The 54190-nt window shown below is 71.9% G+C and carries 56 protein-coding genes and 5 tRNA genes (2 of these 61 cut by a window edge); 23 read left to right on the top strand and 38 right to left on the bottom strand.

Going from position 1 to position 54190, the window contains the following annotated elements; translation table 11 throughout:
* Positions 1–105, bottom strand: partial view of a TIGR02611 family protein gene (locus BJ965_RS31735; RefSeq protein WP_030843008.1) — the beginning only. It extends 354 nt beyond the left edge of the window; only the first 105 of its 459 coding nucleotides appear in the window; it begins with the start codon at positions 103–105; the stop codon falls past the left edge of the window.
* 191 nt (positions 106–296) lie between these two features.
* Here BJ965_RS31735 and BJ965_RS31730 point away from each other — a divergent pair, with 191 nt between their 5' ends.
* Both BJ965_RS31730 and BJ965_RS31725 read left to right on the top strand, forming a co-directional pair.
* On the top strand, positions 297–710 hold the full coding sequence (locus BJ965_RS31730; RefSeq protein WP_004002642.1) for an SsgA family sporulation/cell division regulator: 414 nt from the start codon (positions 297–299) through the stop codon (positions 708–710).
* A gap of 289 nt (positions 711–999) precedes the next feature.
* On the top strand, positions 1000–1560 hold the full coding sequence (locus BJ965_RS31725; protein ID WP_030843006.1) for a CGNR zinc finger domain-containing protein: 561 nt from the start codon (positions 1000–1002) through the stop codon (positions 1558–1560).
* An 83-nt stretch (positions 1561–1643) separates the two neighbouring features.
* On the opposite strand, the gene BJ965_RS31720 is transcribed toward BJ965_RS31725, so the two are convergent.
* Positions 1644–1820 carry a hypothetical protein gene (locus tag BJ965_RS31720; RefSeq protein WP_184913468.1) on the bottom strand — a complete coding sequence of 59 codons (177 nt, stop codon included), beginning with the start codon at positions 1818–1820 and terminating at the stop codon, positions 1644–1646.
* Between the two features lie 157 nt (positions 1821–1977).
* Positions 1978–2418, bottom strand: coding sequence for a hypothetical protein (locus BJ965_RS31715; protein WP_030843003.1), 441 nt, complete (start codon positions 2416–2418; stop codon positions 1978–1980).
* Positions 2419–2593: 175 nt separating this feature from the next.
* On the opposite strand from BJ965_RS31715, the gene BJ965_RS31710 reads away from it, so the two are divergent.
* Positions 2594–3118 carry a DsbA family protein gene (locus BJ965_RS31710; RefSeq protein ID WP_142165002.1) on the top strand — a complete coding sequence of 175 codons (525 nt, stop codon included), beginning with the start codon at positions 2594–2596 and terminating at the stop codon, positions 3116–3118.
* Positions 3119–3143: 25 nt separating this feature from the next.
* Here BJ965_RS31710 and BJ965_RS31705 read toward each other — a convergent pair whose 3' ends face one another.
* From BJ965_RS31705 to BJ965_RS31695, 3 genes are read right to left on the bottom strand one after another with little or no spacing between them, the layout of a single operon-like run.
* A complete protein-coding gene (locus BJ965_RS31705; protein WP_184913465.1) occupies positions 3144–3968 on the bottom strand; it encodes a GNAT family N-acetyltransferase in 825 nt (274 codons plus the stop codon).
* A gap of 54 nt (positions 3969–4022) precedes the next feature.
* The gene (locus tag BJ965_RS31700; protein WP_184913463.1) at positions 4023–4844 is read right to left on the bottom strand and encodes an aminotransferase class IV; all 822 of its coding nucleotides are present in this window, start codon (positions 4842–4844) and stop codon (positions 4023–4025) included.
* On the bottom strand, positions 4841–5884 hold the full coding sequence (locus BJ965_RS31695) for a chorismate-binding protein (RefSeq protein ID WP_184913461.1): 1044 nt from the start codon (positions 5882–5884) through the stop codon (positions 4841–4843). The genes BJ965_RS31700 and BJ965_RS31695 overlap by 4 nt, the downstream gene beginning before the upstream one ends.
* Positions 5885–6062: 178 nt before the next feature.
* Here BJ965_RS31695 and BJ965_RS31690 point away from each other — a divergent pair.
* The 5 genes from BJ965_RS31690 (at position 6063) to BJ965_RS31670 (ending at position 6530) form a co-directional block, all read left to right on the top strand.
* Positions 6063–6135: transfer RNA gene (locus tag BJ965_RS31690), tRNA-Gly, on the top strand.
* Between the two features lie 37 nt (positions 6136–6172).
* A tRNA-Cys gene (locus BJ965_RS31685) sits at positions 6173–6246 on the top strand.
* Between the two features lies 1 nt (position 6247).
* Positions 6248–6319 (top strand) — tRNA-Val (locus BJ965_RS31680).
* A 24-nt stretch (positions 6320–6343) separates the two neighbouring features.
* A tRNA-Val gene (locus tag BJ965_RS31675) sits at positions 6344–6415 on the top strand.
* A gap of 43 nt (positions 6416–6458) precedes the next feature.
* Positions 6459–6530: transfer RNA gene (locus tag BJ965_RS31670), tRNA-Val, on the top strand.
* Between the two features lie 83 nt (positions 6531–6613).
* Here the strand turns inward: BJ965_RS31670 and BJ965_RS31665 are convergent.
* From BJ965_RS31665 to BJ965_RS31650, 4 genes are all read right to left on the bottom strand, one after another.
* Complete coding sequence (locus tag BJ965_RS31665; RefSeq protein WP_107458274.1) at positions 6614–6904, bottom strand: TFIIB-type zinc ribbon-containing protein; 291 nt, start codon at positions 6902–6904, stop codon at positions 6614–6616.
* Positions 6905–6983: 79 nt separating this feature from the next.
* Positions 6984–7925 (bottom strand): phosphotransferase family protein, encoded by a 942-nt coding sequence (locus tag BJ965_RS31660; RefSeq protein ID WP_376777955.1) that lies wholly within the window; start codon positions 7923–7925, stop codon positions 6984–6986.
* 204 nt (positions 7926–8129) lie between these two features.
* The gene (locus tag BJ965_RS31655; RefSeq protein ID WP_030842984.1) at positions 8130–8336 is read right to left on the bottom strand and encodes a hypothetical protein; all 207 of its coding nucleotides are present in this window, start codon (positions 8334–8336) and stop codon (positions 8130–8132) included.
* Between the two features lie 235 nt (positions 8337–8571).
* Complete coding sequence (locus BJ965_RS31650) at positions 8572–8811, bottom strand: hypothetical protein (protein WP_184913457.1); 240 nt, start codon at positions 8809–8811, stop codon at positions 8572–8574.
* A gap of 195 nt (positions 8812–9006) precedes the next feature.
* On the opposite strand from BJ965_RS31650, the gene BJ965_RS31645 reads away from it, so the two are divergent.
* The gene (locus tag BJ965_RS31645; RefSeq protein ID WP_184913455.1) at positions 9007–10473 is read left to right on the top strand and encodes a serine/threonine-protein kinase; all 1467 of its coding nucleotides are present in this window, start codon (positions 9007–9009) and stop codon (positions 10471–10473) included.
* Between the two features lie 107 nt (positions 10474–10580).
* Here the strand turns inward: BJ965_RS31645 and BJ965_RS31640 are convergent, their stop codons facing one another.
* The 10 genes from BJ965_RS31640 to BJ965_RS31595 all read right to left on the bottom strand — a co-directional run bounded on the left by BJ965_RS31640 (position 10581) and on the right by BJ965_RS31595 (position 23525).
* The gene (locus tag BJ965_RS31640) at positions 10581–10973 is read right to left on the bottom strand and encodes an NUDIX domain-containing protein (RefSeq protein WP_184913453.1); all 393 of its coding nucleotides are present in this window, start codon (positions 10971–10973) and stop codon (positions 10581–10583) included.
* A 14-nt stretch (positions 10974–10987) separates the two neighbouring features.
* On the bottom strand, positions 10988–11806 hold the full coding sequence (locus tag BJ965_RS31635; protein ID WP_184913451.1) for a TrmH family RNA methyltransferase: 819 nt from the start codon (positions 11804–11806) through the stop codon (positions 10988–10990).
* A 64-nt stretch (positions 11807–11870) separates the two neighbouring features.
* Complete coding sequence (gene cobA, locus BJ965_RS31630; RefSeq protein ID WP_184913449.1) at positions 11871–13112, bottom strand: uroporphyrinogen-III C-methyltransferase; 1242 nt, start codon at positions 13110–13112, stop codon at positions 11871–11873.
* A gap of 182 nt (positions 13113–13294) precedes the next feature.
* Complete coding sequence (gene cobT, locus BJ965_RS31625; RefSeq protein ID WP_184913447.1) at positions 13295–17374, bottom strand: nicotinate-nucleotide--dimethylbenzimidazole phosphoribosyltransferase; 4080 nt, start codon at positions 17372–17374, stop codon at positions 13295–13297.
* Positions 17375–17741: 367 nt separating this feature from the next.
* Complete coding sequence (cbiE, locus tag BJ965_RS31620; RefSeq protein ID WP_184913444.1) at positions 17742–18962, bottom strand: precorrin-6y C5,15-methyltransferase (decarboxylating) subunit CbiE; 1221 nt, start codon at positions 18960–18962, stop codon at positions 17742–17744.
* Positions 18963–19107: 145 nt separating this feature from the next.
* Entirely contained in the window at positions 19108–19740 is a 633-nt protein-coding gene (locus tag BJ965_RS31615; RefSeq protein WP_184913442.1) for a GNAT family N-acetyltransferase, read from the bottom strand.
* A gap of 140 nt (positions 19741–19880) precedes the next feature.
* Complete coding sequence (locus BJ965_RS31610) at positions 19881–20699, bottom strand: MetQ/NlpA family ABC transporter substrate-binding protein (RefSeq protein WP_184913441.1); 819 nt, start codon at positions 20697–20699, stop codon at positions 19881–19883.
* A 61-nt stretch (positions 20700–20760) separates the two neighbouring features.
* Complete coding sequence (locus tag BJ965_RS31605) at positions 20761–21468, bottom strand: methionine ABC transporter permease (protein ID WP_030842956.1); 708 nt, start codon at positions 21466–21468, stop codon at positions 20761–20763.
* Complete coding sequence (locus BJ965_RS31600) at positions 21465–22499, bottom strand: methionine ABC transporter ATP-binding protein (protein WP_184913439.1); 1035 nt, start codon at positions 22497–22499, stop codon at positions 21465–21467. Before BJ965_RS31600 ends, BJ965_RS31605 begins: the two co-directional genes overlap by 4 nt.
* A 375-nt stretch (positions 22500–22874) precedes the next feature.
* Positions 22875–23525 (bottom strand): HAD-IA family hydrolase, encoded by a 651-nt coding sequence (locus BJ965_RS31595; RefSeq protein WP_184913437.1) that lies wholly within the window; start codon positions 23523–23525, stop codon positions 22875–22877.
* A 69-nt stretch (positions 23526–23594) separates the two neighbouring features.
* Here BJ965_RS31595 and BJ965_RS31590 point away from each other — a divergent pair, with 69 nt between their 5' ends.
* Positions 23595–23954 (top strand): hypothetical protein, encoded by a 360-nt coding sequence (locus BJ965_RS31590; protein WP_184913434.1) that lies wholly within the window; start codon positions 23595–23597, stop codon positions 23952–23954.
* Positions 23935–24363 (top strand): hypothetical protein, encoded by a 429-nt coding sequence (locus BJ965_RS31585; protein WP_184913432.1) that lies wholly within the window; start codon positions 23935–23937, stop codon positions 24361–24363. Before BJ965_RS31590 ends, BJ965_RS31585 begins: the two co-directional genes overlap by 20 nt.
* Before the next feature lie 97 nt (positions 24364–24460).
* On the opposite strand, the gene BJ965_RS31580 is transcribed toward BJ965_RS31585, so the two are convergent.
* The 3 genes from BJ965_RS31580 to BJ965_RS31570 form a co-directional block, all read right to left on the bottom strand.
* Positions 24461–24958: a GNAT family N-acetyltransferase gene (locus BJ965_RS31580; RefSeq protein ID WP_184917733.1), complete on the bottom strand. Its 498-nt coding sequence runs from the start codon at positions 24956–24958 to the stop codon at positions 24461–24463.
* 57 nt (positions 24959–25015) lie between these two features.
* Positions 25016–25510 carry an RNA polymerase sigma factor gene (locus BJ965_RS31575; protein WP_184913429.1) on the bottom strand — a complete coding sequence of 165 codons (495 nt, stop codon included), beginning with the start codon at positions 25508–25510 and terminating at the stop codon, positions 25016–25018.
* A gap of 91 nt (positions 25511–25601) precedes the next feature.
* The gene (locus BJ965_RS31570) at positions 25602–26762 is read right to left on the bottom strand and encodes a glycerophosphodiester phosphodiesterase (RefSeq protein WP_184913427.1); all 1161 of its coding nucleotides are present in this window, start codon (positions 26760–26762) and stop codon (positions 25602–25604) included.
* A gap of 387 nt (positions 26763–27149) precedes the next feature.
* Here BJ965_RS31570 and BJ965_RS31565 point away from each other — a divergent pair, with 387 nt between their 5' ends.
* Positions 27150–27824 (top strand): lysophospholipid acyltransferase family protein, encoded by a 675-nt coding sequence (locus BJ965_RS31565; protein WP_142164983.1) that lies wholly within the window; start codon positions 27150–27152, stop codon positions 27822–27824.
* A gap of 263 nt (positions 27825–28087) precedes the next feature.
* Here BJ965_RS31565 and BJ965_RS31560 read toward each other — a convergent pair whose 3' ends face one another.
* The 4 genes from BJ965_RS31560 to argH form a co-directional block, all read right to left on the bottom strand.
* On the bottom strand, positions 28088–29623 hold the full coding sequence (locus tag BJ965_RS31560; protein WP_184913425.1) for an MFS transporter: 1536 nt from the start codon (positions 29621–29623) through the stop codon (positions 28088–28090).
* Positions 29620–30171, bottom strand: coding sequence for a TetR/AcrR family transcriptional regulator (locus BJ965_RS31555; RefSeq protein WP_184913423.1), 552 nt, complete (start codon positions 30169–30171; stop codon positions 29620–29622). Before BJ965_RS31555 ends, BJ965_RS31560 begins: the two co-directional genes overlap by 4 nt.
* Positions 30172–30283: 112 nt before the next feature.
* Complete coding sequence (locus BJ965_RS31550; RefSeq protein ID WP_184913419.1) at positions 30284–31255, bottom strand: aldo/keto reductase; 972 nt, start codon at positions 31253–31255, stop codon at positions 30284–30286.
* 143 nt (positions 31256–31398) lie between these two features.
* On the bottom strand, positions 31399–32835 hold the full coding sequence (argH, locus tag BJ965_RS31545; RefSeq protein ID WP_184913417.1) for an argininosuccinate lyase: 1437 nt from the start codon (positions 32833–32835) through the stop codon (positions 31399–31401).
* Between the two features lie 282 nt (positions 32836–33117).
* Here argH and BJ965_RS31540 point away from each other — a divergent pair, with 282 nt between their 5' ends.
* The 6 genes from BJ965_RS31540 (at position 33118) to BJ965_RS31515 (ending at position 38875) form a co-directional block, all read left to right on the top strand.
* The gene (locus tag BJ965_RS31540; RefSeq protein WP_184913415.1) at positions 33118–34044 is read left to right on the top strand and encodes a hypothetical protein; all 927 of its coding nucleotides are present in this window, start codon (positions 33118–33120) and stop codon (positions 34042–34044) included.
* A 139-nt stretch (positions 34045–34183) separates the two neighbouring features.
* Positions 34184–34771, top strand: a complete 588-nt coding sequence (locus BJ965_RS31535) for a pyridoxamine 5'-phosphate oxidase family protein (RefSeq protein ID WP_184913413.1) — start codon at positions 34184–34186, stop codon at positions 34769–34771.
* A gap of 3 nt (positions 34772–34774) precedes the next feature.
* On the top strand, positions 34775–35473 hold the full coding sequence (locus BJ965_RS31530) for a L,D-transpeptidase family protein (RefSeq protein ID WP_184913411.1): 699 nt from the start codon (positions 34775–34777) through the stop codon (positions 35471–35473).
* 127 nt (positions 35474–35600) lie between these two features.
* Positions 35601–36983: a ferredoxin reductase family protein gene (locus tag BJ965_RS31525; protein WP_184913409.1), complete on the top strand. Its 1383-nt coding sequence runs from the start codon at positions 35601–35603 to the stop codon at positions 36981–36983.
* A gap of 40 nt (positions 36984–37023) precedes the next feature.
* On the top strand, positions 37024–38079 hold the full coding sequence (locus BJ965_RS31520) for an FMN-binding protein (RefSeq protein WP_184913407.1): 1056 nt from the start codon (positions 37024–37026) through the stop codon (positions 38077–38079).
* Positions 38072–38875, top strand: coding sequence for an FAD:protein FMN transferase (locus BJ965_RS31515; protein WP_313667339.1), 804 nt, complete (start codon positions 38072–38074; stop codon positions 38873–38875). Before BJ965_RS31520 ends, BJ965_RS31515 begins: the two co-directional genes overlap by 8 nt.
* Positions 38876–39043: 168 nt before the next feature.
* On the opposite strand, the gene BJ965_RS31510 is transcribed toward BJ965_RS31515, so the two are convergent.
* From BJ965_RS31510 to argC, 5 genes are read right to left on the bottom strand one after another with little or no spacing between them, the layout of a single operon-like run.
* Entirely contained in the window at positions 39044–39589 is a 546-nt protein-coding gene (locus BJ965_RS31510) for an arginine repressor (protein WP_184913405.1), read from the bottom strand.
* A 7-nt stretch (positions 39590–39596) separates the two neighbouring features.
* Positions 39597–40796, bottom strand: coding sequence for an acetylornithine transaminase (locus BJ965_RS31505; RefSeq protein ID WP_184913403.1), 1200 nt, complete (start codon positions 40794–40796; stop codon positions 39597–39599).
* Positions 40793–41707 carry an acetylglutamate kinase gene (gene argB / locus BJ965_RS31500; protein ID WP_030848794.1) on the bottom strand — a complete coding sequence of 305 codons (915 nt, stop codon included), beginning with the start codon at positions 41705–41707 and terminating at the stop codon, positions 40793–40795. Before argB ends, BJ965_RS31505 begins: the two co-directional genes overlap by 4 nt.
* Positions 41704–42855 carry a bifunctional glutamate N-acetyltransferase/amino-acid acetyltransferase ArgJ gene (gene argJ, locus BJ965_RS31495; protein WP_184913401.1) on the bottom strand — a complete coding sequence of 384 codons (1152 nt, stop codon included), beginning with the start codon at positions 42853–42855 and terminating at the stop codon, positions 41704–41706. Before argJ ends, argB begins: the two co-directional genes overlap by 4 nt.
* Positions 42852–43880: an N-acetyl-gamma-glutamyl-phosphate reductase gene (argC, locus tag BJ965_RS31490; RefSeq protein ID WP_184913399.1), complete on the bottom strand. Its 1029-nt coding sequence runs from the start codon at positions 43878–43880 to the stop codon at positions 42852–42854. The genes argJ and argC overlap by 4 nt, the downstream gene beginning before the upstream one ends.
* 172 nt (positions 43881–44052) lie before the next feature.
* Here argC and BJ965_RS31485 point away from each other — a divergent pair, with 172 nt between their 5' ends.
* The gene (locus BJ965_RS31485) at positions 44053–44745 is read left to right on the top strand and encodes a DUF6215 domain-containing protein (protein WP_184913397.1); all 693 of its coding nucleotides are present in this window, start codon (positions 44053–44055) and stop codon (positions 44743–44745) included.
* Positions 44746–44889: 144 nt separating this feature from the next.
* On the opposite strand, the gene BJ965_RS31480 is transcribed toward BJ965_RS31485, so the two are convergent.
* Complete coding sequence (locus BJ965_RS31480; protein ID WP_184913394.1) at positions 44890–47376, bottom strand: alpha-L-arabinofuranosidase C-terminal domain-containing protein; 2487 nt, start codon at positions 47374–47376, stop codon at positions 44890–44892.
* A 137-nt stretch (positions 47377–47513) separates the two neighbouring features.
* Between BJ965_RS31480 and BJ965_RS31475 the strand changes: the two genes are divergently transcribed.
* Positions 47514–47960 carry a DUF6314 family protein gene (locus BJ965_RS31475; protein WP_184917729.1) on the top strand — a complete coding sequence of 149 codons (447 nt, stop codon included), beginning with the start codon at positions 47514–47516 and terminating at the stop codon, positions 47958–47960.
* Here the strand turns inward: BJ965_RS31475 and BJ965_RS31470 are convergent.
* The 3 genes from BJ965_RS31470 to BJ965_RS31460 form a co-directional block, all read right to left on the bottom strand.
* Entirely contained in the window at positions 47942–48535 is a 594-nt protein-coding gene (locus tag BJ965_RS31470; RefSeq protein WP_142164966.1) for a histidine phosphatase family protein, read from the bottom strand. The genes BJ965_RS31475 and BJ965_RS31470 overlap by 19 nt on opposite strands.
* A 73-nt stretch (positions 48536–48608) precedes the next feature.
* On the bottom strand, positions 48609–49049 hold the full coding sequence (locus tag BJ965_RS31465; protein ID WP_184913392.1) for a GNAT family N-acetyltransferase: 441 nt from the start codon (positions 49047–49049) through the stop codon (positions 48609–48611).
* A 41-nt stretch (positions 49050–49090) separates the two neighbouring features.
* Complete coding sequence (locus tag BJ965_RS31460) at positions 49091–50527, bottom strand: aminotransferase-like domain-containing protein (RefSeq protein WP_184913390.1); 1437 nt, start codon at positions 50525–50527, stop codon at positions 49091–49093.
* Here BJ965_RS31460 and BJ965_RS31455 point away from each other — a divergent pair.
* Both BJ965_RS31455 and BJ965_RS31450 read left to right on the top strand, forming a co-directional pair.
* A complete protein-coding gene (locus tag BJ965_RS31455) occupies positions 50526–51446 on the top strand; it encodes a DMT family transporter (RefSeq protein ID WP_184913387.1) in 921 nt (306 codons plus the stop codon). The two genes, BJ965_RS31460 and BJ965_RS31455, sit on opposite strands and share 2 nt — an antisense overlap.
* A gap of 94 nt (positions 51447–51540) precedes the next feature.
* Positions 51541–51741: a DUF1918 domain-containing protein gene (locus BJ965_RS31450; RefSeq protein ID WP_030848770.1), complete on the top strand. Its 201-nt coding sequence runs from the start codon at positions 51541–51543 to the stop codon at positions 51739–51741.
* 1 nt (position 51742) lies between these two features.
* Here BJ965_RS31450 and BJ965_RS31445 read toward each other — a convergent pair whose 3' ends face one another.
* Positions 51743–52972 carry a glycoside hydrolase family 10 protein gene (locus tag BJ965_RS31445; protein ID WP_376777954.1) on the bottom strand — a complete coding sequence of 410 codons (1230 nt, stop codon included), beginning with the start codon at positions 52970–52972 and terminating at the stop codon, positions 51743–51745.
* Positions 52973–53151: 179 nt separating this feature from the next.
* On the opposite strand from BJ965_RS31445, the gene BJ965_RS31440 reads away from it, so the two are divergent.
* Positions 53152–54027: a 3-hydroxybutyryl-CoA dehydrogenase gene (locus BJ965_RS31440; RefSeq protein WP_184913383.1), complete on the top strand. Its 876-nt coding sequence runs from the start codon at positions 53152–53154 to the stop codon at positions 54025–54027.
* A gap of 22 nt (positions 54028–54049) precedes the next feature.
* Here the strand turns inward: BJ965_RS31440 and BJ965_RS31435 are convergent, their stop codons facing one another.
* A protein-coding gene (locus tag BJ965_RS31435) for a hypothetical protein (protein ID WP_184913381.1) crosses the window boundary here: on the bottom strand, positions 54050–54190 show its 3' portion. It continues 87 nt past the right edge of the window; 141 of the gene's 228 nt are visible here — the last part of the coding sequence; the start codon falls outside the window, past its right edge; it ends in the stop codon at positions 54050–54052.

Here is a 54190-nt window from a genome sequence, read left to right as displayed (position 1 = left end):
CGCTCGCGAGCCGAGCCCGCGGTCCTGCTCGCCGTGCACCTCGCCCGTCCCCGTCTCGTCCGACGCCACGGCCACCTCGCCCGGCTCGTTACTCCCCGTATTCATACGGCCAAACACTACCCGAGCGAAACCAGTCACCGGAATGGACGCACGACCCGAACGATCTCTCGGCCGGAAGAGTTACGTAAAGGCACGCAAAACACTCAGAGGGGTTTACAACGGCACCGTAGGTGGCATGTCGATTTCGCCGACGTGCGAATCCCCGAGCGCACACTGAGCGAAAGGCCCTGGCGCTTATGAACACCACGGTCAGCTGCGAGCTGCACCTGCGCCTCGTTGTGTCGAGCGAGTCCTCCCTGCCTGTCCCCGCAGGCCTGCGGTACGACACGGCCGACCCCTACGCCGTGCACGCCACCTTCCACACCGGAGCCGAGGAAACCGTCGAGTGGGTGTTCGCCCGTGACCTCCTCGCCGAAGGGCTTCACCGCCCTACGGGCACCGGCGACGTCCGCGTCTGGCCGTCGCGCAGTCACGGTCAGGGCGTCGTGTGCATCGCCCTGAGCTCGCCGGAGGGCGAGGCCCTGCTCGAGGCCCCGGCACGGGCCCTGGAGTCCTTCCTGAAGCGGACCGACGCCGCCGTGCCGCCCGGCACGGAACACCGGCACTTCGACCTCGACCAGGAGCTCTCGCACATCCTGGCGGAGAGCTAGGGCGAGGCCCCCACAAAGCCGCCCGGCGCCGTCGACTCGGGGAGACGGCTCGGGCCCGGACAACCGCACACGGGATGACACCGGCGCCTTACCGCGGCTCGACGCGGTACGGCGCCGGTCCGCGTCCTGGACCCCTCCCCCGCCCTCGCCGTGCGGGAACCCTGGCGGGCCCGGTGGCGTTGCATTCGAAGCCATGTGCGGGCATGAGGGCGGTCCGGCGGTGGTGGAGCCGTTACCATCGGCCAGCATCGGCGGGCGCCCGCCCGACCCTCAGGCCAGGGAGCAAATCGTGCTGATCACCCACGACACCCGGTGCGCCCTCGACACCGTGGTCGATCTGGTGAACACCGCACCGGAGGACGACACGGCGCCGGACGGGCTGCCGGACCTGGCAACCCTCACGGACTTCGTGCGAAACCACGAGATCAGCGATGTCGGAGTGCTCTCGGAGTCCGACCTCTCCGCGGTGCGCGAGATCCGCGATCGTTTCGCCGCCGTCTTCGCCGCACCGGACGCCCGCGCCGCGGCCGGCCAGATCAACGAGCTGGTGGCGGCCGCCGGCACCACGCCCCGGCTCACGGACCACGACGGCTACGACTGGCATGTGCACTACTTCGCGCCCGGCGCCTCCGTCGCCGACCATCTGGCCGCCGACTGCGGCATGGCGCTGGCGTTCTTCGTGGTCGCCGGGGAGCAGGAGCGGCTGCGGCGGTGCGAGGCGCCCGACTGCCGGCGTGCCTTCGTCGACCTGTCCCGCAACCGCTCACGGCGCTACTGCGACAGCCGCACCTGCGGAAACCGGCTGCACGTGGCTGCGTACCGGGCACGCCGCAAGGAGGCGGCGGGCTGACGCCGTCGCCGGGCCTCGGGGTCGCACGGGACGGCGATGCCGACGCGGCCCCGGCGGATGGCGCCGGGTACCGCGCTTACGGCTCACAGCAACAGCAGATCGTGCAACGAGGCCATGAGCAGCAGGCTCCCGATCACCGCCAGGAAGATCATCAGCGGTGGCTGGGATAGGGCGAAGAGACAACCACGTGGCTCGTCCTGCCGGGGACATGGCTCGTCCTGCGGCGGTGCGGGGTCGCTCTGTTGCGTCGTGTCCAGCATCTCGCGGCGATGATGACGCAGTCGCCCCGCCGGGCGCGATCGGCACCCGCGATCCGTGCGGGAGTGCGCCGATTCCGTGAGGTCCGGTTCGGGTTGTGATCATTTCCGCGCACCGGCGGACCCACTGTGACGATTCAGCCGCCGGCGGGCTGCCTCGTCATATGCCGTGCTTCTTGAGGATGGCCTCGATGTCGCTGAAGTCGTCGTCGCCGCGGGACGCCGGCGCGGGCCGGGTCGCCGGGCGGGTGCCCTGCCCCAGTGAGGGCGCGGAGGCGGTGGGTGCCACCGCATCGGGCCGGCCGGCCTCACGGGCCGCCGCCCTGCGCTCCTTGCGGGTGCCGCCGCGGCGGCGCTCCACGGTCCGTGTGGTCATGAAGAGCACCCAGGAGAGGCCGAGCACGCCGAACCCGGCCCAGGCCGTCGGGCTGAACGCGGTGTCGGCCAGCCACTCGACGACTCCCGTCATCACCAGGCCGATCGGGACGAGGGAGTAGGCCGCGATACGGACCGCCGCGAGGTAGCGCTTGCGATACGCCGTGACGACCGCAATGCCCAGGCCTGCCGCGGACACGGCGGAGCAGACGGTCTCGGCAATCATCCGGTCCTCCAGGCGTGGCGCGGTCGGGTCGGGGCACTTCGTTCCTTCCATCCTGCACCCGCCGCACCCCGGGGGGCCATGCCGCGGCCCGACATCAGGGACATCTCCGGGTCGCCTCCTCCGCAGGTGCCGGTGCGGGCTGCACCCCGGCCCGGGCTGCTGGGAGACTGTCGGCATGAGCGACTCCTCCTCCGACCGTTCCGCCGCCCCCGTCCTCGAGGTCTGGTGCGACCTCCAGTGCCCGGACTGCCGCACCGCGCTGGACGATCTCCACGCCCTGCGCGCCCGCTACGGCGACCGCCTGGAGCTGCGGCTGCGGCACTTCCCGCTGGAGAAGAACAAGCACGCCTTCGCCGCCGCCCAGGCCGCGGAGGAGGCGTGGGAGCAGGGCCGGGGATGGGCGTACGCGGAGGCCCTGCTGGGGCGCGTGGAGGAGCTGGCCCGTGAGGGAGAACCCTTCCTGGTCGAGGTGGCCCGCGAACTGGACCTGGACGCGGAGGAGTTCGACACAGCGCTGGTCGACGGCCGGCACATCCTGATCGTGGACGCCGACCAGGCCGAGGGCAAGGCGATCGGCGTGAGCGGCACCCCGACGTACGTCATCGGCGGTGAGCGGCTCGACGGCGGCAAGAGCCAGGAGGGACTGCGCGAGCGCATCGAGGAGATCGCGGACCGGCTGCTGGCCGGGCAGGAGCACTGACCGCCCTCGCCCGGCTCCCGGGCCGCTACAGCAGCGGCTTGTACATGGCGTACTGCTCGGTCTCGTAGCCGAGGGAGGCGTAGAGCCGTTCGGCCGGGGCGTTGCCGGCGAAGACGTTGAGGCCGAGGGTCCGCCTGTCCTCGGCGATCGTCTGGGCCTCGGCGAGCAGCATGAGCGTGCGGCCGTGGCCCTTCCCCCGGTGGGCGGCGTCGGCTTCGACGTCGAAGACGAACGCGCTGTTCTCGCGCACTGCCAGCCACAGTGTGCCCACCGGTGTCCCCCGATGCTCGACGACGCTGATGAGCATGCCGGGGGTGGCGAGGCCCTCGGGCAGCAGGGTGGCGTGGTCGCGTTCCGACTTGGCCCGGGCCTCGGCCTCCGGAACTCCCCGTTCGATCCAGCTGCGCGCGTAGTCCTCCAGGCCCTTCTCCAGCCAGGGCCCGAACTCCGCCTCGGTCATGGGCCGGGCGCGGCTGCCCTCCGGCAGGCCGGGCGGGGTGTCACCGAGCCGCTTCTCCATGCCGCGGTTGCGGACGACGTAGCCGAGCGCCGTGGCGAGCCGGAGTCCCGTCTCGGATGCGGCGGGGACCGTCGCCTCGATACGGCGGCACCCCCAGCCGCGCGCCACCTCCTCCGCGGCGAGTGCGGCGACCGTGCCCCGGCCCCGTCTGCGGTCCGGTTCGTCGATGTGCAGCTTCATGATCCGGGCCACCCCGGTGCCGAAGACGGGGTGCGTGCCGAGGTGTATCGCCCCCACGGGGCGGCTGTTCACACACACCTGGAAGCGGCGTGAGCGCGTCCCGTCGGCGTTCTGCTGAAGCGGCTCGATCGGCCGCAGGGTCGTGGTCATCACGGGTGTTCTACCCGCAACCACGAGCCTGGTCAGCCGAATTTCCGGGGTCGGTCAGGGGTCGAGGTCGTTCCCGGCCCGCTCGTCGAAGATCCGCATGGCCTTGGCGGTCACCGGGCCCGGCGCGCCGGGCAGCTCACGGCCGTCGACACGGTGCACCGCCTGCACGTCCCGCAGAGTGGACGTCAGGAAGATCTCGTCGGCGCGTTCCAGGACGTCCAGCGGCAGGTCGGTTTCCCTGGCGCCGGTCCATTCGACCGTCAGCGCACGGGTGATGCCCGCGAGGCAGCCGGAGGCGAGCGGCGGCGTGTGGATCTCGCCGTCGAGGACGACGAAGACGTTCGAGCCGGTGCCCTCGCACAGCCGCCCCACCGTGTTGCCGAACAGCGCCTCGGACGCACCCTGTTCACGGGCGCGGGCGAGGGCGACGACGTTCTCGGCGTACGAGGTGGTCTTCAGGCCGGTGAGCGCGCCGCGCTCGTTGCGGGTCCAGGGGACCGTGATCACGGCGGTGGAGTCGGGGCGGCGGGCCGTCTCGCCGAGGGCGACGACGAGGGTCGGTCCGTGTTCACCGCGGTCGGAGCCGAGGGGGCCGTGGCCGCCGGTGTAGGTGATGCGGAGGCGGCCGAGCGGCACCGGGTTGGCGTCCAGGACGGCGGCGCAGGCACGGCGCACCTCGTCGTGGTCCGGGTCCGGCAGGCCGAGGCCGCGCGCGGACCGGGTCAGCCGGTCGAGGTGCCGGGTGAGCGCGAACACCCGGCCGTCCACGGCCTTCACCGTCTCGAAGATGCCGTCGCCCACGGTCAGCCCGTGGTCGAAGACGGAGACGCGGGCGGACTCGGTGTCCTGCAGACCGCCGTCGAGCCAGATCTTCACGTCAGGTCCTCTCCACTCACCTCGTACGCCCCCGACGCTATCGCGAGCAGCCGGGACGCCTTCAGCTCGGTCTCCCGCCACTCCCCCTCGGGATCGGAGCCCCAGGTGATGCCGGCGCCGGTGCCGAAGCGCAGCATGCCGTCGGCCCGGTCGATCCAGAAGGTACGGATGCCGACGGCCAGCTCTCCGGCCTCCCGGTCGGCGTCGACCCAGCCGATGCCGCCGCAGTACGGTCCCCTGGGCGCCGTCTCGAGCGCGTCGATGATCCGCAGCGCGCTGGACTTGGGCGCGCCGGTGACGGAGCCGGGCGGGAAGGCCGCGGCGAGCAGCTCGGCCCAGCCGGCCCCCTCCCCCAGCTCGCCGCGGACCGTCGACACGAGGTGGACCAGTCCGGGGTGCTTCTCGACGGCACACAGATCGGGCACCGTCACACTGCCCGTGGCGCAGACCCGCCCGATGTCGTTGCGGACGAGGTCCACGATCATCACGTTCTCGGCGTAGTCCTTCTCCAGCAGGTCCGCCTCGGTGCGGCCGGTGCCCTTGATCGGGCCGGACTCGACGGTGCGGCCGTCACGCCGCAGGAACAGTTCGGGGGAGGCGGTGGCGATCTCCACGCCGTGCCCGGGTAGGCGAATCGTTCCTGCGTACGGTGCCGGGTTGCCGCGGGCCAGCAGCGCGGTGAGCGCGTCCACGTCCGCGCCGGGCGGGACGGGCGCGGACAGCACCCGGCACAGGTTCGCCTGGTAGACCTCGCCCGCCGCGATGTGCGCGCGGATGCGCCGCACCCCGGCCGTGTACGCGGCGCGGTCGAGCGAGGACGTCCAGTCACCGGAAGCCGGGCCGCGCCAGGCGCCGGGGACGGGGACGGGAACGTCCGCCGTCCGGACCTCCGCGAAGCGTGCGCAGGTCAGACGGCCCTCGAAGTCGGCACTGACGGCCCAGAAGCCGCTGGACTCCAGGGCTTCGGGATCGTCGGTGACGTCGAGGAGCCCGGTGGCGACTCGGTCACCGAAGCGGGCGAGGGGAGGGAGGTGGAGCACGCAGTCGAGTCTATGGCGGGAGTCCCGCGGGTGACCGGGGGATGTCCCGTCCGGCGGCCCTGTGACCTCCCTGAGCAGGGGAAGCGCAGCACGCTGCACAAACGCGTTTTTGTGCTGGCCCCGGAATCCGCTAGAGTTCAACACGTCGCCGGGCCGCGAGAGCGTTCCGAACCGACAGGCGGACGTAGCTCAGTTGGTAGAGCGCAACCTTGCCAAGGTTGAGGTCGCGAGTTCGAACCTCGTCGTCCGCTCGAAGGAAGAGGGGGCTTCCCGGCTCCCTACACTCCTGGTGGAGTGGCCGAGAGGCGAGGCAACGGCCTGCAAAGCCGTCTACACGGGTTCAAATCCCGTCTCCACCTCCAAGGACGATTAGCTCAGCGGGAGAGCGCTTCCCTGACACGGAAGAGGTCACTGGTTCAATCCCAGTATCGTCCACTGGATCTCTCAAGATCCCGACCCGCGCGATTAGCTCAGCGGGAGAGCGCTTCCCTGACACGGAAGAGGTCACTGGTTCAATCCCAGTATCGCGCACGCAGTGCCCATGATCCGATGCACTCGGTGGTCATGGTCCCGAGGACGATTAGCTCAGCGGGAGAGCGCTTCCCTGACACGGAAGAGGTCACTGGTTCAATCCCAGTATCGTCCACACCACACAGGAGCCCCCGGCCGTTCGCGGCCGGGGGCTCCTGTCGTGTCGTGTCACGTGTCGTGTCGTGTCACGACCTCACATCAGGACGAGAACAGCATGTGGCCGAAGCTCTTGTTGCGGTGGTGACCGTGATGGCCGTGGTGCCCGTGGCCGCCGTGCGGGGCGCCCCAGGCGGGAGCCGGAGGGGCCGGGTAGGCCTGCGGGGCGGGCGGGGGCGGCGGGGCGGCCTGGGACCACTGCGCCTCCAGGCGAGTGAGCGACTCCAGCTCGCCGTAGTCGAGGAAGATCCCGCGGCAGCCGCTGCACTGCTCGATCTGGACACCGTTGCGGTTGTACGTGTGCATCGGCGCACGGCACTTCGGACACTGCATGGTCGTTCAACTCCTCGCCGGTCGGTCCTGCTTCACATCTCGCCAGGACAGACTCTGTTCCGCTGTGGTCGGTTGCACCCTACTTCGCGTGGTCCTGCGTCAACTGCGGCGGGATGGTAGCCATTCGGTCACAGGCGTCCACGACCGACTGCTCGACCTCGTCCAGCGGGCGGCCGGCAGCGACCGCCTTGGCGACGGCGCGGGCCGCGGTCTGCGCGGTGAGGGCCCGGGCGGGAACATCGAGGGCGGGCCAGGGGTCGCCGTCGGCGGGGACGGCGGGGCCGCCGGCCTCCCGGTAGGCGGTGAGGAACCGGGTCCACTCGTCGGGCGGGAGCAGGCCGCAGGCGTACCAGGCGGCGGGGCGGGCGAGATCCCAGGCGGGCACGCCGACGCCGAGGTCGTCCACGTCTATCAGCAGCCAGGGGCCGTCGGGGGCGGGGTGACGGACGAGCTGCCCCAGGTGGAGGTCGCCGTGGCAGAGGGTTCCGGTGCCGGGCATCGGTGCCTCGGCACGGGCCCAGGGCGGGAGGGTGGCCCAGGCGCGCAGGACGGGGGCGGCCGCCGGGTGCGGGCAGGCCTCGCGCAGCCGGCCGATCGCCTGTGCCGCTTTGACGGGGCCACGCATGAAGGGCAGGTCCGCCGGGGCCGGGGTGCGGTGGAGGCGGGCGAGGAGCGTGGCGGCCGCTTCCCAGGGGGCGGCGTCGGGATCGCCCGGATCCACGGGAGTGCCGTACGGCCAGAACGTGGTGAGGCGGCCGTGCAGGTCGGCCGGGACCGAGGCCAGCGGGGGCAGGAGGATGTCGGGGTGGTGGGCGGCGAGGGTGAGGCGGCGGGTCAGCTCGGCCGGGCCGGTGTCCGGGGCGTGGGCCTTCGCGACGGTGTCCGCGTGCCGTACCACCAGGCCGTCGGGGCGGTCGGCGAGCGTGGCCGCGCCACAGGGGCAGGCCGGCGAGCGTGCGTGGGCAGCGGATCGGGCCTGTGCGGTCAGGCCGGCCAGGAGCGGGCCGGGGGCGGAGTTCACCGGCCGAGAGTACGTGCAGACAGGGGCGCGGTCGTAGGGAACCATCCGTTCCGGGGGCTCGGCGCTTGCGGGACAAAAGCAATGCCGGCGCAGCTCCCCAGCTGCGCCGGCATCTTTTGCCGTCCGCCGCACCCCCGTCCCCACGGGGTTTCATGGGTGGGATGTCCCCGCCCGGACCGCTCTTCCGGGCCTGGGGGTCGCCGCTCAGCGCCCCAGCATCTCTCCCACGGACGACGCCTGTGTGGCCACTGTCTCCCACCCGTCGAAGACGAGGAGGAGCAGGACCGCCAGGGGAAGGGCCATCAGCGTCGCCACCACCGGGTGGCGACGGCCCTGGCGGCGGCGGAACGCGGCGGCGTACACCTTGCGTCCCTCTTCGCGGAGCAGCGTCCGCGGAGCCGTCTGGGCCATGGTCCCTCTCCTGACCGTTATCAGTTGTCGTTGGCAGCGGCGGGCGTCTGACCTCGGGGGACGAGTGCTGCCACCCGCCGCTTGACTTCAAATCTAGGCGTCCGGCCCTCCCCCGGCGTCATGCCCTCGTACCGATTGCCGGGCCTCCCGGAGGATGAGCCGTCACCTGCGACGTACTCCCCTGGGTGGAGACGGGGGCGCGGGTCTCAGGGTCTTCCCCGACGGGACGACCGGATCATCCCGCTTTGTCCGAGATCTCCTCTCGCGGAATCGGCTGTTCCACCAGAGCCAGCACCCGATTCGCCATGAAGCGGGCGGTCCGTACGACCGTGCCGCTCCGGGTGACTTCGCTCACTTCCACGACGCCTCGGCGTACGGCCGTCTCCACCCTGCGGCCCGCCCTGCTCGCCACCACCTCATAGGTGCGCGTCGTGTCCCCCGCGTCCACGACTATCTCCACGCGATCACCCTTCACAGGACCAATCCCCCTTCCGCGACGGGTGGTTGGGATCACCAGCAGCGCGAAGTCCGCCTCCCCGCGCCCTCCCTGACCACCTTTCAAGTCTCCCACCCACCACTGACAATCCATTGCTCCGAGAGGGCGCGGCCTCTGCGCGCGGGCGGCCGTGGAAACGTAAGCTGTGGCTCGTCACAGGACCGGGCAGCGGGGATGAACATGGCGATGATGCGCCTGAGGCGCGAGGACCCGCGCGTCGTCGGCTCGTTCAAGCTTCACAGACGGCTCGGCGCGGGCGGGATGGGCGTGGTCTACCTGGGCTCCGACAAGAAGGGGCAGCGGGTCGCGCTGAAGGTCATCCGTCCCGACCTGGCGGAGGATCAGGAGTTCCGCTCCCGGTTCGCCCGTGAGGTCTCGGCGGCCCGGCGGATCCGCGGCGGTTGCACGGCCCGGCTGGTGGCCGCCGACCTCGACGCGGAACGGCCCTGGTTCGCCACCCAGTACGTGCCCGGCCCGTCCCTGCACGACAAGGTCGCGGCCGAGGGACCCCTCGGTGCGGCCGATGTCGCGGCCGTGGGTGCCGCCCTGTCCGAGGGCCTGGTAGCGGTGCACGAGGCCGGGGTGGTGCACCGGGACCTGAAGCCGTCGAACATCCTGCTGTCCCCGAAGGGGCCGCGGATCATCGACTTCGGCATCGCCTGGGCCACCGGCGCCTCGACGCTCACCCATGTCGGCACGGCGGTCGGCTCGCCCGGCTTCCTCGCGCCGGAGCAGGTGCGCGGGGCCGCCGTCACCCCGGCCACGGACGTGTTCTCGCTCGGGGCCACGCTCGCGTACTCCTCGATGGGCGACTCGCCCTTCGGGCACGGCAGTTCCGAGGTGATGCTGTACCGCGTGGTGCACGAGGAGCCGCAATTGCACGGCGTGCCCGACGCGCTGGCTCCACTCGTCCGGGCGTGTCTGGCGAAGGACCCCGAGGAGCGGCCCAGCACGCTCCAACTGTCGCTGCGGCTCAAGGAGATCGCGGCCCGGGAGTCTCAGGACCTCGCCGGCGTCCGGCCGCCGCGCGGTGCCGAGAGCGACCGGCCCGTCGACACGTACCCCGAGCGCACCCGGCGTCCGCAGGGACAGCAGGGTGGCGGGGTCTCCGGGGCGCAGCGGGGCCGGGGCACTCCCCCGCCCCGGGGCTCCTCCCCGTCCCGGGACGGCCATCCGGCGCCGGACGGTCCGGGCTCCCAGAGCGGGACCGGTGGGCGCGGCGGAGCCCGGGCGACCGGGGGCGGCAACCGGTCCACGGGGGGCGGAGCCCGCGGCAGGACTCCGGTGCGCGGGGCGGGCGCCTCGCGCGGCGGCACCCCGTCGCGGTCCGGGTCGCGGCCGACGCCCACCGGGCGCAACGGCACGCGGTCGGGCAGTGGCAGCCGCCCCGCCCCGCACAGCGGCACCGGACGCCCGGCGTCCAGGAACACGGGGACCAAACTGCGGCCCGCCAATCCGCGCTTGCTGCGGCAGCGGCTGTTCGTGTTCGTCGTGGTGACGCTGCTGGTGGCGGTGGGTATCGCCCTGGTGCAGGGCTGCCAGGGCCCGGCGCGGGGACTCGGCGGCGACGGGGGCGGCGTACGGCAGGAGCGCGTACAGCAGGACGATCAGCCGCGGGACTTCCAGCCGAGGGACTTTTAGCGGGGGACCTACGGCCGGGAGACTTTCAGCCGCGGGGCTTCCGGCCGGGAGACTTCTGGCCGCGGGACTTCCGGCCGGTGTGCGACGGCCCGCTGATCGGCGCGGTGTCAGAGTTCCGGCAGGATCCGTTCGAAGAACTCCCGGTCTCCGTCGAAGACCGGCTCGAGCGCCAGGAACTCCCGAGGGGTGACCCAGCGGGTCTCGGCGACCTCGCGCGGGTCGGGGATGACGTCGCCCGTGTCGGCGCGGGCGGTCCACCAGTGGAGGCGGAAGCGGTGGTCGTCGGTCTCCGACTCCCAGACCTTCGCCTCCGGTACGACGGTGAGGCCGACCTCCTCGTGCACCTCCCGGACGACCGCCTGCTCCTGGGTCTCCCCCGGCTCGACCTTGCCGCTGACGGGCTGCCAGTAGCCGGGGCGGACGACCGCCGGTCCCCGCCGCACGGCGAGGAGGCGGTCATCGCGCAGGAGGACGGCGACGACGGCCTCGCGCTGCTCCACGGACGGCGCCCTCCCTAGACCTGGGGCCGGCCCGTGGCCACCGCGTAGAAGGCCACGGCCGCCGCCGCGCCCACGTTGAGGGAGTCGACGCCGTGGGACATCGGGATGCGGACCCACTCGTCGGCGGCGACCAGGGCCTGCGTGGACAGGCCGTCACCCTCGGCGCCGAGCATGAGGGCCACGCGGTCCATGGTGTGCGGGGCGGCCTCGTCGAGGGGCCGGGCCTTCTCGTCGGGGGTGAGAGCGAGCAGGGTGAAGCCCGCCTCGCGCACCGAGTCCAGGCCCTTGGGCCAGGTGTCCAGCCGGGCGTACGGGACGGAGAAGACCGCGCCCATGGAGACCTTCACGCTGCGGCGGTAGAGGGGGTCGGCGCAGTCCGGGGAGAGCAGGACCGCGTCCATGCCGAGGGCGGCGGCGGAGCGGAAGATCGCGCCGATGTTGGTGTGGTCGTTGACCGACTCCATGACGACGACGCGGCGGGCGCTGCGGAGGAGGCCGGCGGCCGTGGGCAGGGGTTTGCGCTGCATGGACGCGAGCGCGCCGCGGTGCACGTGGTAGCCGGTGACCTGCTCGGCGAGCTCCGGGCTGACGGCGTAGACCGGGGCGGGGAGTTCGTCGATGACATCGCGCATGACGTCGACCCACTTGGCCGAGAGCAGCATGGACCGCATCTCGTAGCCCGCCTCCTTGGCCCTTCTGATGACCTTCTCGCCCTCGGCGATGAACAGGCCCTCGGCGGGTTCGCGCTTGCGGCGCAGCTCCACGTCGGTCAGGCCGGTGTAGTCGCGCAGACGCGGGTCGTCGGGATCCTCGACGGTGATGAGATCGGCCACAGGGTGATACTGCCTTGTCCTGGGTGCGGTGCCAACGGCTCGGTACGGGTTGTGTTACCCGGGGTTACTTGCGGGGCTCGGGGGCGTCGGGGCCGACCTTCACGACCTCGCCGATGACGATGACCGCCGGGGGCTTCACGTCCTCGGTCCGCACGGTCTCCGCGACCGTCGCGAGCGTGGCGTCGACGCGACGCTGGCCGGCCGTCGTGCCCTCCTGGACCAGGGCGACGGGTGCGTCGGGGGACTTGCCGTGGGCGATGAGCGTCTCGGCGACCTTGCCGATCGTGCTGACGCCCATGAGGATCACCAGCGTGCCGGTCAGCTTGGCCAGGGAGGGCCAGTCGACCAGGGAGCGCTCGTCGTCGGGGGCGATGTGGCCGCTGACCACGGTGAACTCGTGGGCGACGCCCCGGTGGGTCACCGGGATGCCGGCGGCGCCCGGGACCGAGATGGAGCTGGAGATGCCGGGCACGACCGTGCACGGGATGCCGGCCTCGGCCAGGGCCTGGACCTCCTCCATGCCACGTCCGTAGACGAAGGGGTCGCCGCCCTTGAGCCGGACGACCGACTTGCCCTTCCGCGCGTGCTCGATGAGGGCGTCGTTGATGGCCTCCTGGGCCATGAACCTGCCGAAGGGCAGTTTCGCCGCGTCGATCACCTCGACGCCCGGGGACAGTTCGGCGAGCAGGTCGCGCGGGCCGAGGTGGTCGGTGATGACCACGTCGGCCTCTGCGAGCAGGCGGCGGCCGCGCACGGTGATCAGGTCCGGGTCGCCGGGGCCGCCGCCGACCAGGGCGACTCCGGGGGTGCGGGTGCGGTGGTGCGGGGCGACGAGCGTGCCGTCGCGCAGGCCTTCGACGACCGCGTCGCGGATGGCGGCGGTGTGACGGGGATCGCGCCCCTTGGCGTCCGTGGTGAGGACGGCGACCGTGACGCCCTCGCTGTGGCCGGTGGCCGGGGTCCAGGCGGTGGCCCGGTCGGCGTCGTCGGAGCGGACGCACCAGACGCGGTGGCGCTCGGCTTCGGCCGAGGCGGCGGTGTTGGCCTCGGGGTCGCTGGTGGCGATCAGGGCGTACCAGGCGTCCGCGAGGTCGCCCTCCGTGTACGGGCGCTGCTGCCAGGTGATCTCGCCGGCGTCCGCCATGGCCTCGACCGAGGGGGTGGCGTCGGGGGACACGAGGAGGACGTCCGCGCCCGCCGCGATCAGTGCCGGGAGGCGCCGCTGGGCGACCTGGCCGCCGCCGAGGACGACCACGCGGCGGCCGGTGAGGCGGAGGCCTACGGGGTAGGCGGGGTGTTCGGCCATGAGGTGCGGCTCCTGTTGCGGCGGTGTTCAGTGCCCTGACGTGCGGATTTTAATGGGCAAGGGGAAGGGCGGCTCGGGTGGTCCAGTGGCTGGGCACCCGGCCGCCCGTCGGCGGTGGACCGTGGGCGGGCGTCCCGGACTGCGGGGCGCCCGCCCACGGAGCCGTGTCGACGACGGCAGCCCTACTTCTCCGTCACTCCTGCGGAGTCGAACGTCGCCACCTCGTGCATCGCCCTGGCCGTGCTCTGGACCAGCGGGAGGGCGAGGAGGGCGCCGGTGCCCTCGCCGAGGCGGAGGTCGAGGTCGACCAGGGGGCGCAGGCCCAGCTTGTTCAGGGCGGCGACGTGGCCCGGCTCGGCGCTGCGGTGGCCCGCGATGCAGGCGGCCAGGACCTCCGGGGCGATCGCGCGGGCGACCAGGGCGGCGGCGCCGGCGCTCACGCCGTCCAGGATCACCGGCGTACGCAGGGAGGCGCCGCCGAGCAGGAGGCCGACGATGGCGGCGTGCTCGAAGCCGCCGATCGCGGCGAGCACGCCGATCGGGTCGGCCGGGTCCGGCTGGTGGAGTTCCAGGGCACGGCGCACGACCTCGGTCTTGCGGGCGAGGGTCTCGTCGTTGATGCCGGTGCCCCGGCCCGTGACCTCGGCCGGGTCCGCGCCCGTGAAGACGGAGATCAGGGCGGCGGACGCGGTGGTGTTCGCGATGCCCATCTCACCGGTCAGCAGGGCCTTGTTGCCGGCGGCGACCAGGTCGCGGGCGGTCTCGATGCCGACCTCGATGGCCTGCCTGGCCTCCTCGCGGGTCATCGCGGGGCCGGTCGTCATGTCGGACGTGCCGCCACGGATCTTGCGGGGCAGCAGGCCCGGGGTGGCCGGCAGATCGGCCGCGACGCCGACGTCCACGATGCAGACCTCGGCACCGACCTGGGTGGCGAAGGCGTTGCAGACGGCCCCGCCGCCGAGGAAGTTGGCCACCATCTGGGCCGTGACCTCCTGCGGCCAGGGGGTGACGCCCTGGGCGTGCACACCGTGGTCGCCCGCGAAGATCGCGACGGCCGCGGGCTCCGGGATGGGCGGCGGGCACTGGCGGGACAGGCCGGACAGCTGCGCGGAGATGATCTCCAGCATGCCCAGCGCACCGGCCGGCTTGGTCATACGCTTCTGGCGCTCCCAGGCCTCACCGAGCGCCTTGGCGTCCAGCGGGCGGATCTGCGCGACGGTCTCGGCGAGCAGGTCGTGGGGTTCCTCTCCGGGCAGGGCACGGCGGCCGTATGTCTCTTCGTGCACGACCCAGGACAGCGGGCGGCGCTTGGACCAGCCGGCCTGCAACAGCTCGGGCTCGTCCGGGAACTCGTCGACGTAGCCGACGCACAGGTAGGCGATGATCTCCAGGTGCTCGGGCAGGCCGAGGGCGCGGACCATCTCGCGCTCGTCGAAGAAGCTGACCCAGCCGACGCCGAGGCCTTCGGCGCGGGCGGCGAGCCAGAGGTTCTCCACGGCCAGGGCGGCCGAGTAGGGGGCCATCTGGGGCTGGGTGTGGCGGCCGAGGGTGTGCCGGCCGCCGCGGGTCGGATCGGCGGTGACGACGATGTTCACCGGCGTGTCGAGGATGGCCTCGATCTTCAGTTCCTTGAACTGCTTGGCCCGGCCCTTGGGGAGGGACTTCGCGTAGGCGTCGCGCTGGCGCATGGCCAGTTCGTGCATCGCGCGCCGGGTGTCGGCGGAGCGGATGACGACGAAGTCCCAGGGCTGCGAGTGGCCGACGGAGGGCGCGTGGTGGGCGGCCTCCAGGACGCGCAGCAGCACCTCGTGCGGGATGGGGTCGCTGCGGAAGCCGTTGCGGATGTCGCGGCGTTCGCGCATGACCTTCAGGACGGCCTCGCGCTCGGCGGGGTCGTAGCCGGGGGCGGCGGGGCCGCTCGACTGTCGGGCTTCTGCCACTGCGGCCGCACTCTCTTCTCGGCGTTCCTGGTCGGCCAGGTCTTCCTGTTCGGCGGCCCGGGTGTCCAGGTCGTCGGCGTTCTGAGCGAGTGCGGCGTCGCCGTCGCGGGGTGCCGGGACGGAGACCGCGGGTGCGGGGGGCTCCAGCGTCTCGGGCGCGGGCGGCTGGGACTGCTGCGGGCCCTGCATGTGCTGCTCCGGCTGCTCTGGTTGCTCGTCCGTGGCCGGGGTGGGGAGCACGACGGTCACGTCCTCGGTGGGGGCCGGGGTCTCCGGGGCGGCGGTGGGCTCGACGGCTTCGGGGGCAGGGGCGGGGGCGGGGGCCGCCGGGACCGCCTCGGGGGCCTGCGCCTCGGGGGTTTCGGGGGCCTCGGTGGTTTCCGGAGCCTGGGCTGCGTCGGGTGCCTGGGGTACTTCCGGTGTTTCGAGTACTTCGGGTGCCTGAGCCGAGGCGGGGGCCTCGGCGGATGCCGTTTCCGCCGGGGCGGTGGCTGCCGGGGCTTCCTGCGGGGTGGGGGCGAATGCGGGTGCGTCGGCGGGTACGGCGGCCTGGGCCACCGGCTCCGGCGCGACCGGCGTGGCGACGGCCTCGGGAAGGGCTTCAGCTTCGACGGACGGAGCGGCCGCTTCCGCGCCGACCGGTTCGGCGGCCTGGGCGACGGCGGCCTGGCCGGGGGCTTCAGTGCCAGGTGTGGCGGGGTGCGGAACCGTCGGCTCGGGCTCCTGAGCGACTGGCGCGGCGTCAGTTGCGGCCAAGGGCTGGGGTTGGGGCTCGGGTTGGGGCTCGGGTTGTGGCTGGGGGTGGGGCAGGGGCAGGGGCTGGGGCTGAGGCTGGGGCTGAGGCTGGGGCTGGGGCGCAGCCTCTTCGGTGGCGATGTCCGGCTCCGGTGCGGCGGCTTCGGGAGCGGGCGCGGGAGCGACGCCAGTCTCCGGGGCTGCTGCCTCGGGTGCCTGGGCGGCGGCGTTCGGCACCTGGACGGGGGCCTCTGCACCGGGGGCCTCGGTCGCGACGGCGTGCTCCGGGGCAACGGCCGCCTCGGGGAACGGGACCGCTTCAGGGGACTGAACCGCTTCGGGGGCGGGAGCCGACGGCACGGCCTGCTCGGCCGGGACTTCCGGCGCCTGTTCGGCGGAGGCGTCCGGTGTGGGAGCCTGCGGGGTGGCGGCGGGATCACCGACCTGGGCAGGGTCGTTCACGACCGGCTCGGGCACTGAAGCCGACTGCGCCACGGCCTCCGGAGCGGCTACGGCGCCGACGGGGTCGCCCGTGACGGCCACGGCCTGCTCGGGAACCGCGTACCCGGCCTCGGCCACCTGGGCCTCGACCGCACCGGCGGGGTCACCGACAGGAGCAGGGCCGGCCTGGGCGGCGTCACCGGCGGCGGCCAGTCCGGCCTGGGCGGCGGCCACCTGGCCCGCCACCGCTTCCACGCCCAGCTCTGCGGGGTCCACCTGCGCGGGCATGACCTGCGCGGGCATGACCTGCTCCGCGACAGCGACCTGGGCTCCTTCCGGGCCGACGCCCGCACCTGCGGGGTCACCCTCAGGAGTCCGACCGGCCTCGGCGGGAGCCGACGGCTCGCTCGTGGGCTGCGCGGCGGGAGCGGGCTGCGCGGCGGGAGCGGGCTGCTCCGCCTCGGCCGGTGCCGGCACCGGCGTCGTGTGGCTCGTCTCCGCCGTCACCTCCGCCGTTCCGTCCGCCGTCACATCCGCCGTCACGACGGGCGCGATCCCCTGGGCCGTGCCCGTCGGCTCCTGCGCCGGAACAACCGTTTCCGCAGGCGCCGCCCCGGCGCTCACCGGCGCCGGGGTCGTGACCGCCGCGCCCCAGGGCGCGGCGGGCGGCGAGGCCACCGCCTCGGAGGCGCGGGGGCCGTCGAGGTACTCGGGGCCCGCCGAGGCGGGCGCCGGCTGGCGGACGGGCGCGTCCGCGGGGCCGCGGTCGGCGAGGGAGCGGACCGGACTGGCGGAGCTGTCGGGCAGCGGCGGGCCGAGGTGCAGGGGCCGGCGCGGGGTGATGGGCGGGATCGGCGGCGGGTCCGGCAGACGGACCCCGCTGAGGTCGACCGAGCCGCTGTCGCGGCCGGAGATCTCGTGCGGGCCCGGCTGGTGCACGGTCTCCACGACCGGCTCCGGCGCGGGCGGCGGGACCTCGTTGCCCCAGGCGCCCTGGGCGCCCGGCAGCAGCAGGTCTTCGTCCTCGGTCTCGGCGGTGGTATCGGAGAGGTAGGTGTACGCACCGGGCGCGGAGGTGCCCGGCTGCTCCACCATGCCTGCGCTCTCCGGCAGTCCCTCGCCCGGGACCTGGCCGGTGTCGGTCATGCGTACCCCTCGCCCATCGGTTAGTGCTCCTACGACCTGCTCGCCCGGAACGGCGCACCGACCGCCCCGCAGTGAAGAACGAGCGTGCGTCCCCAGCGGCACGAACGGTCCGCCCGAAAAAGGCGACAAAGCCATTCACTGGCATTGTTGCGGCCGTAGCACCCTCACGGCAGCTTGATCCGCGACGGTTCCGCTGTGGACTGCGCCACGTTGCGCGTCCTCCGGTTCTGCCGTACCACACACACCCCAAAACGGGCGGGTTTTCCGGACATTGACCGACGAAGCGCCGGGCGTCCTTGTGCGGTGCAGCGATCGGCCAGCCTACCGCGCGCAGTACGACAACCCGATCACGGGGACGGTGGCGGGGTCAGGCGCCGCGCCGCGGCAGCACGCCGCTGAGCAGGAACGCGACGCTCCGCTCCTTCTCCGCCCAGGCCCGGGTGTCGAGTTCGACGGACTGCAGCAGGGCGCACTCGACGCCGTAGCCGTGCTCGGTCAGGTCGCGGCCGACGAGTTCGGCGGCGTCGCGGGTGGCGGCGTGCGTGACGATGCGCTGCGGGCGGCGGTCGACGACCGCCGAGACGACGGCCGCTCCCCCGCCGCCGACGCGGACGACGTCCGGTTCGGGGAGGTTCTCCAGGATGTGCGGGGCGGCGCCGTGCACGATCTGGAGTTGGACGCCGAGGCGGCGGGCGGCGGCGTCGGTGCGGATGCAGGCGTTCAGGTCGCTGTCGACGGCGAGGACGGCGGCACCGGCGCGGGCGGCCTCGATGGCGAACGCGCCGCTGCCGCAGCCGATGTCCCACACGAGGTCGCCGACGCGGGGCCCGAGGTGGGCGAGTTGGGAGGCGCGCAGCAGCTGGGTCTCGCCCTCGCCGAGGTCCGCGCCGTACGCGTCGGCGGGCAGGGTCCAGCCGCGTGGTCCGGCGGAGGGGTCGCGGCCGGAGATCCAGCCGCCGGTCTCGCCCGCGGTGCGGGGCCCGCCCGGGCCGCCGAGGACGATGACGACGTTGGGGTCGCGCCAGGTGTGGTCGGCGGCCTTGTCGGAGGTGACGACGGAGACGCGTTCGCGGGCGGTGCCGAGTTCCTCGCAGACGACGAAGGAGCGGTGGACTCCTTCGAGGAGCAGGCCGAGTTCGGCGGGACCGGCGCCGGGTGAGGTGAGGACCGCCACCTTGGTGTGGGCGCGGCATACATTGACCGCGCGGCGCAGGGTGCGGGGGTGTGCGACGACCACCTGTGCGTCGTCCCAGGGCATACCGGCGCGGGCGAAGGCCGCGGCGACGGAGGAGACGGCGGGGACGACCTCCACCTCGAGGCCGAACTCGGGGGCGCGCAGGGTGCGTACGACGCCGAAGTATCCGGGGTCGCCGTCGGCGAGCACGACGGCCGTGCCGCGGTGGGCCGCGATGCGGCGGGCGGCGAGGGCGACGCTGCCGAGGCGGATGCGTTCGGCCCTGGCGGGCACCTCGGGGAGCGCCAGGTGGTGGGCGGCACCGGCCACGAGCGTGGCGGCACCCAGAGCGGCGCTCGCCGCGGCGGTCAGCGGCGAACCGTCCCAGCCGATCACCGTCACCCGGTCGGCCATCGTCGTCAGTCTCCAGGGGTTTTCGCAGGTCGTCTGCGTGGCGTGGTGGGGAGCAGCCCCGGGGCGGGTTCCGTGAGGGTACCCGGTGGAGAAGTGGGAGGGAGTTTCGGTGTCGTCGTCGCCGTCGTCCTCCGGGTGGTTCCGGTCAGTTCCAGTCGCCGAAGGAGGTGAAGCCGTCGCGGAGCTGCTCGCCGACGCCTTCCAGGTCCTCGGGGAGCAAACTCCAGACGATGAAGTCGGTGCGTACGTCGGTCCATGTGCCGTCCTCGGCACGGGCCCGGGCTATACAGGCGTTGCGCAGCACGCCCTCGCTGATGCAGCCGATCTTCTGGGCGACCTGCTGGGAGGCGGTGTTGTCGGCCGCCGTGCGCAGTTCGATGCGCTCGAACTTCTGGTCCGTGAAGAGCCACTGTGCGGTGACGAGGGCGGCCTCGGAGGCGTAGCCCTCGCCGCGCGCCCAGGGGGCGATGATGTACGAGAGTTCGGTGGAGCGTACGTGCCAGTTGGTCTTGCCGAGCTGGATGACGCCGACCAGGCGCTGGGTGAGGAACTCGGTGATCGCGAAGTCGATTCCGCGTCCCTCGGTGCGCTCGGTGGGGGCGTACTCGGTGATCCAGGTGCGGGCGCCGTCCTCCGTGAAGGGCTGGGGGACGGAGGTCCAGGCCGCCACCTGTTCGTCGTTCATCATGGCGGCCAGGGAGGCGACGTCGTCTTCGTCGAGGGGGCGCAGCACCAACCGCTCCGTGCTGATGGAGATGTTGGGGAAGGTGCTCGTCATGCGCCGCTCCGTAACCTTCGGTGAACCTTCAGGGCATGCTGAACTGCCCAGCATGCAGCATGAAAGCACTGACGCGCACCACGGGGCCCTTCCCACCGGGTGGGGGCAGGACCCCGTGTGCGCGGGTGCCGGGGGCGGCCTCAGAAGGAGGCGAGCACCGAGCCGGCGTACTTGTCCTGGATGAACTTCTCGACCTCGGGCGAGGTGAGGAGCTTCGCGAGCTTCTTCACGCGCGGGTCGTCCTCGTTGCCCTTCTTCACGGCGAGGAAGTTGCCGTAGGGGTTGTTCTTCGGGGACTCCAGGACGAGGGCGTCCTTGGACGGCTTGAGGTCGGACTCGATGGCGTAGTTGCCGTTGACGACGGCGGCGTCCACGTCGTCGAGGGAGCGCGGCGTCTGGGCCGCCTCCAGCTCCTTGAACTTGAGGTTCTTGGGGTTCTTGGTGATGTCGGCGGGGGTCGCCTCGTTGCCGACGCCGGCCTTGAGGGTGATGAGCCCGTCGGTGGCGAGGAGCTTGAGGGCGCGGGCCTCGTTGACCGTGTCGTTGGGGATGGCGACGGTCGCACCGCTCTTCAGGTCGTCGGCCTTCTTGACCTTGTGGGAGTAGAGGCCGAGCGGTTCCAGGTGGACCGTGACGACGGGCACGATGTCGGTGCCGTTCTTCTTGTTGAAGTCGTCGAGGTACGGCTTGTTCTGGAAGTAATTGGCGCCGACGGAGCCGTCCTGCGTCGCCGTGTTCGGCGTGACGTAGTCGGTGAACTCCTTGACCTGGAGGTCGAGACCCTCCTTCTTGGCCAGGTTGTCCTTGACGTAGTTCAGGATCTCGGCGTGCGGGACGGGGCTGGCGGCGACGATCAGGGGTCCGTCGGTGTCGGAGCTGTCCGCGCCGCAGGCGCTGAGCCCGAGGGTGAGGGCTCCGGCGGCGAGAACGGCGGTGGTGATCTTGGCGGTGTTACGCACGAAAAGTGCCTTTCCTTATGACCTTGCGGGTGGTGCGACCCCGTGTGGGTGGACGGGGGGTTCAGGAGGCGGCTTTGAGGAGCCGCAGTTTGGGGGCGGGGCCCGAGTGGGCGCCGCGGCGGTGCAGGGAGCGGGCCGCGTAGTCGCCGGCGAACTGGATGACCGAGATGACGACGGCGAGGATCGCGACCGTGATCCACATGAGCTGGGTCTCGAAGCGCTGGTAGCCATAGCGGATGGCGATGTCTCCGAGGCCTCCGGCACCGACGGTGCCCGCCATGGCGGAGTAGCCGATGAGGGCGACGATCGTGGTGGTGGTGCTGGAGATCAGCGACGGCAGGGACTCGGGCACGAGGACCTTGCGGACGATGGTCCAGGTGTTGCCGCCCATGGACTGCACGGCCTCGACGAGCCCGTGGTCCACCTCGCGGACGGCCGTCTCGACCAGGCGCGCGAAGAACGGGATGGCACCGACGGCGAGCGGCACGATCGCCGCCTCGACGCCGATGGTCGTCCCGGTGATCGAGCGGGTGAAGCCCATCAGCGCGACCATCAGGATGATGAACGGCAGGGAGCGGGCGATGTTCACGACCTGCCCGATGACCTTGTTGGCCGCGAGGTTCTGGAGCAGGCCGCCACGGTCGGTCAGGACCAGCAGGACGCCGAGCGGCAGACCGCCGACGACGGCGATGAGCGTGGACCAGCCGACCATGTAGAGGGTGTCCCAACACGCCTGCTCCAGCAGGGGCTGCATCTCGGACCAGGTCACTTGGCACCTTCCTTCACCAGTTCGGACTCGCGGCCCGGGACGTCGATCTGGAGGCCCCGTTCACGCAGGAAGCCGATCGGCACGACGTTGTCCTCGTAGCGGCCGGGCAGTTCGATGCGCATCCGGCCGACCTGGAGGCCGCCGACGGTGTCGATGGCGGCACCGAGGATCGATATGTCGATGTTGTAGGTGCGGGCGAGCTGCGAGATGACGGGCTGGGTGGCGCTCTCGCCCTGGAAGGTGACGTCGACGACGGTGCGGTCCTCGCCGGAGGCCTCGCCGTCGAGCGGGAACAGCGCGGCGGCCAGTTCCGAGCCGGGGGTGGCGAGCAGTTCGCTGACGGTGCCCGACTCGACGATGCGCCCGGACTCCATGAGCGCGGCCGAGTCGCAGACCGACTTCACGACGTCCATCTCGTGGGTGATGAGCAGGACGGTCAGGCCGAGCTGCCGGTTGAGGTCGCGCAGCAGCGCCAGGATCGACCGGGTGGTCTCCGGGTCGAGGGCGCTGGTGGCCTCGTCGGACAGCAGCACCTTCGGGTCGCCGGCGAGGGCGCGGGCGATGCCGACGCGCTGCTTCTGGCCGCCGGAGAGCTGCGCGGGGTAGGCCTTCGCCTTGTCGGCGAGGCCGACCAGGTCGAGCAGTTCCAGCGCCTTGCGGGAGCGTTCCTGCCCGGACTTCCCGAGGATCTCCAGCGGCAGCTCGACGTTGTCCTGGACGGTCCGGGAGGACAGCAGGTTGAAGTGCTGGAAGACCATGCCGATACGGCTGCGCGCCTGCCGCAGTTCCCTGCCGGCGCGCGGGCCGCGGCCGGCCAGGGCGGTGAGGTCCTGCCCGGCGACGGTCACGGTGCCGGCCGTGGGGCGTTCCAGCAGGTTGACGCAGCGGATGAGCGAGGACTTGCCGGCGCCGGACTGGCCGATGACGCCGTACACCTCACCTTCGCGGACGTGCAGGTCGACGCCGTCCAGGGCGGTGACCTCGCGGCCGCGTGCACGGTAGACCTTGGTCAGGCCCGAGGTGGTGATCACTGGGATTCCGTCACTGTCGAGTGCGCGGGCGTGGGTGTGCCCGGGCACAGGTGCATTCGGTCAGGGACGCGACACGGTTCTCGCTGGGAAGTGGAACCGGGGAGAACATGTGCGCGGGGCGGCTCCGGGTCACGCAGCGCTCAGGGCGTGCGGACGGGCCGCGTCTCGCTTCGGGGCGCGAGCTCAGGGGTGGTGCAGGGGCCCTCTAGAAGGCGCACATTCGACACATACAACGAGCACCGGGCGTCATGGTCGCCTCGGTCGCGGGGATGCGGTCGCTCGTCGTGGTCATGCCGTCAGTAAAACATGCGTACGGTCCTGACCGGCCCTCCTCTGTCCGGATGCTGGACAGTGGTGGACGGAAGCCGAGGCCTCTCAGCCGCGCGGGGAGATCTCCACGCCCTGCTCGGTGACCAGCGCCGACAGGGCCGACAGGTTCTCGACGACCAGATCGGCGTGGAGTTCGTGGGCCCGGTGGGTTGTGGTCAACGCCACGGTGGTCATACCGGCGGCGCGTCCGGCCGCGAGGCCCGCGGGGGCGTCCTCGAAGACGACGCAGTGGGCGGGGTCGACGCCGAGCGTGCGGGCGGCGAGCAGGTAGGGCTCGGGGTCGGGCTTGCCGCGCGTGATGTCGTCGGCGGCGACGAGGGTCTTGGGCAGGATGCCGACGGCGTCGAGCCGGGCCTCGGCCAGCCGCCGGGTGGCGGAGGTGACCACGGCCCAGCGCTCGGCGGGCAGCGCGTCGAGGAAGGCCCGGGTGCCCGGCAGCAGGTGCACACCGCCGTTGGGCACGTCGTCGACCTCCAGGTCCTCGATCCGTGCGACGGCCTGGGGCACGAGCTCGGCGGGCAGCAGGTCGGCGGCTATCTCGGCGGCCGGCCGGCCGTGCAGCTCGACCCGCGCGAACTGCTCGGCCGTGATCCCGTACTCCCCGGCCCACCGCGTCCAGCAGCGGTCCACCGAGGCGAGGGAGGAGACGAGGGTTCCGTCGTTGTCGAAGAGCAGGGCCCGGGCGTGGATCGTCATGGTCTCGACCCTACGGTGCAGGCCAGGGCCGGAAGCATCGGGCCTTTTCGGCCGTAATAAGGTCGCAGCATGCTTGATGCCCTGACGCCGGTGACCGGCGTCGCCGCGCTGCTGCTCGCCGCCTGGTGTGGCTGGGCGGCCTACCGTGACCAGCCGACGAAGGACTGGCACTTCATCGGGATGGCCGTGGTCACGCTGCTGTCGCTGGTCCAACTGGTCGTGGGGATCGTGCTGCTGGCGCAGGGCGAGAAGCCGGAGCAGGGCACGACGATCTTCGTGGCGTATCTGCTGGGGGCGTTCGCGTGCGTCCCGGCGGCCGGGTTCATGTCGCTGGCCGAGCGGACCCGCTGGGGTTCGGTGACGGTCGCCGCCGGCGGAGTCGTGCTGGCGGTGCTGGAGGTGCGCCTCTATGACATCTGGGGAGGCTGAGGTGAGCCGGCGACGGCTGATCAGCGGTCCGGGCACGCTGCTGGTGTGGCTGTACGGCGTGATGGTCGTGGGGGCGGTGTCGCGGTCCGCGTATCAGATCGCGACGGAGTTCGACCGGGCGCCGCTCGCGTACTCGCTGTCGGCGGTCGCCGGTGTCGTGTACGGGTTCATCACGTACACGCTGGTGCGGGGTGGGGAGACGGCACGGCGGGTCGCCCTGGCGTGCTGTGTGGCGGAGTTGGTGGGGGTGCTGACGGTGGGGACCTGGACCTTGGTCGAGCCGTCCGCCTTCCCGGACGCGACCGTGTGGTCGGACTTCGGGATGGGGTATCTCTTCATTCCCGTGATCCTGCCGGTGTCCGCCATTTACTGGCTGCGGAAGGGTGCGCCCAAGGAGGATGCCGCCTGAGGTTCGTCAGGCGGCCGCGGGCCGTGTGTGGTTGCTCGCGCCCACGCGGCGGAGCCGCATCTGGACGCAGCCCCGCGCCCCTGAAGAGGGCCGATCATCACGCCGTCGCCGCGTAGGTGCTCGCCGGCTTCTCCAGGACGATCATCGGTACGCCGTCGGCGCCCTGGGACGTGCCCACCGTCTCGTAGCCGACCTTGCGGTAGAGGCGGAGGTTGCCCTCGCTGCGGTGACCGGTGTGGAGGCGGAAGCGGGTGGCGCCGTGCCGGCCGGCGAGGGCCGATTCGGCAGCCCGCAGGAGCCGGGCGCCGATGCCGTGGCCCTGGAGGCGGGGGTGGACGCAGAGCTTGCCGATCGCGGCGGCGCCGTCCTCGGTGGCCGCGCCGCGGACCGAGCCGACGACCTCCTCGCCGAGCCGGGCCACGAAGACGCAGTCGCGGGCGACCTCTTCACGGACCGAGTCGAGGGTTTGGACGAGCGGGTCGATGCGGTAGTTCCCGTACAGCGCCGCCTCCGGCTGGAAGCACAGGTACTGCAGTCTGAAGATCTGCTCCGCGTCCTGCTCGGTCGCCGCAGAGATGGTCACGCTCATGCCCATGTGCGCACGCCTCCCGCTCATCTGATCACCTGTCGTCCCCCACTCCTATCCCCGTCCTCAGCGGGCCGCAACCTCCGGCGGAAGCAATCTCCGGAGACATCCCAGGCATCTGGAACGTTCCGGACCAAGACTCCCCTGTGAGATACCCAACTCCCCTGCGATTTCCCGGTATGTCAGGTCCTCCGGCGAGAGCAGGGCCTCCATGAGCCGGGGACAGCGGCCCGGGAGGCGGCGCACGGCCTCGCGCAGGGCCCGGCCGCGGGCCGCGGCGAGGGCGAGCTGTTCGGGATCGCGCTCTCCGTCGTCGACCGGTTCGGCGGCGTAGGGCCGTTCGAGGCGGCTCGTACGGCGGGTGCGGCGCGCCTCGGAGCGGACGGCATTGCGGAGCCACCGCCGGGGGTCGGGCGGCGGGTCCTCGGCGTCGAGGCGCTCCAGCAGGCGGAGCCAGACCGCCTGCTCGAGGTCGCCCGGCTCGGTTCCGGTGGAATATGCCTCCGCGGAGGCCTCGGCGGTGAGCAGCGGGCGCAGGGCGGTGACCAGGTCGTGCGTCATATGCGGAGCGACGCGGCCACCCGGGCGGCGGGTTGCCCGGGCGGCCGAAGCTCACTCGACCGGGGGGGTGTGGGTTCGGATGTTGACGGGCTCAGCCGTTGAAGTCCTCGCGGGCCAGCAGACCCGTGTCGGGCTGGTCGGTGAAGACGCCGTCGATGCCGGTCGCGAAGTAGGCCTTGTAGGCGCCGAAGACATCACCGTAGGCGTCCGCGTCCGCGCCCTTGCGGAAGTTCGCGGGCAGGAACGGGTTCTCGTTGCGCATGGTGTACGGGTGCAGGATCAGGCCCACCTTGTGCGCGTCGGAGACGAGGGTCGTCGGCCGGGTGAGGTTGCCCTGGGCGTCGCGCGGGACGACCAGGTCCAGGGTCGGGCCGATGCCCTGCGCGTAGGAGGCGATCTCCCTGAGACCGGCCGGCTTGACCAGGTCGGCGACCGTGCGCGGGTCGCCGGTCTCGACGAAGTCCCAGGGCCGGGAGTTCGCCGAGGAGAGCAGGACGACGAGCGGGTTGTCGACGAGCTTGTGCAGGCGCTGGATGCTGGTCGGCTCGAAGGACTGCAGGATGACCGGGGAGGTGCGCCGGTCCTTGCGGTGCTTGCGCAGCAGCTTGGCGACGCGCTCCTCGAGCGGGAGGCCCTGCTCGCGGAAGTAGGTGGGGTGCTTGAGCTCGGGGTAGATCCACACCTGCTTGCCGCGCCTGCGGGTCTGCTCGTCCTGCCACCTGAGGACCTCTTCGAAGGTGGGGATCTCCCAGCGGCCGTTGTAGAGGGTGTTGTGCGGACGATTGGCCGGGATGCGCTCGACCGCGCGCAGGGTCTTCAGCTCGGCGAGCGTGAAGTCCTCGGTGAACCAGCCGGTGGTGGAGACACCGTCGAGCAGTTTGGTCGTCTTGCGGCCGGCGAACTCGGGGTGGTCGGCGACGTCCGTGGTGCCGCCGATCTCCGGCTCGTGACGGCAGACCAGGTGTCCGTCCTTGGTCGGGACCAGGTCGCCCGCCTCGACGATGTCGGCGCCCAGGTCGAGAGCGAGCTGGTACGAACCGAAGGTGTGCTCCGGGCGGTAGCCGCTGGCGCCGCGGTGGCCGATGATCGTCGGCTTGGGCAGGCTCCGCAGTCCGCCGCCGTGCCGGGTGCCGTCCGCTCGGGCGGTGCCGGCCATCCCGAGCACCGCTCCGCCGGCGCCGAGGACCGCCGCACCGAGCAGGGCCCGCCGTCCGGTACCGCTCGTTTCTTCGTTCGACTCCTGCGTTCCCATGAGCGCCCTCCTTGGCCGTTCGGCTCGTCAGTGCGGGCCGATCGTAGGGGCGCGTACATGACGAGTGGGAGACCTGGGGCGGAACACGCGGGTGATGTCGGATGTCGTAGTGGCTGGTGGGGAGGATGAGTTGACGGTTCGTCGCATCCCGTTCGATTCGGTGCGGCCGTTCTGGGAACGCGTCCGGTGAGCCCCAGGGCGATGTGCGTCACATCATGTCGGCCGCGTTACGCGACGCCGGCGGCGCGCCACCGCAGGTAAACACGCGTCAACAGTGCGTAAGGCCTCGGTGAAGTCGCCGTGCCCGATGTGCGCGATGCCCGGGGCCACGAGTATCGTCCTCACCTGCACAGACTCATACAGAACCCCTTGACACCGGAGGGCCCGTTGTCCCGCTTCGCGCTCATCAAGGCAGTGCTCGGCCCGATCATGCGCCTGATGTTCCGCCCACAGGTGGAGGGTGCGGAGCACATTCCCGGCACTGGCCCGGTCATCCTGGCCGGCAACCACCTGACGTTCATCGACTCGATGATCCTTCCGCTGGTCTGCGACCGGCAGGTCGTCTTCATCGGCAAGGACGAGTACGTGACCGGCAAGGGCCTCAAGGGCCGGCTGATGGCCTGGTTCTTCACCGGCGTCGGCATGATCCCGGTGGACCGTGACGGCGGGCGCGGCGGTGTCGCCGCGCTGATGACCGGCCGTCGGGTGCTGGAGGAAGGCCGGATGTTCGGCATCTACCCGGAGGGGACGCGCTCGCCCGACGGGCGGCTGTACCGGGGGCGGACGGGCATCGCCCGGCTGACGCTGATGACGGGGGCGCCCGTGGTTCCCTTCGCCATGATCGGCACGGACAAGCTTCAGCCGGGCGGGGCGGGGCTGCCCCGGCCCGGCAAGGTCACCGTGCGGTTCGGTGAGGCGATGGAGTTCTCCCGGTACGAGGGGATGGACCGGGACCGGTATGTGCTGCGGGCCGTGACCGACTCGGTGATGACCGAGGTCATGCAGTTGTCCGGGCAGGAGTATGTGGACATGTACGCGAGCAAGGCGAAGGAAGCGGCGTAGGTTTTCCGGGGCGCTCGGGGGGATTCGGGTGGCCCTGGCGACGGTGGGTGGCTGCGGGTTGTGGGGGCTGGTCGCGCAGTTCCCCGCGCCCCTGAGGGCGTGACCCCCCGGGGCGTGGCTGTGCGGAACCCCGTACCCGTGTGCGCAGTTTCCCGTGCCCCTGAAGGCATGGACCCCGGCGCGACGGTTGTGTGTGGTCCCGCCTGTGGGCGTGAACCCCGGGGCGATGATTGCGCAGGGCCCCGCCCCGAGGGGCGGGGCTCTTACGTGTGTTCCGGGGCGCCGCCCTCCAGCTTCTGGCCTCGTAGCAGGAACCAGGCCGCCACCGCCGCTGCCAGCAGGACCGCCGCGCCCACGCCCGCCGCGAGGGCGAGGCCGTCGACGAAGGACGTGCGGGCCGCGTCCAGCATCACGGCGGCGCTGTGGGCCGGCATGCCCGCGGCCGCCTCGACCGCGCCGCCCAGTGACTCGTGGGCCTCTGCCGGTGTGCCCGCCGGGCCGGTGAAGTCGCGGTAGACGCCGGTCACGATCGAGCCGAGCGCGGCGATGCCGAGCGCGGCACCGAGTTCGTACGCCGTCTCGGACACGGCGGACGCCGAGCCCGCGTGCTCCTTGGGCACACCGGAGAGGATCACGTCCGCCGTCACGGTGAACGAGAAGCCGGCGCCCACGCCGACCACCAGCAGCGCGGTCCCGAGCAGCGGGTAGCCGGTGGACTGGTCGAGCACCGTGAGCGCGGCCAGGGCCAGGCCGATCGCCGCGAGGCCGCCGGAGACGACGCCCCGCACCGAGAAGCGCCGGGCCACCCGCCCGGCGATCAGTCCGGCCACCACCGCGCCGATCGCCGCGGGCAGTTCCGCCAGCCCGGCCTCGAGCGGGCGCCTGCCCTGGACGAGTTGCAGATACTGGGACAGGAAGAACACCAGCCCGGACAGGCCGAGGATGGTCAGCAGGTCCGCCAGCACCGCCCCGCTGAAGCCGCGGTTGCGGAACAGCCGCATGTCCAGCAGCGGGACGGGGAGCGTGAGCTGACGGCGCACGAACCCGTACAGGGCGGCCGCGCCCAGCAGGCCGGCGGCCAGGGTGCTCCACGCGAAGCCGTGAGTGGCCGCCTCCTTGATCGCGTACACGACGCCGATCATGCCGACCAGCGACAGCAAGACGCTGACCAGGTCCCAGGGACCGGGGTTCGCGGTGCGCGACTCGGGCAGCAGCTTGATCCCGACCAGGACCAGGACGGCCATCACGGGCAGGTTGATCAGGAAGACCGAACCCCACCAGAAGTGCTCCAGCAGGAACCCGCCCACGATCGGGCCGACGGCCGTACCGGCGGAGGCGGTTGCGCCCCAGATGCCGACGGCAAGGCTGCGCTCGCGCGGGTCGTGGAAGAGGTTGCGGATCAGGGCGAGCGTGGCCGGCATCAGGGTCGCGCCGGCGACACCGAGCAGCGCCCGGGCGACGATCATCATCTCGGGTGTCGTGGCGTAGGCGTTGAACACGGATATCGCGCCGAACGCCGTCGCACCGATCAACAGGATCCGCTTGCGGCCGATCCGGTCGCCGAGGCTGCCCATGGAGACGAGCAGACCGGCGATGACGAAGGAGTAGACGTCGCCGATCCACAGCAGTTGGGTGCCGGAGGGCTTCAGGTCCTCGCTGATGTAGGGGGTCGCGAGACCGAGGACGGTCGCGTCGACGGCCACCAGCAGCACGGCGAGCACGAGAACGCCGAGCGCGAGCCAGCGGCCCGGGCGCTTCACCGCCTCGGTCGTCATCGTCGGCTGCAGGGTGCTGGTCATGATTCCTCTCTCCTGAGTGCGCCGCCGAGCAGCAGCTCGACGATCATGTGCTGGAAGTCCTTGGGGGCGCCCTTGCCGCTGTGCACCATCCAGGCGCCGGAGGCCATCAGGCCGTACAGCGCCTCGGTGAGCCACGCGGGCGTGAGGTCGATACGGAACTCGCCGCTGAGCTGACCGCGGCGGAACAGTGCCGAGATCCGGTCGTCGATCAGGGCCCAGCCCGCGTTCTGCTCCTCGCCCTCGAACAACTGGTTCTCGGTGTAGAGGAACGCGAGCAGCCCGGCGGCCGACTCGACGGCTCCGACGAGCCGGCGCACGGCCTCGCTCGCCGGGCCCTCGTCGAGCCGGGCCGCGTCCAGGGCGGCCTCGCACTCCGCGATGCAGAGCGCCTCCAGCGCCCGGACGAGGGCGTCCCGCCCGGCGAAGTGGCGGTGCAGCGTGGCTCGGCTGATTCCGGCGGCCTTGGCGACCTCGTCCATGGTCGCGGTGGAGTTGTGGGTCAGCAGGGCCGCGGCGGCGCGCAGCACGTGCTCAGGGTCGACAGCCATGAGACAACGATAAGCCATATGAGACATGAATGTCTCATGCGGGGCATGCGTGAGTCACGGTCGCCGTGCTCGGCGTGAAGAAGGGCGGTGGTCAGGACCAGGGCAGAGGTGATCAGTGCCAGGGCAGCCGCGCGCGCCGCTCCCAGTACGCGTGCGGCTCCTCCGCCGGCGTGGCGAGGCGGGTCAGCTGGTCGTCGTCGAGGTCGACCACGGCCGCGTGCAGGTTCGAGGCGAGCTGGTTGGTGGTGGCGGCGCCGGAGAGGACGACACCGGCCCAGGGCTGCCGGAGGATCACGGCCAGGGCGACGGCGTCGCAGCCCAGCCCGGTCCGTTCGGCGATCTCCCGCACGGCGTCGGGGGCGTGCGGCCCGGCGAGCCGGCCGTTGGCCATGCCCTCCTTGACGATCACGGTGAGCCCGGCGTCGTGCGCCTCGGCGAGGGCGGGGGCGGCGGAGGTCTCCAGCACGTTGTACGTGGACTGCACGGTACGGAAGAGGGGTTCGCCGTCGACCGTCACGGCGAGGGCGGCCCGGATCGCGTCCGCCTGGGCGGGGCCGCTGGTGGAGAAGCCGACGGTGAGGCCCTGCGCAGCGGCTTCCGCGAGCTTCGCGTGCAGTTCCTTGTCGGTGAGGGCCGGGCTGTCCGGGGTCACCGAGTGGATCTGGTAGAGGTCGAGCCGTCCGCCGAGCAGGGCGTCGCTCTCCGCGCGCTGCCGTTCGTAGGCGGCGAGGGTGTGGTCCTTGACCTCGTGCTTCTCGGCGTCGGTGGACCAGTCGGCGGTGTAGGTGTAGCCCCACTTGCTGCCCACGACGATGTCGTCGAGGCCGGGCCGGTCCCCCAGCCAGTCGGCGAGGAACTCCTCGGAGCGGCCGTAGGAGCGGGCGGCGTCGAAGTAGCGGACGCCCTGGGCGTAGGCGGCGTCGAGGAGTTCGTGGGTGCGGGTGCGCAGCGTTTCCACGCTGCGGTCCTCTCCGAGGTCCTGGTCCCGGCCGAGGTTGATGTAGCCGGGGCGTCCCACGGCGGCGAGGCCCAGTCCGATGTGGCAGGTGGGGGTCGTTGCGGTAGCCAGTCGCGCGAAGGGCATCGCGGGCTCCGTTCGGTCGGGTCCGGTACGGCTTCCGACCAACGTACCCGCGATGACCTTCGACGCTCGCTCTCAGAGCTCGGTTCGAGTGGCGCTTCGGCGAGTGCGGGTGCGTCGTGGCTTGTCGCGCAGTCCCCGCGCCCCTAAAGGGCGCTTCCCTTGGCCACCGCCCACTCGTGCTGGGCCGCCACGTCCGCCTTCACCTCTGCCAGCTGGACGGCGACCGCGCTCGGGGCCGTGCCGCCCCTGCCGTTGCGGGAGGCCAGGGCGCCGGGGACGTTGAGGACCGTGCGGACCTCGGGGGTCAGATGGGCGGAGATCTTGGCGAACTGCTCGTCCGTCAGCCCGTCCAGTTCCTTGCCCTCGGCCTCGGCGACCTTCACGCACTCGCCGGCGACCTCATGGGCCACACGGAACGGGACGCCCTGCTTCACGAGCCACTCGGCGATGTCCGTGGCGAGGGAGAAGCCGGCCGGGGCCAGTTCCTCCATGCGCTCGCGGTGGACGGTGAGGGTGGCCATCATGCCGGTGAAGGCCGGGAGCAGGACCTCCAGCTGGTCGATGGAGTCGAAGACCGGCTCCTTGTCCTCCTGGAGGTCGCGGTTGTACGCGAGCGGGAGGGCCTTGAGCGTGGCCATCAGACCCGTCAGGTTGCCGATGAGACGGCCCGACTTGCCGCGGGCCAGCTCGGCGATGTCCGGGTTCTTCTTCTGCGGCATGATCGACGAGCCCGTGGAGAACGCGTCGTGCAGGGTCACGAAGGAGAACTCCTTCGTGTTCCAGATGATGACCTCCTCGGCGATCCGGGAGAGGTTGACCCCGATCATCGCCGTGATGAAGGCGAACTCGGCGACGAAGTCCCGGGAGGCCGTGCCGTCGATGGAGTTGCCGGACGAGCCGTGTTCAAAGCCGAGGTCCTTCGCCACCGCCTCCGGGTCGAGCCCGAGGGAGGAGCCCGCCAGGGCGCCCGAGCCGTAGGGCGAGACCGCCGTGCGCGCGTCCCACTGGCGCAGCCGTTCCGCGTCCCGGGAGAGGGACTGGACGTGTGCCAGGACGTGGTGGGCGAAGAGGACGGGCTGGGCATGCTGGAGGTGGGTGCGGCCGGGCATGGCCACGTCGGGGTGGGCTTCGGCGAGGCCGATCAGCGCGTCCTGGAGTTCGGCGATCAGGCCGCCGACGATCCGGGCGTGATCGCGCAGGTACATGCGGAAGAGCGTCGCGACCTGGTCGTTGCGGGAGCGGCCGGCCCGCAGCTTGCCGCCGAGGTCGGGACCGAGGCGCTCCAGGAGGCCACGCTCCAGGGCGGTGTGGACGTCCTCGTCGGCGATCGTGCCGACGAAGGAGCCGTCGGCGACGTCCGCCTCCAGCCGGTCCAGTCCGTCGATCATGCGGGTGAGCTCGTCCTCCGTGAGGAGGCCCGCCTTGTGCAGCACGCGCGCGTGGGCGCGCGAACCGGCGATGTCGTACGGCGCGAGCCGCCAGTCGAAGTGGACGGACGCGGACAGCTTCGCCAGGGCCTCGGCGGGGCCGTCGGCGAAACGGCCGCCCCAGAGCCGGACATCACCGCTGTTGCTGCTCACCTGCTGCGCTCCTCAATGGGTGTGGATGTGCCACCGCTTCCCGCCCGGAGGCGTGGAGACGGCCATCACGCTACTGCTCAGGGCAGATCACCGACATGCATGAGTATGCAGAGCTCTGCATGATTCGTCAATCCGACCTGGGCCGGCGGTCGGTTTCCGGTCAGGCGAGAGGAATTTGAAGATTCCTTGAACACGGGAAACCGCTTACCCGTACCTCTCGCCGAACGCAGGCGCCGCGTTACGACACCGACGACACCCCCGACCCCCTAGTGAGGCATCCGCATGTCCAGGGCTCTTCCGAAGTACAACAAGCGTCGCGTCACGTTCATCGGCGGCGCCGCCGCGGTGGCACTGTCCGGCACGGTGATCGCCGGCTTCGCCCTCGCCGGGGAGACGCCCGACAGCGGCGCCGCGAACGCCCGGACGCTGGCCGGTCCCGGCACCATCAGCTGCCCGGACGTCACCGGCCAGCTGCCCGCGGTCCCCGCCTCGGCGAAGGCGGAGGTCGACCGCAACCTGGCCGAGCTGAACAAGCAGATCGCCGAGGCCAACAAGCGCCTCGTCGACACCGTCGGCCAGGGCGGGCCCAACTTCGTCCAGAACGCCATCCTCGGCCCGCTGGAGGACAAGCGCGTCGCCGCCCTCAACCGCATCGAGACGGCCATCGGGCGGGCCGCCGAGAAGCCCGAGGGCCTGGAGGCCTTCGCGGCCTGCCAGCTCAACGCCGGTGGGGACGCCGGAGCGGGCGAGGCGGCGGGTGGCGAGGCGGGCGCCGGTGCGGAGGCCGGCGCGGGTGCCGAGGCGGGCGGTGAGGCCGGAGCCGGTGCGGGCGCCGAAGAGGGCGGCGCGGGTGCCGAGGCGGGCGGGGGCGCCCAGGAGGGCGGCGCGGGTGCGGGCGAGGCGGGCAACGCCGGTGCCGGCACGATCAGCTGCCCGGACGTCGCCTCCCAGCTGCCGGCGATCCCCGCCTCGGCTCAGGCCGAGGTCGACCGGAACCTGGCACTGCTGGACACGCAGGTCGCCGAGGCCAACAAGCGCCTGGTCGACACGGTCGGCCAGGGCGGACCCAACTTCGTCCAGAACGCCATCCTCGGCCCGCTGGAGGACAAGCGGATCTCCACCGTCAACCGCATCGCCACGGCCATCGGCCGCACGGCCGAGAAGCCGGCCGGCCTGGACTCCCTGGCCGCCTGCACCCTCTCCAAGTGAGGTGACAGGCGCTGTGGCCGCCCCGTGTGAGCGCCGGCCGGGGTGGCCACTCAGACGCCTGCCCGCGGGGTCCGGCAGAGGTGACCGGACCCCGCAATTCCTTAGACAGTCGAAAGACTTGCGGCCATAATCGTTCGCCATGGGAAAGACTCACGAGCGCATAGACGGCCGGCTCCGCACCTTCATCGAGGCGCAGCCGGTCTTCTTCACCGCCACCGCACCCCTGGCCGCAGACGGAACGGTCAACCTCTCCCCCAAAGGCCTGACAGGCTCCTTCGTGGTGCTCGACGAGCTCACGGTGGCCTACCTCGACTTCGCCGGCTCCAACGCCGAGACCATCGCCCATCTGCGGGAGAACGGGCGGATCACCCTGATGTGGTGCGCCTTCCAGGGCCCGCCGAACATCGTCCGCGTGCACGGCAGGGGTGAACCGGTCTTCCGCGACGACCCCCGCTTCGGGGAGCTCCTCGCGCACTTCCCGGACATCGACCCGACGCGGCACGGTCTGCGGGCGATCATCGTGGTCACCGCCGAACTCGTCCGCGACACCTGCGGCTACGGGGTGCCCTTCATGGCGTACGAGGAGGACCGGGACCTGCACGGCAAGCGTTTCGCCCGCGAGGACGACGCGTCGCTGAGCGCCTACTTCTCCAAGAAGGAGCACATCGCCACCAGCCTGGACGGACTACCCGGGCTGCCGCTGCCGCTGCCTCCCTCTACGGTCTGAGGCATGCGCCCCGGTGCCCTCGCCCTCGCCGTCTCCGCCCTGGTCGTGCTCGGCGCCGGGCCGCCCGCCCCCGCGCCGCCGTTGCCGGCCCGGATGGCGGACACCGGCGGCGGCACCCAGCTGATCACCGCGGTGGCCCCGAAGCGGTCCTCGACGACGGGCACGGTGACCTGGTGGAACCGGGAGGGCGGGCGCTGGGTCAAGAGGGGCTCCGCGCCCGCCCGGTTCGGGGCGAACGGCCTCGCCGCCGGCGCCTCGCGCACGCAGGGGACGAACACCACACCCACCGGCCTCTACGGCCTGCCGTACGCCTTCGGCATCGAGCCGGCGCCGCCCGGGACGGCCTACCCGTACCGCCGGGTGCACCAGGACTCCTGGTGGTGCCAGGACAACGACTCCCGCTCCTACAACCGCTGGACCGAGCCGCGCGCGGCCGACTGCCGGGCGGCCGAGTCCGAGCACCTGATCACGTACCGCGCGCAGTACGCGCACGCGCTCGTCATCGGCTTCAACTACGAGCGTCCCGTGCGGGGACGGGGCGCGGGCATCTTCCTCCACGTGAACGGGCGCGGCGCGACGGCCGGGTGTGTCTCCGTCCCCGAGGACGCGATGCGGCGGATCCTGCGCTGGGCCGACCCCGCCCGGCGGCCGCACATCGCCGTGGGGACGCGGAGCGGGAGCACGGCCGTCACCCGTCTGTGACGGATCGCCGGCCGCGCGAGTGTTACCAGCGGTCACCACTGTTCGCAGGTGACTCGGTACGCAGCTGAACACTCCCGTGCCGCGGCACGTATCTGTGGGCCAAGGGTCAAGTCCCCACGGAGGAACCGTGACCACCACGCTCGCAGGCGGACGTGCCGCCCGCCGCCAGACGATGCGCCGCATCCGCCCGCGCCGCTCCCCGGCCGTCCCGCTGCTGATCGCCCTGTGGGCCGGTGCCGCGGCCGTGCTGTGGCTGTGGTGGGACAACACACCGTCCCTCGCGGACAACACGAGCAAGATCCTGGCCGCGGGCCGGATCACCGGTCTGCTCGCCGGCTACCTCATGGCGCTGGTGGTGCTCCAGATGGCCCGGGTGCCCGCGCTGGAGCGCCGAGTGGGCACCGACCGGGTCGCACGCTGGCACGCCATGACCGGCCGCTACACGCTCTGCCTGGTCCTCGCCCACGTCTTCCTCATCATGTGGGGCTACGCCCTGCAGGCGGGCAAGACGCTCGGCGACATCGTCCAGCAGACGACCGACTCCATCAACCAGCTGCCGGACATGGGCAAGGCCGCCATCGGCACGGGTCTGCTGTTCCTCATCGGGATCCTGTCGATCGGCGGAGTGCGCCGGATGATCGGGTACGACACCTGGTACCACGTGCACCTGCTCACGTACGCGGCGGTGTACCTGACGTTCTGGCACCAGATCACCACCGGCAACGAGTTCGCCGTCGAGCCCGCCGCGAAGACCTTCTGGTACGGGCTGTACGGCGTGGTGACCGCGCTGGTCGTCTGGTACCGGATCCTCACCCCGATCCGGCTCAACCTGCGGCACCGCATGCGCGTCGCGGCGGTCATCGAGGAGACCCCGGGGATCGTGTCCGTGCTGATCAGCGGGCGCAAGCTGCACCGGATGGGCGCGGAGGCCGGGCACTTCTTCCGCTGGCGGTTCAAGGCGCCGGGGATGCGCTTCAGTTCCCACCCGTACTCGCTGTCGGCGGCGCCCCGCCCGGACATGCTGCGGATCACGGTCAAGGCGATCGGCGACCACACCTCCCGGCTGCGTGATCTCGAACCCGGCACCAAGGTGTGGGCCGAGGGCCCGTACGGAGCGATGACCGCGCAGCGCCGCAGCCGCGGCAAGGTGCTGCTGGTCGCGGGCGGGGTCGGCATCACCCCGATGCGGGCGCTGTTCGAGACGCTGCCGGGCGCGTCCGGCGACATCACCCTCCTCTACCGGGCCAACACCACCCAGGACCTGGCGTTGTGGGGTGAACTCGCCAAGATCGCCGACGAGCGCGGTGCCCGGCTGATGTACGCGGTCAACAGCCCGGAGGGGGAACGCCCCGACATCTCGGCGGAGTCCCTCCAGCGCAAGATCCCGGACATCGACGACCACGACGTCTTCATGTGCGGGCCGCCCGGCTTCGCCCAGTCGGTCTACGAGGCACTGCGCGGCGCGGGCGTACCCGCCCGCCGTATCCATCACGAGTCGTTCGAGATGTGAGCGACGGGACACCAACAGCCCTTCAGGAGTTTGGGAAACGATGAGGAAGTCTCACCCCGTCCGGCGTGCCGTGCTCGCCGGCGCAGCCACCGTCTCCGGGATCGTGCTGCTGCTGTCGCTGAAGCCGGCCTCCGACCCGGGCTCCGCCCAGGCGGCGGGGCAGGCCCCGCCCGCGGCGGCCGGGCAGGCCCCGCAGGGCGGCGTGAACGGCGCGGTCACCGGTGACGCGGCGCAGACGCAGTACGGCGCCGTGCAGGTCCGTCTGACGATGAGCAACGGCAAGATCACCCAGGCCGAGGCGGTCCAGGCGCCCAAGGGCGGCCGCAGCGACCAGATCACCGCCAGCTCGGTGCCCCGCCTGAACCAGGCGGTGGTCGCGGCGCAGGGCGCCGAGATCGACGCGGTCTCGGGCGCCACCTACACCAGCGTCGGGTACAAGAAGTCGCTCCAGTCCGCGCTGGACAAGGCGAAGGCGTCCGCCGGAGCGCAGCAGGGCTCGGGCGACGCGCAGACGCTGACCGGTGATGTCGCGCAGACGCAGTACGGCCCGGTGCAGGTGCGCGTCACCGTGGCGGGCGGGAAGATCACCAAGGCGGAGGCGGTCCAGGCGCCCAAGGGCGGCCGCAGCGACCAGATCACAGCGAGCTCGGTGCCCCGCCTCAACCAGGCGGCCGTGGCGGCCGGGAACGCGGACGTCGACGCGGTCTCGGGCGCCACGTACACCAGTGCGGGGTACAAGAAGTCGCTCCAGTCCGCGCTGGACAAGGCTCCGGCCGGGGGCGGTTCCTCGCAGGCCGCGGGCTCGGGGGGCGGCCAGGCCGCCCCGCAGACCCTGACCGGCACTGCGGCGCAGACGCAGTACGGGCCGGTGCAGGTACGGGTGACCGTCACCGGCGGGAAGATCACCAAGGCGGAGGCGGTCCAGGCGCCCAAGGGCGGCCGCAGCGACCAGATCACCTCCTCGTCCGTCCCCCGCCTCAACCAGGCGGCCGTCGCGGCCGGGAACGCGCAGATCGACGCCGTGTCCGGTGCGACGTACACCAGCGCCGGCTACAAGCAGTCCCTCCAGTCCGCGCTGGACCAGGCCGGTGGCTGACACGGTGGCCGACTCCGCACAGGCTCCCGCCGCGGTACGTCATGCCGAGGAGACGATGGGGACCGTCTTCTCCTTCGACGTCCGCGGCGGGGAACCGGCCGCCGTGCGCGCGGCCCTGGACGAGGCCGTGGCCGGGCTGCACCGGGTCGACGAGGTGTTCAGCACGTACCGCGAGGACAGCCAGATCTCACGGCTGCAGCGCGGCGAGGTGACCGTCGCGGAGTGCGATCCCGAGGTCGCCGAGGTGCTGGAACTGGCCGCCGAGGCGGAGCAGCAGAGCGACGGCTGGTTCAGCACGTCGTACCAGGGCCACCTCGACCCGACCGGCATCGTCAAGGGCTGGGCGGTCGAGCGGGCGGCGCGGCTGCTGGCGGACGTGCCCGGGGTGTGCGGGGTGAGTCTCAACGGCGGCGGTGACGTGCAGTTGCTCGGCACACCGGGCGGGCAGCGGCCGTGGCGTGTGGGGGTGTCGGATCCTTTGCGGCCGGGGGGTCTCGCGGCGGTCGTCTCCGCGGGCGGGGTGGACGAGTTGTCCGTGGCCACGTCCGGTACGGCGGAACGGGGCGCGCACATCGTGGATCCGCGCACGGGGCGGTCGGCCGTGACCGACCTGGTCGCCGTAACCGTGGTCGGGCCTCGGCTGACGTGGACGGACTGCTGGGCGACGGCGGCATTCGCGATGGGGTCGCGGGAGGGGCTGGCCTGGCTGGAGTCCCTGCCGGGCGTCGAGGCGCTGCTGATCACGGCCGGCGACGAGGTGCGCTGCACCGGGGGGTTGGCGGCGCGGCTGGGGTGAGTTGCGGCCGGGGACGGGTGGGCCCGCAGCCCAACGGAACGGGGTGCCGCTCCCCTCGGGACGGATGCCGCCCCAGCGGCACGCATGCCCGCAGCTGGGGCGTACGCCCTCAGGGGCGCGGGGAACTGCGCGATCAGCCGCAGCTCACCCGCACCCGAACGACGACCCTCAGTGGCCGTTCTGCGCCAGCCTCAGCAGATGATCCGCCAGGGCCTGTCCCCCATCGGGGTTCCTGCTGATCAGCATCAGCGTGTCGTCACCCGCGATCGTCCCCAGGATGTCGTGCAGCTCGGCCTGATCGATGGCCGAGGCCAGGAACTGGGCGGCCCCCGGAGGGGTCCGCAGGACCACGAGGTTCGCCGAAGCCTCCGCGGAGATCAGCAGCTCCTGCGAGAGCCGCCGCATCCGCTCCTCCTTCGCCGACCCGCCCAGCGGCGCCCGGGGCGTACGGAACCCGCCCTCGCTGGGCACCGCGTAGATCAGGTCGCCGTCGTCGTTGCGGATCTTCACCGCGTTCAGCTCGTCCAGATCCCGGCTGAGCGTCGCCTGTGTGACGTTCAGCCCGTCGTCGGCGAGCAGCTTCGCCAGCTGGCTCTGCGAGCGCACCGGCTGCCGGTTGAGGATGTCCACGATCCGGCGGTGGCGGGCGGTGCGGGTCTGCGGCACGGCGGGCCCGTTCGCCCCCGGCTGCTCGTGGTCCTGCGCCTGACTCATCGTCGTCTCATTCCCCGGATCGTCCGTCCCCGCTGACTGCCTGGAGGATGCCGGGCAGCGCCCCGAGGAACGCGTCCGCCTCGTCGTCGCCGAGGTTCAGTGGCGGCATCAGCCGGACGACGTCGGGGGCGGGCACGTTCACCAGGAATCCGGCCTCCTGAGCCGCCTGGCGCACCTGGGGCGCGAGCGGCTCGGTGAGCACGATACCCAGGAGGAGTCCCGTACCCCGGACGAAATCGATCAACGGATGACCGAGGCCCTCGATTCCGTCCCGCAGCCTCTCGCTCTGCCGTTTGACGTTCTCCAGCAGCCCCTCGTTCTCGATGGTGTCGAGGACGGCGAGCCCGGCGGCGCAGGCGACGGGGTTGCCGCCGAAGGTCGTGCCGTGCTGGCCGGGCCGGAGCAGGTCGGCGGCCCGGCCGAAGGCGACGGTCGCGCCGAGCGGCAGCCCGCCGCCGAGCTGCTTGGCGAGGGTGACCACGTCGGGCAGGACGCCCTCGTGGGCCTGGTACTCGAACCAGTGCCCGGTCCGGCCGATGCCGGTCTGCACCTCGTCGAGGACGAGGAGCGCCCCGGTCGCGGCGGTGATGGCCCGGGCGGCCTTGAGGTAGCCGGCGGGCGGGACGACGACGCCGAGCTCGCCCTGGATCGGCTCCAGGATGACGAGCGCGGTCTCGTCGGTGACGGCGGCGGCCAAGGCCTGCGCGTCGCCGAACGGCACGTGGGTGACCTCGCCGGGCAGCGGCAGGAACGGTTCGCGCTTGCCGGCCTGGCCGGTCAGGGCCAGGGCGCCCATGGTCCGCCCGTGGAAGGCGCCCTCGGTCGCGACGACATGGGTCCGGCCGGTCAGCCGGCCGATCTTGAAGGCGGCCTCGTTGGCCTCGGCGCCGGAGTTGCAGAAGAAGACCTTGCCGTCCCGGCCGAAGAGGCGCAGCAGCCGCTCGGCGAGGGCGACGGTCGGCTCGGCCATGAAGAAGTTGGAGATGTGGCCGAGCGAGCCGATCTGCCGGCTCACGGCCTCGACGACGGCCGGGTGGGCGTGGCCGAGGGCGTTGGTGGCGATGCCACCGACGAAGTCGAGGTAGGAATTGCCGTCGGCGTCCCAGACGCGGGTGCCCTCGCCGCGGGCCAGGGGCAGCAGCGGGGTGCCGTAGTTGTTCATGAGCGCGCCCTGCCACCGCTCGGCGTACTCCTGATGGGCGGTCATACGGCTTCCCCCTCGTGCTCGTCGGGCACGACCATCGTGCCGATGCCCTCGTCGGTGAAGATCTCCAGCAGGATCGAGTGCTGGACCCGGCCGTCGATGACGCGGGCGGTGGTGACGCCGTTGCGTACGGCGTGCAGGCAGCCCTCCATCTTCGGCACCATGCCGGACGACAGGTCCGGCAGCAGCCGCTCCAGCTCGGTCGCGGTGAGGCGGCTGATCACCTCGTCGCTGTGCGGCCAGTCCTCGTAGAGGCCCTCGACGTCCGTGAGGACCATGAGGGTTTCGGCGTCCAGTGCAGCAGCGAGTGCCGCAGCCGCCGTATCAGCATTGACGTTGTAGACATGTCCGTCGTCCTGGGAGCGGGCGATCGAGGAGACGACCGGGATGCGGCCGTCGGCGAGCAGGGCCTCGATGGCGCCGGTGTCGATCGCGGTGATCTCGCCCACGCGCCCGATGTCGACCAGCTCTCCGTCGATCTCGGGCTGGTGCTTGGTGGCGGTGATGGTGTGCGCGTCCTCGCCGGTCAGGCCGACGGCGAGCGGACCGTGCTGGTTGAGCAGCCCGACCAGTTCGCGCTGGACCTGCCCGGCCAGCACCATCCGTACGACGTCCATGGCGTCCTCGGTGGTCACCCTGAGGCCCGCTTTGAACTCGCTGACGATGCCGTGCTGGTCGAGGGCGGCGCTGATCTGCGGGCCGCCGCCGTGCACGACGACGGGCTTGAGGCCGGCGTGGTGCAGGAACACCACGTCCTTCGCGAAGGCGGCCTTGAGGTCCTCGTCGATCATGGCGTTGCCGCCGAACTTGATGACGACCGTCTTGCCGTTGTGCCGGACCAGCCAGGGCAGGGCCTCGATGAGGATCTGCGCCTTGGGCAGGGCGGTGTGCTTGCGCGTCGCTCCACTGCTCATGACGAGTACGCGCTGTTCTCGTGGACGTAGTCGGCCGTGAGGTCGTTGGTCCAGATCGTGGCGGTCTCGGACCCGGCGGCGAGGTCGGCGACGATGTGCACCTCGCGGTAGCGCATGTCGACCTTGTCGCGGTCCTCGCCGACACCGCCGTTCTTGCAGACCCAGACGCCGTTGATGGCGACGTTCAGACGGTCGGGCTCGAAGGCGGCGGACGTGGTGCCGATCGCGGAGAGCACGCGGCCCCAGTTGGGGTCCTCGCCGTGGATGGCGCACTTGAGGAGGTTGTTGCGGGCGATGGAGCGGCCCACCTCCACGGCGTCGTCCTCGGTCGCGGCGTTGATCACCTCGACCTTGATGTCCTTGCTGGCGCCCTCGGCGTCCCGGATGAGCTGCTGGCCGAGGTCGTCGCAGACCTGCCGTACGGCCTCGGCGAACTCCTCGTACTCCGGGGTGACGTCGGCGGAGCCGGAGGCGAGCAGCAGCACGGTGTCGTTGGTGGACATGCAGCCGTCGGAGTCGACCCGGTCGAAGGTCGTCCGGGTGGCCGCGCGCAGGGCCTTGTCCAGGACGTCGTTCTCCAGGTCCGCGTCGGTGGTGAGGACGACGAGCATGGTGGCGAGGCCGGGGGCGAGCATGCCCGCGCCCTTGGCCATGCCTCCGACGGTCCAGCCGTCCTTGGTGACGACGGACGTCTTGTGGACGGTGTCGGTGGTCTTGATGGCGATGGCGGCCTTCTCACCGCCGTGCTCGCTCAGGGCCCCGGCGGCCGTCTCGATGCCCGGGAGCAGCTTGTCCATGGGGAGCAGGATGCCGATGAGGCCGGTCGAGCAGACGGCCACCTCGATGGCGCCCCGCCCGAGGACCTCGGCGGCCTTCTCGGCCGTCGCGTGCGCGTCCTGGAAGCCCTTCGGTCCCGTACAGGCGTTGGCGCCACCGGAGTTGAGGACGACGGCGGAGACCTGTCCGCTCTTCAGCACCTGCTCGGACCACTGGACCGGCGCGGCCTTGACGCGGTTGGAGGTGAAGACGCCGGCGGCGCTTCGGCGGGGGCCGGTGTTGACCACGAGGGCCAGGTCGGGGTTGCCGTTCTCCTTGATCCCGGCGGCGATGCCCGCTGCCGTGAATCCCTTTGCTGCCGTCACACTCACGGCGCAACTCCGATCGTCGTCAGTCCGGTGGTCTCGTCGAGACCCAGGGCGATGTTCATGCTCTGGACGGCACCGCCCGCGGTGCCCTTGGTGAGGTTGTCGATGGCGCTGATCACGATGATCCGGCCGGCGTCCGCGTCGTACGCGACCTGCACCTGAACGGCGTTCGAACCGTAGACGGACGCCGTGGCGGGCCACTGGCCCTCGGGGAGCAGGTGCACGAACGGCTCGTCGGCGAAGGCCTTCTCGTAGGCGGCGCGCAGGGACTCACCCGTGACGCCGTCGGCGGCCTTGGCGCTGCACGTGGCGAGGATGCCGCGGGGCATCGGCGCGAGGGTCGGCGTGAAGGACACGGAGACCTTCTCCCCCGCCGCCGCACTGAGGTTCTGGGTGATCTCGGGGGTGTGCCGGTGCCCGCCGCCGACGCCGTACGGGGACATCGAGCCCATCACCTCGCTGCCGAGCAGGTGGGGCTTGGGTGCCTTGCCCGCGCCGGACGTGCCGGACGCGGCGACGATCACGGCCTCGGCCTCGGCCAGGCCCGCCGCGTAGGCCGGGAAGAGGGCGAGGGACACGGCGGTGGGGTAGCAACCGGGCACCGCGACGCGCTTGGACCCCTCCAGCGCGGCGCGGGCACCCGGCAGTTCGGGAAGGCCGTAGGGCCAGGTTCCGGCGTGCGGGGAGCCGTAGAACCGCTCCCATGCGGCGGCGTCGGTCAGCCGGAAGTCGGCGCCCATGTCGACGACGAGCACGTCCGGGCCGAGCTGCTCTGCGACAGCCGCGGACTGCCCGTGCGGCAGTGCGAGGAAGACGACGTCGTGACCGGCGAGGACGTCCGGGGTGGTCTCCTGGAGCACTCGCCCGGCCAGCGGCAGCAGGTGGGGCTGGAGCGCACCGAGCCGCTGTCCCGCGTTCGAGTTGCCGGTCAGGGCGCCGATCTCGACCTCGGGGTGCGCCAGGAGCAGACGCAGCAGTTCCCCGCCCGCGTACCCACTCGCTCCGGCCACCGCCGCACGTACCGCCATGGATCCTCCTCCTTAGAGGGCATGACTATACGATTCGCTGCACGTTTATGCAATCCCATGCATGAGCGGTGCGGCCCAGCGGAGTCAGGGCCCGAAAACCGGCTTTGTCCTGGCCATGACCACAGAGTAAGGTCCCCGGGCACATTTCAGGGGATCTTGGCGGGTGGGGGACATGGCCGAGGAATGCGACACGCACAGCAAGGGCCCGAGCGCGTGGGGGCAGGCGCTCGCGGCGGTGGCGCTGGTGGGGGCGCTCAGCGGGGGCTTCTGGTGGCTCGCGAAGACATCGGCCGCGGAGAGCGAGCCGAAGCCCGCGACCTGCTCCGCCGAGGAGACCCCCGCCCCGAAGCGCAAGCGCCTGACCGGCGCGCGACTGTGCGAGGCGCTGAACCGGCCCGACCTGGCCGCTCTGCTGGGCACACCGACGGAGACGGCGAAGACCGCCTCCGGCAGCGACGGTTCCTTCGGGTCCCCCGGCGGCAGGAAGATCGCCACCCCGCAGGCCCAGGTCGAGTTCGAGACGTACACCGTGACGCTCTCGGCGACCTACGACGGTCTTCCGGTGGCCGGGTCGGAGTCCCTGCTCGGAACCGACGCGCGCCCGCGGAAGGTACTGGGCCGCCCGGGGGTGCTCTACTCGGACCGCACCATCAGGATCAGCGTCCGGCTCGACGGCGGTGACGCCGACAGCGGTCCCGGTGTTCCGGCCCGGGCCCTCACCGTCGCCCAGGACGCGAAGGACCGCGGCGGTTCCGTCGACGTCACCCTGTGGCGCGCGGACGGAGCCGTGCCGGACGACGCGGTGCTGCTGCGCGTCGCGGAGAGGGTGCTGCTGACACTCCCGGGGTGGACTTCACGCGACTGAGGACGGGCGAGGCCTTCGCGCGGCTGAGCATGGGGGGGGACTTCACGTGGCTGCGCACGGACGGACTTCGCACGTGTGAGCACCCGGGTGCCTCGCGCGGGTGGGCCGCCGCCCGGAGACGGCGGCGGCCCACTCGGGCGGGTCCTACCTCTGCTTGATCCGCAGGAACGTCACCGAGTTCGCCGGGAAGGTGTACGTGAACTTCTCGGCCACACCCCGGAAGGTGGACGTCACCGGCGTCACCGGCGTGTCCGTCTCGGTGTTCACGGCGTCCTCGTCGGCGGCCAGCGTGGTGACGCGGGCCGTGGAGGCGACCTTGGCGCCACCGAGGTCGACGGCCGTACGGGCCTCGGCCGACCTGGCGTTGACGACCTTGACGATCAGGTCACCGGTCCGGGCGTCCTTGGTGACGACCTGCCGGAACGGCTCGGCCGGCTTGTCGTCGGTGAACGTGCCCCACTCCTTGCCGTCGAGGAGCAGGGTGACCTGGCGGCCGCGCACCTTGATGTCGATGTCGTAGGCCCGGCCCGTCTCGATCGACCCGGCCTTCGTCATCAGGGTGCCCTTGCCGCCGTCCACGGCCTGCTCGATCGCGGACTGGGTGTTGTTCCAGCCGCCCAGGTTCCACCAGTAGTAATTGCCGGTGTCCTTGACGCCGAAGGCGACCAGGAAGCCCTCCTTGCCGGACTTCTTGGTGGCCTTCACATGCAGGTCGTAGTCCTTCCAGGCCGGGTCGCCCGCCGTGACCATGGTGTTCTCGGCGGCGGTGTCGGTCTGGACGTAGGCCCCGTCCTGGATGCTCCAGCTGCCGGTGCCCGCGTGCTTCCACTTCGAGGCGTCACCGGAGAAGTCGTCGCTGAGCAGGGTCGAGCCGTCGGCGGAGGTGACCTTCACGTCGTCGTACGCGGCGCTGGTCGCCCATGTCGACAGGCCGACGGCACCGGTGATGGGGCCGCTGACATTCGGGGTCCCGGTGGCCCTGGAGGGGACCACCCGGTCGCCGACGTTGTTCATGAACAGCTTCTGGACCTCGTAGTTGGCCGAGTTCCAGGAGGCCCGGTTGTTGAACCAGATCAGGTCGGGCCGCCACTGCACGTAGTCCTCGTTGGCGAGCAGCGGGGCGTACGAGGCGAGCTTGACGACGTCCGCGTTGCGCTCCAGGCCGGTCATGAAGGCGGCTTCGGAGAGGCCGTTCTTCCAGGCGTTGCCCTGGGAGGCGTACTCGCCGAGGAAGACCTTCGGGCCGTTCCGGTCGTAGGAGTCGTAGCGGTCGTTGTTCTGCAGGAACCAGGTCGGGCTGTTGTAGTAGTGCTCGTCGACCATGTCGACCTTGGCCTCGCGGTTGAGCTGCCAGGCGGTGTCGAAGGTCGAGCCGGCGTCGTCCGGGCCCGAGTTGGAGACGACCGTGATGTCCGGGTACTTCGCCTTGATGGCCGTCCGGAACTGTTCGAAGCGGGCGAAGAACTCCTTCGGAAGGTTCTCCTCGTTGCCGACCCCGAGGTGGGTCAGGTGGAACGGCTTGGGGTGGCCCATCTGCGCGCGCACCTTGCCCCACTTGGAGGTCGCCGGGCCGTTGGCGAACTCGATGAGGTCGAGGGTGTCCTGGATGTGCCGCTTGAGCAGGGCGTCGTCGTCGGTGGCCTTGTTCTGCCCGCAGCCGGTCACCAGGGCGGGGACGACGGGCAGCGGCATGGCGCCGATGTCCTCGGAGAAGCGGAAGTACTCGTAGTAGCCGAGGCCGTAACTCTGGTTGTAGCCCCAGAAGTTGGCGTTGGTGGCGCGCTGCTCTACGGGTCCGATGGTGTCCTTCCACTGGTAGCTGCGCTTGCGCTGCCAGTTCGAGGCCTCGCTGTAGTCCTCCATGGAGCCGGTGTTGACCAGGCAGCCGCCGGGGAAGCGTACGAAGCCGGGCTTCAGTGCGGCGATCTTCTCGGCGAGGTCCTTGCGCAGGCCGTTCGGCTGGTTCCTGTACGTCTCGCGCGGGAAGAGCGATATCTCGTCGAGCGCGGCGGCGTTCGACGAGGCGACGGCGAGCCGTCCGCGGTTGCTCGTGCGGGTCGCCGTGAACGTGGCCTTGTACTTGGCCCAGCCGCCCTTCACGGCGACCTGGCGGGCGGTGGCGAGCGTGCCGGCGGTGTCCTTCAGCGAGACCGTGAGCGTGGTGCCGCTCGCGGCGCGGGCCCAGACGGAGAAGTCGTACCGCTTGCCCTTGTCGACCCGGATACCGGTGTTGTAGCCGGCGTTCGTGACGGAGGAACCGGCGGCCAGGGAGAGGTAGTTGCGGTTGCGCTCGTTGAGGCGGCCCGAGTCGTTCACGACCTCGGCCGTGCCGCCGACCGCCCACGAGGTCAGGGGCGTGTAGGAGCCGTTGTCGGCGGTGGAGTACTCGAAGGATCGGTTCTGCACGAGCTCGGCGTACAGACCGCCGTCGGCGGCCCGGTTGATGTCCTCGAAGAAGACGCCGTACATCGTGTCGTCGATCGCCGCGCCCTGGGCGGACGGTTCGACCGTGATCGCGTAGTCGGTGGCGTCCTCGGCGTGCGCGGGGGCCGGTACGAGGGCTGTTGCCGTCAGGAGGGCGGTGGTCGTGAGACCCAGTCTCCATCGGGTGCGGGCGGCGGTGCGTGGCATGGATACTCCGCGGCTCTCTGGTAGAGGAGTGTTCGAAATATCAGACATTGGTCAGCACTTCGAACGGCAAGATAGGGAGGGGGTGGATGCGCGTCAATGGGTCGCGCAGGAACGGCTGGGACGGAGAGCGGGGCGGAATGGGCGAGTTCTGGCCAGTGCCGGACGTGCTGGCGTATCTGGCCGGGCGCTGGCGGGTGTCACGGTCGGTGCGGGATCTCGCCGGCGGCGCGGAAGGCGAGTTCACCGGCGTCACCGAGTTCCGTGGGGACGGGGAGGAGCCCGGCGGGCTGCTGCATCACGAGTCGGGCACCTTCGTCTGGCAGGGCGTCGCCCGGCCCGCGGAGCGCACGCTGCGCTTCCTGCCCGGCCCGGGCGGCACGGCCGACGTGCGGTTCGCCGACGGGCGGCCGTTCCACGACCTGGATCTGAGGTCCGGCCGGCATGTCGCCGACCATCCCTGTTCCGCGGACCTCTACCGCGGCGAGTTCACCGTCCGCGACGCGGACCACTGGCGGACGGTGTGGCGGGTCGGCGGCCCCGCCAAGGACCTCGTCCTGCGGACCGACTACGCGCGCGAGGGCTGAGCGGACGCCCCGTCGAAGCGCAGGTTCCAGCGGCCGGCCCGGCCCGTCACGGACGTCGTCGACAGCGGACGGACGTCGATGTTCCAGTACGTCGAGGGCGGCGCCTTCAGGGCGTACACCAGGGCGGCCCGGATCACGGACGGCTCGGCCACCGCCACGACCCGGCAGCCGTCCTCGACGGGCCGGGTGTCGAGCCAGCCGCCGACGCGGGTGATGAAGTCGACCAGCGACTCACCGCCGTGCGGTGTGGCACGGGGGTCGGCCAGCCAGGCGTCCACGGCGTCCGGCTCCCGGGCCATCGCCTCGCCGAGGGTCAGCCCGCGCCACCGGCCCATGCCGCAGTCGCGCAGTCCGAGCTGGACCAGCGGCGCGTACCCGAGTCCCTCCCCCGTCGACCGGCTGCGCGGAGTCGGCGAGCAGTAGCGCAGTTCGGCGGCGGCGAGCGGCAGCAGCTCCTGGGCGAGGCGCTCCACCTCAGCCCAGCCGGCCTGGTCCAGCGGCCGGTCGTCCTCGAAACGCTCGGCGAGCAGCGGAGAGCTGCGCGCGGAGGCGACGAACGTGACCCGAAGTGGCATGCGGCGATCGTGGGCGCAGTATGTGCGCAGGTCAAGGGGTGTTACCTACGAGTTACCCAGGGTGTGCCGGCCCTCACTGGCCGAAGATGAGCGCCATCCAGTGCTCGGGCCGTTCCAGCGGCGCGAACCCCAGTTTCGCGTAGACCCCGTGCGCGTCGTGCGTGGCGAGGAGAACGCGCCGCACCCCGTACTGCCGCATCTCGTCCCGTACGGCGGCCACGAGCGCGCTGCCGACGCCCTGGCCGCGCACCGACGGATCGACGTACACGTCACACAGCCAGGCGAAGGTCGCCCGGTCGGTGATCACCCGGGCGTACGCGACCTGCTCCCCCGACACCGTCTCGTGGACGCCGAAGTTGAGCGAGCCCTCGATCGCCCGGTCCTGCTTCTCCCTCGAACGCCCCAGCGCCCAGTACGCGTCGGTGGACAGCCAGTGGTGCACGCGCTCGCGGTCGACGCGGCCGGGGTCGGTGGAGATCTCGTAGCCCTCGGGCAGGCTCGGCGTGTCGCTCATGCCGGTGATGCTCGCAGGCCGTCCGCAGGTGCGTCGAGCGGTTATCCCAGCACCTCGTCGCAGGCCGTACGCAGCCGCCGTACGCCCTCCGCGATCTCTCCGGTCCCGGCGACCGCCGCGAAGCTGAGCCGCAGATGCGCGGCCGGCGGCTCGGCGCTGAAGTACGGGCGGCCGGGCGTGAGGGCGACGCCGGCGCGCAGCGCCGCGGAGGTCAGGGCCGACTCGTCCGTGCCGTCGGGCAGGCGGGGCCAGAGGTGGTAGCCGCCGGAGGGGATGTGCGGCAGGGCCAGCTCCGGCAGGTGCAGGGCGAGGGCGCCGGTCATCGCGTCCCGCCGGGTCCTCAACTCCGCGGAGACGGCCCGCAGATGACGTGGCCAGGCGGGCGAGCCGACGAGTTCGAGTGCGGCCTCCTGGAGCGGGCGCGGTACGAAGAACGTGTCGACGACCTGGATGGCGCGCAGCCGCTCCAGCACCGGCCCGCGCGCGGCCAGGGCGCTCACCCGGAAGCTCGGCGAGGTCGCCTTGGTCAGCGAACAGACGTGGACGACGACGCCGTCGGGGTCGTCGGCGGCCAGCGGGCGCGGCAGCGGCCCCGCGTCCTCGTGCACGAGCCGCCGCACGAAGTCGTCCTCGACGACGAACGCGCCCGCCTCGCGCGCGATGCGCAGCACCTCGGCGCGCCGCCCTTGCGCGAGCACCGCGCCGGTGGGGTTCTGGAAGAGCGGCTGGCAGACGAAGGCCGGGGCGCCGGTGGCGCGGAACGCGTCGGCGAGCAGCGCGGGTTTCACACCGTCGGCGTCCACCGGGACGGGCACCGGGCGCAGTCCGGCGGCCCGGGCGATGGCGAGCATGCCGGGGTAGGTGGGCGACTCGACCAGGACGGGGGCGCCGGGCGGGGCCAAGGCGCGCAGGGCGGTGGTGAGCGCGGACTGTCCGCCCGCGGTGACCAGCACCTCGGCGGCGGTGAAGGACCCGCCGATGCCGCGTGCGAACCACTCGCGCAGCTCCGGCAGCCCCTCCACGGGCGGGCGCCCCCAGGCCCCGGGACGCCGCCCGGCCCGCGAGAGGGCTGCGGCCATCGCCCGCTCCGGCTGCAGCGACGGGTGAAGATAGCCGCCGTTGAACTCGATCACGCCGGGCGGCGGGGCGGCCAGCGACACCAGCACCCCGGACGCGTCGACCGAGCGCGGTACGAGGTCGGCGGCACCGTCGGCGCTGAGGGCGACCTCCTGCCAGGAGGTGTCCCCGGCGGGGGCCGGCGACGTCCGGGCCTGTGCGCGGAAGGCGCCCGCCCCGGGCCGGGTGACCACGAGACCCTCGGCGGCGAGCTGAGCCAGGGCCCGCGACACCGTCACCGGGCTCACCCGGAACCGCTCGACCAGAGCCCGGCTCGACGGCAGCTTTCCACCGGGAGAGTAGCGGTCGAGCTCCCGCCTCAGCCGTTCTGCCAGTTCACCAACGCTGCTACGCTCTTGCATGAGAGCACAGAGTAGCGCTACTACCGCACCTTCGATAGCAGTCGCCACCTCGGAGCCGGAGCGTCCGGGATTCGGCACCCTCCAGGCCGCCCTCGGTGTCGCCGCCTTCTCGCTCACGTTCCCGGCCACCGCCTGGGGGCTGGAGGGTTTCGGGCCCTGGTCGCTGGTCGCCGTGCGGAGCGTTCTGGCCGCGGTGATCGCGGGCGGCTGTCTGCTGGCACTGCGGGTGCCGCTGCCCGGCCGCCGGCACTGGGCGGGACTCGCGGTCGTCGGGGCGGGTGTCGTCCTCGGCTTCCCCCTGCTGACCACGCTGGCGCTGGAGACGTCCACCACCGCGCACGCCGCCGTCGTGGTCGGACTGCTCCCGCTGACCACCGCGCTCTTCTCCGCGCTGCGCGTCGGCACCCGCCCCTCGCGCACCTTCTGGATCGCGGCCCTGGCGGGCGCGACGGCGGTGCTGGCCTTCACCGTGCAGCAGAGCGGCGGCGCCCTGACCACCGCCGACCTGTACCTCTTCGGCGCACTGCTGGTCTGCGCGGCCGGCTACACCGAGGGCGGCCGGCTGGCCCGGATCATGCCGGGCTGGCAGGTGATCGGCTGGGCGCTGGCGCTGTGCCTGCCGCTGACCGTGCCGGTCGCCGCGCTCGCCCTGGCGCAGGAACCCGTGCGGCTGACCGCGCACAGCGTCACCGGCCTGCTGTGGGTCGCCGCGGGCTCGCAGTTCGTCGGGCTGGTCGTCTGGTACCGCGGCATGGCGGCCATCGGCATCCCCAAGGCCAGCCAGTTGCAGCTCGCCCAGCCGCTGCTCACACTGGTGTGGTCGGTACTGCTGCTGGGCGAGCACCTCACGGTCGCCGCCCCGCTGACGGCCGTGGCGGTGCTGGTCTGCATCGCCGTCACACAGCGATCACGCGGCTGAGCGGGGAGCGTCCACGGCCACTGCCGACCGGCGCCCCCCACCGTAGACTCGGAGGCCACGGACCGCTGCTCCGCACCTCGTGAGGAGGCCCCAGATGCGCGCAACCGTGGGCGACCAGCTTGTCCAGCACGGCAGGGTGGTCGGTCAGCACGACAAGGTCGGCGAGATCGTCGAAGTTCTCGGCCACGAGGGCAACCCCCCGTACCGCGTCCGGTTCGAGGACGGGCACGAGGGCGTGTGCTCCCCGGGACCCGACACGGAGATCCGGCACCGGGAGACCACCACCGGGCCATGACTCAGCGCGGGGGCGGCGCGGGCTGCACGTAGTGGTCGGCGACGACCCGCGCCATCGCCCCGATCCGGTCGGCCGCCACGTCCTTGGCGGCGAAGTAGACGTGCCCGCGCACCTGTGCGTGCTCCCCGGCCAGCGTCAGGTGCCGGGACAGCTCTCCCGTCTGCTGCCACGCCGCGGGCTGCGCCGGGTCGCCGGCCTTGTACAGCGCCTCCCCGACGTAGAGCTGCGTCGAGCTGCCGCGCGCGACCTCCGCCCACCAGGGCACCAGCTTCGCGTAGTCGGCGGCGGCGAAGCCGATGTTCCAGTACAGCTGCGGGACGATGTAGTCGATCCAGCCCTCGCGCACCCACTTCCGGGTGTCCGCGTGCAGATCGTCGTACGTCTCCACACCCGCCTTCGTGTCCGAGCCGGCCGGGTCGGTCCCGGCGTTGCGCCACACCCCGAAGGGGCTGATGCCGAAGCGTGCGCCCGGCCGGACCTCCTTGACGCGGTCCGCCGTCTCCCGCACCAGCCGGTCGATGTTGTCCCGTCGCCAGGCGGCCCGGTCCGGGAAGTCGCCGCCGTGCTCGTCGTAGGCCGCGTCGTCGTCGAAGGTCTGCCCCGCCAGGGGGTACGGGTAGAAGTAGTCGTCGAAGTGGACGCCGTCCACGGGGTACTCGGCCACCGCGTCGAGCATCGCGTCCTCGACGAAGGCGCGGACCTCGGGCAGCCCCGGGTTGTAGAAGAGCTTCCCGCCGTACGTGACCACCCAGTGGGGGTTCTCGCGGGCGGGGTGGGAGGCGGCCAGGCGGGTCGGGTCGGCGTGGACGGCGATCCGGTACGGGTTGAACCAGGCGTGCAGGTGAAGTCCCCGGGCGTGAGCCTCCTCGACGGCGGTGCCCAGCGGGTCCCAGCCGGGGTCCTTGCCCTGGGTGCCGGTGAGGTACTGCGACCAGGGCTCGTACGGCGAGGGCCACATCGCGTCCGCCGTGGGCCGGACCTGGAAGAACACGGTGTTGAGGCGGTTCTCCGCCGCCGTGTCCAGATGGGTGAGCAGTTCGGCGCGCTGCTGCGACGCGGTCAGCCCGGACTTCGACGGCCAGTCGCGGTTGGCCACGGACGCGATCCAGACGCCCCGCATCTCGGAGTCCGGTACCCCGCCCCCGCGCCCGGTCGCGGCCGATGCCCTGGGCATCATCGTGAAAGCCGACAGCGCCGCCACGGCGAACGCCCTGCGTGAGACTCGTCCCATCCGCATGCCCCAAAAGCCGCGGATCCGCCCGGTCGCGGATCGCTCCGGGCCCAGCATGCCCCAAGCGGACCCGCCCCCCGCGATCGATCATCGATACTTCGGAGTAACGTGCTCGAACGGAGCAGGCGCCGCGACCCGGCGAGCCTGCCCGGACGTGGATCAGCAGCGAAAGGGACGATGTGACGGACATCCCAGCGGGAGACATTGCACGCGTCGGAGTCGTGGGCTGCGGTCAGATGGGCGCGGGCATCGCCGAGGTGTGCGCCCGGGCCGGCCTGGACGTCATGGTCGCCGAGACCACCGGCGAGGCCCTGGAGATCGGCCGTACCCGGCTGTTCACCTCCCTGGCCAAGGCAGCCGAGCGCGGCAAGATCACCGACGAGGAGCAGGAGGCCACGCTGGCCCGCCTGAGCTTCACCACGGACCTCGGCGAGTTCGCCGACCGTGATCTGGTGATCGAGGCCGTCGTCGAGAACGAACAGGTCAAGACGGAGATCTTCCAGGTCCTCGATCAGGTCGTGACCCGGCCCGACGCGATCCTGGCCTCCAACACCTCCTCGATCCCGCTGGTGAAGCTCGCGGTGGCGACGTCGCGACCCGACCAGGTCATCGGCATCCACTTCTTCAACCCGGCCCCGGTGCAGAAGCTCGTCGAGCTGATCCCGGCGCTCACCACGTCCGAGGGCACGATCGGCCGCGCCCAGATGTTCACCGAGAAGCTGCTCGGCAAGCACGCCATCCGCGCCCAGGACCGCTCCGGCTTCGTGGTCAACGCGCTGCTGATCCCGTACCTGCTCTCCGCGATCCGGATGTTCGAGACGGGCATCGCCAGCCGCGAGGACATCGACAACGGCATGGAGATGGGCTGCGCCCACCCGATGGGCCCCCTGAAGCTGTCCGACCTGATCGGCCTGGACACGGTCGCCTCGGTCGCCCAGTCCATGTACGAGGAGTACAAGGAGCCCCTGTACGCCGCTCCCCCGCTCCTGCAGCGCATGGTCGACGCGGGCCGGCTGGGCCGCAAGACGGGCTCGGGCTTCTACACGTACGCCTGATCGCCCGGCTTTCGCAGCCACCTCAACGCCGCCGCTCCTCCGGCCACGGCCGGACCCGGCGGCGTCCCCATTCCCGCGCCTGCTCGTTCGTACGACGGCGCAGCCAGCCCATCCAGAGGGCGAGCGGGGTGACGACGAGCGCGATCAGCAGCGACGTGCCCCA

This window comes from Streptomyces luteogriseus, from assembly GCF_014205055.1.
GTDB lineage: Bacteria > Actinomycetota > Actinomycetes > Streptomycetales > Streptomycetaceae > Streptomyces > Streptomyces luteogriseus.
The sequence above is the reverse complement of the archived record's forward strand: the minus strand, read 5'-3'. Positions and strand labels throughout refer to the sequence as shown.

What these genes read in the sequence shown, in the direction of transcription:
- BJ965_RS31730 (WP_004002642.1), top strand. Translation starts at nt 297, where the DNA reads ATGAACACCACGGTCAGCTGCGAGCTGCACCTGCGCCTCGTTGTGTCG.
- BJ965_RS31720 (WP_184913468.1), bottom strand. Translation starts at nt 1,820, where the DNA reads ATGCTGGACACGACGCAACAGAGCGACCCCGCACCGCCGCAGGACGAG.
- BJ965_RS31715 (WP_030843003.1), bottom strand. Translation starts at nt 2,418, where the DNA reads ATGATTGCCGAGACCGTCTGCTCCGCCGTGTCCGCGGCAGGCCTGGGC.
- BJ965_RS31710 (WP_142165002.1), top strand. Translation starts at nt 2,594, where the DNA reads ATGAGCGACTCCTCCTCCGACCGTTCCGCCGCCCCCGTCCTCGAGGTC.
- BJ965_RS31705 (WP_184913465.1), bottom strand. Translation starts at nt 3,968, where the DNA reads ATGACCACGACCCTGCGGCCGATCGAGCCGCTTCAGCAGAACGCCGAC.
- BJ965_RS31665 (WP_107458274.1), bottom strand. Translation starts at nt 6,904, where the DNA reads ATGCAGTGTCCGAAGTGCCGTGCGCCGATGCACACGTACAACCGCAAC.
- BJ965_RS31655 (WP_030842984.1), bottom strand. Translation starts at nt 8,336, where the DNA reads ATGGCCCAGACGGCTCCGCGGACGCTGCTCCGCGAAGAGGGACGCAAG.
- BJ965_RS31645 (WP_184913455.1), top strand. Translation starts at nt 9,007, where the DNA reads ATGAACATGGCGATGATGCGCCTGAGGCGCGAGGACCCGCGCGTCGTC.
- cobA (WP_184913449.1), bottom strand. Translation starts at nt 13,112, where the DNA reads ATGGCCGAACACCCCGCCTACCCCGTAGGCCTCCGCCTCACCGGCCGC.
- cobT (WP_184913447.1), bottom strand. Translation starts at nt 17,374, where the DNA reads ATGACCGACACCGGCCAGGTCCCGGGCGAGGGACTGCCGGAGAGCGCA.
- cbiE (WP_184913444.1), bottom strand. Translation starts at nt 18,962, where the DNA reads ATGGCCGACCGGGTGACGGTGATCGGCTGGGACGGTTCGCCGCTGACC.
- BJ965_RS31615 (WP_184913442.1), bottom strand. Translation starts at nt 19,740, where the DNA reads ATGACGAGCACCTTCCCCAACATCTCCATCAGCACGGAGCGGTTGGTG.
- BJ965_RS31595 (WP_184913437.1), bottom strand. Translation starts at nt 23,525, where the DNA reads ATGACGATCCACGCCCGGGCCCTGCTCTTCGACAACGACGGAACCCTC.
- BJ965_RS31590 (WP_184913434.1), top strand. Translation starts at nt 23,595, where the DNA reads ATGCTTGATGCCCTGACGCCGGTGACCGGCGTCGCCGCGCTGCTGCTC.
- BJ965_RS31585 (WP_184913432.1), top strand. Translation starts at nt 23,935, where the DNA reads ATGACATCTGGGGAGGCTGAGGTGAGCCGGCGACGGCTGATCAGCGGT.
- BJ965_RS31580 (WP_184917733.1), bottom strand. Translation starts at nt 24,958, where the DNA reads ATGGGCATGAGCGTGACCATCTCTGCGGCGACCGAGCAGGACGCGGAG.
- BJ965_RS31575 (WP_184913429.1), bottom strand. Translation starts at nt 25,510, where the DNA reads ATGACGCACGACCTGGTCACCGCCCTGCGCCCGCTGCTCACCGCCGAG.
- BJ965_RS31570 (WP_184913427.1), bottom strand. Translation starts at nt 26,762, where the DNA reads ATGGGAACGCAGGAGTCGAACGAAGAAACGAGCGGTACCGGACGGCGG.
- BJ965_RS31560 (WP_184913425.1), bottom strand. Translation starts at nt 29,623, where the DNA reads ATGACCAGCACCCTGCAGCCGACGATGACGACCGAGGCGGTGAAGCGC.
- BJ965_RS31555 (WP_184913423.1), bottom strand. Translation starts at nt 30,171, where the DNA reads ATGGCTGTCGACCCTGAGCACGTGCTGCGCGCCGCCGCGGCCCTGCTG.
- BJ965_RS31550 (WP_184913419.1), bottom strand. Translation starts at nt 31,255, where the DNA reads ATGCCCTTCGCGCGACTGGCTACCGCAACGACCCCCACCTGCCACATC.
- BJ965_RS31540 (WP_184913415.1), top strand. Translation starts at nt 33,118, where the DNA reads ATGTCCAGGGCTCTTCCGAAGTACAACAAGCGTCGCGTCACGTTCATC.
- BJ965_RS31535 (WP_184913413.1), top strand. Translation starts at nt 34,184, where the DNA reads ATGGGAAAGACTCACGAGCGCATAGACGGCCGGCTCCGCACCTTCATC.
- BJ965_RS31530 (WP_184913411.1), top strand. Translation starts at nt 34,775, where the DNA reads ATGCGCCCCGGTGCCCTCGCCCTCGCCGTCTCCGCCCTGGTCGTGCTC.
- BJ965_RS31520 (WP_184913407.1), top strand. Translation starts at nt 37,024, where the DNA reads ATGAGGAAGTCTCACCCCGTCCGGCGTGCCGTGCTCGCCGGCGCAGCC.
- BJ965_RS31510 (WP_184913405.1), bottom strand. Translation starts at nt 39,589, where the DNA reads ATGAGTCAGGCGCAGGACCACGAGCAGCCGGGGGCGAACGGGCCCGCC.
- BJ965_RS31505 (WP_184913403.1), bottom strand. Translation starts at nt 40,796, where the DNA reads ATGACCGCCCATCAGGAGTACGCCGAGCGGTGGCAGGGCGCGCTCATG.
- argB (WP_030848794.1), bottom strand. Translation starts at nt 41,707, where the DNA reads ATGAGCAGTGGAGCGACGCGCAAGCACACCGCCCTGCCCAAGGCGCAG.
- argC (WP_184913399.1), bottom strand. Translation starts at nt 43,880, where the DNA reads ATGGCGGTACGTGCGGCGGTGGCCGGAGCGAGTGGGTACGCGGGCGGG.
- BJ965_RS31485 (WP_184913397.1), top strand. Translation starts at nt 44,053, where the DNA reads ATGGCCGAGGAATGCGACACGCACAGCAAGGGCCCGAGCGCGTGGGGG.
- BJ965_RS31480 (WP_184913394.1), bottom strand. Translation starts at nt 47,376, where the DNA reads ATGCCACGCACCGCCGCCCGCACCCGATGGAGACTGGGTCTCACGACC.
- BJ965_RS31475 (WP_184917729.1), top strand. Translation starts at nt 47,514, where the DNA reads ATGGGCGAGTTCTGGCCAGTGCCGGACGTGCTGGCGTATCTGGCCGGG.
- BJ965_RS31470 (WP_142164966.1), bottom strand. Translation starts at nt 48,535, where the DNA reads ATGCCACTTCGGGTCACGTTCGTCGCCTCCGCGCGCAGCTCTCCGCTG.
- BJ965_RS31465 (WP_184913392.1), bottom strand. Translation starts at nt 49,049, where the DNA reads ATGAGCGACACGCCGAGCCTGCCCGAGGGCTACGAGATCTCCACCGAC.
- BJ965_RS31455 (WP_184913387.1), top strand. Translation starts at nt 50,526, where the DNA reads ATGAGAGCACAGAGTAGCGCTACTACCGCACCTTCGATAGCAGTCGCC.
- BJ965_RS31460 (WP_184913390.1), bottom strand. Translation starts at nt 50,527, where the DNA reads ATGCAAGAGCGTAGCAGCGTTGGTGAACTGGCAGAACGGCTGAGGCGG.
- BJ965_RS31450 (WP_030848770.1), top strand. Translation starts at nt 51,541, where the DNA reads ATGCGCGCAACCGTGGGCGACCAGCTTGTCCAGCACGGCAGGGTGGTC.
- BJ965_RS31445 (WP_376777954.1), bottom strand. Translation starts at nt 52,972, where the DNA reads ATGGGACGAGTCTCACGCAGGGCGTTCGCCGTGGCGGCGCTGTCGGCT.